General features: G+C 52.0%; 66 protein-coding genes, 2 tRNA genes and 2 pseudogenes (2 of these 70 cut by a window edge). 48 read left to right on the top strand and 22 right to left on the bottom strand.

Going from position 1 to position 55255, the window contains the following annotated elements; translation table 11 throughout:
* The 5 genes from OGV50_RS08760 to OGV50_RS08740 all read right to left on the bottom strand — a co-directional run.
* Window positions 1-44 carry the 5' end (the start) of a hypothetical protein gene (locus OGV50_RS08760; protein ID WP_286488498.1) on the bottom strand. The gene continues 268 nt to the left of window position 1, outside the view, so only the first 44 of its 312 coding nucleotides appear in the window; its start codon is at window positions 42-44; its stop codon lies beyond the left edge, outside the window.
* The gene (locus OGV50_RS08755; RefSeq protein WP_286488492.1) at window positions 44-649 is read right to left on the bottom strand and encodes a hypothetical protein; all 606 of its coding nucleotides are present in this window, start codon (window positions 647-649) and stop codon (window positions 44-46) included. The genes OGV50_RS08760 and OGV50_RS08755 overlap by 1 nt, the downstream gene beginning before the upstream one ends.
* Window positions 642-860, bottom strand: a complete 219-nt coding sequence (locus tag OGV50_RS08750; protein WP_286488491.1) for a hypothetical protein — start codon at window positions 858-860, stop codon at window positions 642-644. The genes OGV50_RS08755 and OGV50_RS08750 overlap by 8 nt, the downstream gene beginning before the upstream one ends.
* 109 nt (window positions 861-969) lie before the next feature.
* Window positions 970-1242 (bottom strand): antitoxin, encoded by a 273-nt coding sequence (locus tag OGV50_RS08745; protein WP_286488490.1) that lies wholly within the window; start codon window positions 1240-1242, stop codon window positions 970-972.
* On the bottom strand, window positions 1239-1835 hold the full coding sequence (locus tag OGV50_RS08740; RefSeq protein ID WP_286488489.1) for a hypothetical protein: 597 nt from the start codon (window positions 1833-1835) through the stop codon (window positions 1239-1241). Before OGV50_RS08740 ends, OGV50_RS08745 begins: the two co-directional genes overlap by 4 nt.
* Before the next feature lie 317 nt (window positions 1836-2152).
* Here OGV50_RS08740 and OGV50_RS08735 point away from each other — a divergent pair, with 317 nt between their 5' ends.
* Window positions 2153-2665 carry a hypothetical protein gene (locus tag OGV50_RS08735; RefSeq protein WP_200055850.1) on the top strand — a complete coding sequence of 171 codons (513 nt, stop codon included), beginning with the start codon at window positions 2153-2155 and terminating at the stop codon, window positions 2663-2665.
* A gap of 206 nt (window positions 2666-2871) precedes the next feature.
* Here the strand turns inward: OGV50_RS08735 and OGV50_RS08730 are convergent, their stop codons facing one another.
* The gene (locus tag OGV50_RS08730) at window positions 2872-3498 is read right to left on the bottom strand and encodes a LexA family protein (protein ID WP_286488488.1); all 627 of its coding nucleotides are present in this window, start codon (window positions 3496-3498) and stop codon (window positions 2872-2874) included.
* 102 nt (window positions 3499-3600) lie between these two features.
* On the opposite strand from OGV50_RS08730, the gene OGV50_RS08725 reads away from it, so the two are divergent.
* The 8 genes and pseudogenes from OGV50_RS08725 (at window position 3601) to OGV50_RS08690 (ending at window position 8463) form a co-directional block, all read left to right on the top strand.
* Window positions 3601-3846, top strand: a complete 246-nt coding sequence (locus OGV50_RS08725) for a Cro/CI family transcriptional regulator (RefSeq protein ID WP_286488487.1) — start codon at window positions 3601-3603, stop codon at window positions 3844-3846.
* On the top strand, window positions 3839-4393 hold the full coding sequence (locus OGV50_RS08720) for a YmfL family putative regulatory protein (protein WP_286488486.1): 555 nt from the start codon (window positions 3839-3841) through the stop codon (window positions 4391-4393). Before OGV50_RS08725 ends, OGV50_RS08720 begins: the two co-directional genes overlap by 8 nt.
* Before the next feature lie 160 nt (window positions 4394-4553).
* Entirely contained in the window at window positions 4554-5267 is a 714-nt protein-coding gene (locus tag OGV50_RS08715) for a phage antirepressor KilAC domain-containing protein (RefSeq protein WP_286488485.1), read from the top strand.
* Window position 5268: 1 nt separating this feature from the next.
* Window positions 5269-5448, top strand: coding sequence for a DUF4222 domain-containing protein (locus tag OGV50_RS08710; RefSeq protein ID WP_058667692.1), 180 nt, complete (start codon window positions 5269-5271; stop codon window positions 5446-5448).
* Window positions 5445-6437 carry a conserved phage C-terminal domain-containing protein gene (locus OGV50_RS08705; protein WP_286488484.1) on the top strand — a complete coding sequence of 331 codons (993 nt, stop codon included), beginning with the start codon at window positions 5445-5447 and terminating at the stop codon, window positions 6435-6437. Before OGV50_RS08710 ends, OGV50_RS08705 begins: the two co-directional genes overlap by 4 nt.
* A complete protein-coding gene (locus OGV50_RS08700) occupies window positions 6434-7321 on the top strand; it encodes a phage N-6-adenine-methyltransferase (RefSeq protein ID WP_286488483.1) in 888 nt (295 codons plus the stop codon). Before OGV50_RS08705 ends, OGV50_RS08700 begins: the two co-directional genes overlap by 4 nt.
* Before the next feature lie 3 nt (window positions 7322-7324).
* Window positions 7325-8083: pseudogene (locus tag OGV50_RS08695) on the top strand (DUF968 domain-containing protein); the annotation flags it as partial.
* 14 nt (window positions 8084-8097) lie between these two features.
* Window positions 8098-8463, top strand: a complete 366-nt coding sequence (locus OGV50_RS08690; protein ID WP_286488482.1) for an antiterminator Q family protein — start codon at window positions 8098-8100, stop codon at window positions 8461-8463.
* Window positions 8464-8499: 36 nt separating this feature from the next.
* On the opposite strand, the gene OGV50_RS08685 is transcribed toward OGV50_RS08690, so the two are convergent.
* On the bottom strand, window positions 8500-8949 hold the full coding sequence (locus OGV50_RS08685; RefSeq protein WP_286488481.1) for a hypothetical protein: 450 nt from the start codon (window positions 8947-8949) through the stop codon (window positions 8500-8502).
* A gap of 19 nt (window positions 8950-8968) precedes the next feature.
* Window positions 8969-10021 carry a hypothetical protein gene (locus OGV50_RS08680; protein ID WP_286488480.1) on the bottom strand — a complete coding sequence of 351 codons (1053 nt, stop codon included), beginning with the start codon at window positions 10019-10021 and terminating at the stop codon, window positions 8969-8971.
* Window positions 10022-10618: 597 nt separating this feature from the next.
* Here OGV50_RS08680 and OGV50_RS08675 point away from each other — a divergent pair.
* From OGV50_RS08675 to OGV50_RS08520, 32 genes are all read left to right on the top strand, one after another.
* Window positions 10619-10695: transfer RNA gene (locus tag OGV50_RS08675), tRNA-Arg, on the top strand.
* A gap of 233 nt (window positions 10696-10928) precedes the next feature.
* A complete protein-coding gene (cspE, locus tag OGV50_RS08670; protein WP_198448394.1) occupies window positions 10929-11141 on the top strand; it encodes a transcription antiterminator/RNA stability regulator CspE in 213 nt (70 codons plus the stop codon).
* Between the two features lie 541 nt (window positions 11142-11682).
* Window positions 11683-12150 carry an Hsp20 family protein gene (locus OGV50_RS08665; protein WP_058668906.1) on the top strand — a complete coding sequence of 156 codons (468 nt, stop codon included), beginning with the start codon at window positions 11683-11685 and terminating at the stop codon, window positions 12148-12150.
* A gap of 323 nt (window positions 12151-12473) precedes the next feature.
* Entirely contained in the window at window positions 12474-12863 is a 390-nt protein-coding gene (locus OGV50_RS08660; protein WP_110494473.1) for a phage holin family protein, read from the top strand.
* Complete coding sequence (locus OGV50_RS08655; RefSeq protein WP_200090750.1) at window positions 12853-13131, top strand: phage holin family protein; 279 nt, start codon at window positions 12853-12855, stop codon at window positions 13129-13131. The genes OGV50_RS08660 and OGV50_RS08655 overlap by 11 nt, the downstream gene beginning before the upstream one ends.
* Window positions 13132-13288: 157 nt before the next feature.
* Complete coding sequence (locus OGV50_RS08650) at window positions 13289-13903, top strand: glycoside hydrolase family 19 protein (protein WP_200090749.1); 615 nt, start codon at window positions 13289-13291, stop codon at window positions 13901-13903.
* A gap of 7 nt (window positions 13904-13910) precedes the next feature.
* Complete coding sequence (locus OGV50_RS08645) at window positions 13911-14186, top strand: hypothetical protein (RefSeq protein ID WP_286488479.1); 276 nt, start codon at window positions 13911-13913, stop codon at window positions 14184-14186.
* Window positions 14137-14316: a hypothetical protein gene (locus tag OGV50_RS08640; protein ID WP_286488478.1), complete on the top strand. Its 180-nt coding sequence runs from the start codon at window positions 14137-14139 to the stop codon at window positions 14314-14316. The genes OGV50_RS08645 and OGV50_RS08640 overlap by 50 nt, the downstream gene beginning before the upstream one ends.
* A 376-nt stretch (window positions 14317-14692) precedes the next feature.
* Window positions 14693-14893 carry a hypothetical protein gene (locus OGV50_RS08635; RefSeq protein ID WP_286488477.1) on the top strand — a complete coding sequence of 67 codons (201 nt, stop codon included), beginning with the start codon at window positions 14693-14695 and terminating at the stop codon, window positions 14891-14893.
* Between the two features lie 595 nt (window positions 14894-15488).
* Window positions 15489-15767, top strand: coding sequence for a hypothetical protein (locus OGV50_RS08630; RefSeq protein WP_275149052.1), 279 nt, complete (start codon window positions 15489-15491; stop codon window positions 15765-15767).
* A 223-nt stretch (window positions 15768-15990) separates the two neighbouring features.
* The gene (locus OGV50_RS08625) at window positions 15991-16494 is read left to right on the top strand and encodes a DUF1441 family protein (RefSeq protein WP_047463007.1); all 504 of its coding nucleotides are present in this window, start codon (window positions 15991-15993) and stop codon (window positions 16492-16494) included.
* Window positions 16495-16497: 3 nt separating this feature from the next.
* Window positions 16498-18615, top strand: a complete 2118-nt coding sequence (locus OGV50_RS08620; protein WP_102987594.1) for a phage terminase large subunit family protein — start codon at window positions 16498-16500, stop codon at window positions 18613-18615.
* Entirely contained in the window at window positions 18612-18827 is a 216-nt protein-coding gene (locus OGV50_RS08615; RefSeq protein WP_200055836.1) for a hypothetical protein, read from the top strand. The genes OGV50_RS08620 and OGV50_RS08615 overlap by 4 nt, the downstream gene beginning before the upstream one ends.
* Window positions 18828-18835: 8 nt before the next feature.
* Complete coding sequence (locus tag OGV50_RS08610) at window positions 18836-20350, top strand: phage portal protein (protein ID WP_200029607.1); 1515 nt, start codon at window positions 18836-18838, stop codon at window positions 20348-20350.
* Window positions 20304-22412 (top strand): ClpP-like prohead protease/major capsid protein fusion protein, encoded by a 2109-nt coding sequence (locus tag OGV50_RS08605; protein ID WP_502873421.1) that lies wholly within the window; start codon window positions 20304-20306, stop codon window positions 22410-22412. Before OGV50_RS08610 ends, OGV50_RS08605 begins: the two co-directional genes overlap by 47 nt.
* A 70-nt stretch (window positions 22413-22482) precedes the next feature.
* Window positions 22483-22818 carry a DUF2190 family protein gene (locus tag OGV50_RS08600; RefSeq protein WP_286488476.1) on the top strand — a complete coding sequence of 112 codons (336 nt, stop codon included), beginning with the start codon at window positions 22483-22485 and terminating at the stop codon, window positions 22816-22818.
* Window positions 22818-23174, top strand: coding sequence for a head-tail joining protein (locus tag OGV50_RS08595; RefSeq protein WP_275149056.1), 357 nt, complete (start codon window positions 22818-22820; stop codon window positions 23172-23174). The genes OGV50_RS08600 and OGV50_RS08595 overlap by 1 nt, the downstream gene beginning before the upstream one ends.
* 160 nt (window positions 23175-23334) lie before the next feature.
* A complete protein-coding gene (locus OGV50_RS08590) occupies window positions 23335-23832 on the top strand; it encodes a hypothetical protein (RefSeq protein WP_286488475.1) in 498 nt (165 codons plus the stop codon).
* Window positions 23833-23843: 11 nt separating this feature from the next.
* Complete coding sequence (locus tag OGV50_RS08585) at window positions 23844-24398, top strand: hypothetical protein (RefSeq protein WP_114647470.1); 555 nt, start codon at window positions 23844-23846, stop codon at window positions 24396-24398.
* Window positions 24391-25008, top strand: coding sequence for a phage baseplate assembly protein V (locus OGV50_RS08580; protein ID WP_112002505.1), 618 nt, complete (start codon window positions 24391-24393; stop codon window positions 25006-25008). The genes OGV50_RS08585 and OGV50_RS08580 overlap by 8 nt, the downstream gene beginning before the upstream one ends.
* Before the next feature lie 38 nt (window positions 25009-25046).
* A complete protein-coding gene (locus OGV50_RS08575) occupies window positions 25047-26516 on the top strand; it encodes a phage tail sheath family protein (RefSeq protein ID WP_286488474.1) in 1470 nt (489 codons plus the stop codon).
* Window positions 26513-27019, top strand: a complete 507-nt coding sequence (locus OGV50_RS08570; RefSeq protein ID WP_058668933.1) for a phage major tail tube protein — start codon at window positions 26513-26515, stop codon at window positions 27017-27019. Before OGV50_RS08575 ends, OGV50_RS08570 begins: the two co-directional genes overlap by 4 nt.
* Window positions 27020-27070: 51 nt before the next feature.
* Complete coding sequence (locus tag OGV50_RS08565; protein ID WP_114647467.1) at window positions 27071-27370, top strand: phage tail assembly protein; 300 nt, start codon at window positions 27071-27073, stop codon at window positions 27368-27370.
* 102 nt (window positions 27371-27472) lie between these two features.
* Window positions 27473-29320, top strand: coding sequence for a hypothetical protein (locus OGV50_RS08560; RefSeq protein ID WP_286488473.1), 1848 nt, complete (start codon window positions 27473-27475; stop codon window positions 29318-29320).
* Complete coding sequence (locus tag OGV50_RS08555; RefSeq protein ID WP_058668937.1) at window positions 29317-29787, top strand: phage tail protein; 471 nt, start codon at window positions 29317-29319, stop codon at window positions 29785-29787. Before OGV50_RS08560 ends, OGV50_RS08555 begins: the two co-directional genes overlap by 4 nt.
* Entirely contained in the window at window positions 29762-29977 is a 216-nt protein-coding gene (locus tag OGV50_RS08550; protein ID WP_114647465.1) for a tail protein X, read from the top strand. The genes OGV50_RS08555 and OGV50_RS08550 overlap by 26 nt, the downstream gene beginning before the upstream one ends.
* A 1-nt stretch (window position 29978) precedes the next feature.
* Window positions 29979-31094: a contractile injection system protein, VgrG/Pvc8 family gene (locus OGV50_RS08545; RefSeq protein WP_286488472.1), complete on the top strand. Its 1116-nt coding sequence runs from the start codon at window positions 29979-29981 to the stop codon at window positions 31092-31094.
* Between the two features lie 39 nt (window positions 31095-31133).
* Complete coding sequence (locus OGV50_RS08540; protein WP_286488471.1) at window positions 31134-31487, top strand: GPW/gp25 family protein; 354 nt, start codon at window positions 31134-31136, stop codon at window positions 31485-31487.
* Window positions 31471-32388: a baseplate assembly protein gene (locus OGV50_RS08535; RefSeq protein ID WP_275149063.1), complete on the top strand. Its 918-nt coding sequence runs from the start codon at window positions 31471-31473 to the stop codon at window positions 32386-32388. Before OGV50_RS08540 ends, OGV50_RS08535 begins: the two co-directional genes overlap by 17 nt.
* On the top strand, window positions 32381-32944 hold the full coding sequence (locus tag OGV50_RS08530; protein WP_047463061.1) for a phage tail protein I: 564 nt from the start codon (window positions 32381-32383) through the stop codon (window positions 32942-32944). Before OGV50_RS08535 ends, OGV50_RS08530 begins: the two co-directional genes overlap by 8 nt.
* Window positions 32937-34490, top strand: a complete 1554-nt coding sequence (locus OGV50_RS08525; RefSeq protein ID WP_286488470.1) for a phage tail-collar fiber domain-containing protein — start codon at window positions 32937-32939, stop codon at window positions 34488-34490. The genes OGV50_RS08530 and OGV50_RS08525 overlap by 8 nt, the downstream gene beginning before the upstream one ends.
* Window positions 34490-35068 carry a tail fiber assembly protein gene (locus OGV50_RS08520; protein WP_286488469.1) on the top strand — a complete coding sequence of 193 codons (579 nt, stop codon included), beginning with the start codon at window positions 34490-34492 and terminating at the stop codon, window positions 35066-35068. Before OGV50_RS08525 ends, OGV50_RS08520 begins: the two co-directional genes overlap by 1 nt.
* Before the next feature lie 92 nt (window positions 35069-35160).
* On the opposite strand, the gene OGV50_RS08515 is transcribed toward OGV50_RS08520, so the two are convergent.
* The 3 genes from OGV50_RS08515 to OGV50_RS08505 are packed head-to-tail and all read right to left on the bottom strand — an operon-like array spanning window position 35161 to window position 36814.
* Window positions 35161-36144, bottom strand: coding sequence for a glycosyltransferase (locus OGV50_RS08515; RefSeq protein WP_058667560.1), 984 nt, complete (start codon window positions 36142-36144; stop codon window positions 35161-35163).
* Window positions 36145-36201: 57 nt separating this feature from the next.
* Window positions 36202-36612, bottom strand: a complete 411-nt coding sequence (locus OGV50_RS08510; RefSeq protein WP_286488468.1) for a type II toxin-antitoxin system HicB family antitoxin — start codon at window positions 36610-36612, stop codon at window positions 36202-36204.
* Window positions 36613-36634: 22 nt separating this feature from the next.
* Window positions 36635-36814 (bottom strand): type II toxin-antitoxin system HicA family toxin, encoded by a 180-nt coding sequence (locus OGV50_RS08505; RefSeq protein ID WP_012906750.1) that lies wholly within the window; start codon window positions 36812-36814, stop codon window positions 36635-36637.
* Between the two features lie 100 nt (window positions 36815-36914).
* Between OGV50_RS08505 and OGV50_RS08500 the strand changes: the two are divergent.
* Window positions 36915-36995, top strand: a pseudogene (locus OGV50_RS08500) (DNA-invertase); the annotation flags it as partial.
* A 141-nt stretch (window positions 36996-37136) separates the two neighbouring features.
* Here OGV50_RS08500 and OGV50_RS08495 read toward each other — a convergent pair.
* The 3 genes from OGV50_RS08495 to OGV50_RS08485 all read right to left on the bottom strand — a co-directional run bounded on the left by OGV50_RS08495 (window position 37137) and on the right by OGV50_RS08485 (window position 37923).
* Window positions 37137-37367 (bottom strand): hypothetical protein, encoded by a 231-nt coding sequence (locus OGV50_RS08495; protein ID WP_286488467.1) that lies wholly within the window; start codon window positions 37365-37367, stop codon window positions 37137-37139.
* Window positions 37368-37372: 5 nt separating this feature from the next.
* Window positions 37373-37612: a DinI family protein gene (locus tag OGV50_RS08490; protein ID WP_200076376.1), complete on the bottom strand. Its 240-nt coding sequence runs from the start codon at window positions 37610-37612 to the stop codon at window positions 37373-37375.
* Window positions 37613-37817: 205 nt separating this feature from the next.
* Window positions 37818-37923, bottom strand: a tRNA-Pro gene (locus tag OGV50_RS08485).
* A gap of 745 nt (window positions 37924-38668) precedes the next feature.
* Here OGV50_RS08485 and OGV50_RS08480 point away from each other — a divergent pair.
* The 5 genes from OGV50_RS08480 (at window position 38669) to OGV50_RS08460 (ending at window position 44223) form a co-directional block, all read left to right on the top strand.
* Window positions 38669-39277 carry a fimbrial protein gene (locus OGV50_RS08480; RefSeq protein WP_153257679.1) on the top strand — a complete coding sequence of 203 codons (609 nt, stop codon included), beginning with the start codon at window positions 38669-38671 and terminating at the stop codon, window positions 39275-39277.
* 95 nt (window positions 39278-39372) lie between these two features.
* A complete protein-coding gene (locus OGV50_RS08475; protein ID WP_012131866.1) occupies window positions 39373-40074 on the top strand; it encodes a fimbrial biogenesis chaperone in 702 nt (233 codons plus the stop codon).
* 11 nt (window positions 40075-40085) lie between these two features.
* Entirely contained in the window at window positions 40086-42572 is a 2487-nt protein-coding gene (locus OGV50_RS08470) for a fimbria/pilus outer membrane usher protein (protein ID WP_286488466.1), read from the top strand.
* Complete coding sequence (locus OGV50_RS08465; RefSeq protein WP_214143274.1) at window positions 42563-43558, top strand: fimbrial protein; 996 nt, start codon at window positions 42563-42565, stop codon at window positions 43556-43558. The genes OGV50_RS08470 and OGV50_RS08465 overlap by 10 nt, the downstream gene beginning before the upstream one ends.
* Window positions 43559-43572: 14 nt before the next feature.
* On the top strand, window positions 43573-44223 hold the full coding sequence (locus OGV50_RS08460) for a fimbrial protein (RefSeq protein ID WP_115609203.1): 651 nt from the start codon (window positions 43573-43575) through the stop codon (window positions 44221-44223).
* 59 nt (window positions 44224-44282) lie between these two features.
* Here OGV50_RS08460 and mrkJ read toward each other — a convergent pair whose 3' ends face one another.
* The 8 genes from mrkJ to iucA all read right to left on the bottom strand — a co-directional run bounded on the left by mrkJ (window position 44283) and on the right by iucA (window position 54602).
* Entirely contained in the window at window positions 44283-44999 is a 717-nt protein-coding gene (gene mrkJ, locus OGV50_RS08455; protein WP_058669307.1) for a cyclic-di-GMP phosphodiesterase MrkJ, read from the bottom strand.
* Between the two features lie 142 nt (window positions 45000-45141).
* On the bottom strand, window positions 45142-45726 hold the full coding sequence (locus OGV50_RS08450; protein ID WP_441302974.1) for a helix-turn-helix domain-containing protein: 585 nt from the start codon (window positions 45724-45726) through the stop codon (window positions 45142-45144).
* A gap of 15 nt (window positions 45727-45741) precedes the next feature.
* On the bottom strand, window positions 45742-46455 hold the full coding sequence (locus tag OGV50_RS08445) for a flagellar brake protein (RefSeq protein ID WP_286488465.1): 714 nt from the start codon (window positions 46453-46455) through the stop codon (window positions 45742-45744).
* 176 nt (window positions 46456-46631) lie between these two features.
* Window positions 46632-48833 carry a ferric aerobactin receptor IutA gene (iutA, locus tag OGV50_RS08440; RefSeq protein ID WP_286488464.1) on the bottom strand — a complete coding sequence of 734 codons (2202 nt, stop codon included), beginning with the start codon at window positions 48831-48833 and terminating at the stop codon, window positions 46632-46634.
* 25 nt (window positions 48834-48858) lie between these two features.
* Window positions 48859-50193: an NADPH-dependent L-lysine N(6)-monooxygenase gene (iucD, locus tag OGV50_RS08435; RefSeq protein WP_012131874.1), complete on the bottom strand. Its 1335-nt coding sequence runs from the start codon at window positions 50191-50193 to the stop codon at window positions 48859-48861.
* A 3-nt stretch (window positions 50194-50196) separates the two neighbouring features.
* Window positions 50197-51930, bottom strand: coding sequence for an NIS family aerobactin synthetase IucC (gene iucC, locus OGV50_RS08430; RefSeq protein WP_049011640.1), 1734 nt, complete (start codon window positions 51928-51930; stop codon window positions 50197-50199).
* On the bottom strand, window positions 51930-52877 hold the full coding sequence (gene iucB / locus OGV50_RS08425) for a N(6)-hydroxylysine O-acetyltransferase IucB (protein WP_286488463.1): 948 nt from the start codon (window positions 52875-52877) through the stop codon (window positions 51930-51932). Before iucB ends, iucC begins: the two co-directional genes overlap by 1 nt.
* Window positions 52878-54602: an aerobactin synthase IucA gene (gene iucA / locus OGV50_RS08420; protein WP_024130228.1), complete on the bottom strand. Its 1725-nt coding sequence runs from the start codon at window positions 54600-54602 to the stop codon at window positions 52878-52880.
* A 132-nt stretch (window positions 54603-54734) separates the two neighbouring features.
* Between iucA and OGV50_RS08415 the strand changes: the two genes are divergently transcribed.
* Window positions 54735-55255: the 5' end (the start) of an MFS transporter gene (locus tag OGV50_RS08415; protein WP_200090728.1), read on the top strand. The gene runs 691 nt beyond the window's last position; the window shows 521 of its 1212 coding nt (coding positions 1-521); it begins with the start codon at window positions 54735-54737; its stop codon lies off the right edge, out of view.

The raw sequence follows: 55255 nt of genomic DNA, 5'->3' as shown, positions 1-55255 counted from the left end.
TAAACTATCGACAATTCACGTTCAGATAACTGGATATTTTTCACTATTTACCTCCGTTGAGCATGGCGGCGCGGCAGGCGTCACCTTTGCGCTCATACTTAATTCCTGCAACTGCCAGTGCAGCCATAACTCTTTCAATCTGAACGACAATTCCTTCATCGCTGAGGAATTCGTGCGGAAGTTTCACTACCGGCGCAGGCTGCGCGTGGCGATAGAGCTTGATCACTCTTCGAGGGTCTGCGTGAGACGTAATTGGGTTCACGGTGAACATGTATCCTAAGCCGTCTTTTTCAACATCTCTCAATTCCTGCTCATCAGTCCATGCCACAGGCTCCGCCTTCCGCACTTCCAGCAGTTCATCAATCGCTTTCACAGCATCAGACATTGCGTAACCAAGATTGCCGCCGTCACTTTGTGCTGCTGCTTTGCCCAAGATTTCACGAATGCGGCGCAGGCGATCGAGTGTTACTGGGCCGTGCGCCGGGTGGCTGTTACTATCAGCCTTGCTGCGTTCCTGTAACTCTGCCGAATCAACCCCTTTTCTACGTTCTCTATCCAATTCAACTTGCAGTTGGATAACCCACCGGGCAAGCTCCCCCTTTTCACCACTTTCCCGTCGTAGATCCTCCAACCGATATTTATCAATCATCGCTGTTGTCCTCGCAGCAAAAGTGACGGCCTTCTGGGTCTGTGCTTATGTGCCCGCAGATGTCACATTCAATTTCACCAGGAAAAGGATTCCCGTCACCACCAGGCCACTCATCCAACTCATCTTCACGTTGACAGCTCTTGCAGAGAGTATTACCAACCCACATGTCTTCTTTGCATCGCGGGCAGCGGTCTAAATCTTCGTCTTTCATTCTTCACGCTCCTCACAAACGTGTAGCTCTGGCTCATCAGCCTTGTAATAACCTCCGCAGATTGTGCAGCGCACTTCCGGGGTTTCATCGAAATTTGAAGTGCCGGTTATCATTGGGCTGCTCCTTCGTAACCGATGGCTTGTGCAATTTCAGTCAGTGTTTCTGCGCCTTCACCCACCGGCTCATTCATCCAGTCGAAGGACACAAGCCGTCCGTCTTCGATAACCCCGATGTTAAAATCATCACTGCCCTGTATTTCCAGACCATGCTTGATTGCCTCGTCGCGCTTATCGAATTCAACGTTGTCTGTCGTGTATTCGACTCCATGACCATTCTCGTTGCACCACCAGCACTGCTGAATAACGATGTATGATTTGCTCATGACTGCACTCCTTTGCGAAAAGTAGAGACAAAACCAGCAGCGCCAGCAGCACCACTTTGCAACTCTGGTGTTGGGCTGGTCTGCGCTAATTCGGTGAAACGAGCTTCTAACTCATCAATCAGCTCATTTCGCGCGTGCGCCCGCACTTCAGCCAGGAAAGCGGAGGTTGCTGGTGTCAGGTCGCGCAGTTCTCTCTGCGCTTCCAGTAGGTGCATGTTGCTACGTGTTTTTGTGTAGCGCTCGACGATGCGATCGCATTCTTTAGCCCAGCTTGTTACGTCTTCACGGAGAACGGTATTTTCAATTGCCAGTGATTTACGCTGTTCCATCGCTTCACAAAGCGCGACGCTGGTGCAGTCGAGACGGTTAGCAAGCTCATTCATAATCTGAGCTGATGCAACCGGCAGATATTTAGCAGCGGTACGAGCTGCATCTATCAGTTGCTCTCTGGTCATGCGTGGTTGTAACTCAGTGACGTTTTTTGAGGTCGTCATGGTCAGTTTCTCCGTGTTATATGCGCGCTGCACCGCGCTGAATTTTGGTTGCACGAATCCCTCGCCATAAGGCGAATAAAAGTTTTGGTTTCGTTTCAATAAATGCCCCATCCAGAGGCACTTAGTGCAACGGGCGACTGCCATCGCCAGTTCGTTTCTCCACAAAACAGACAAGAGCACCTGCGGCTGCAACCGCCCGGGTGGATTGGGTTATGAGCCTGTCGCCCAGTGATGCCCTTGTCTGTTTCGTAAAAAGGGCGGTACCAGAAGGACTGATGGAAAACTGGAACCGCCAACACTACACACAGCAATTTATTGCCTGTCTTTTCACCACATCAGGCGGTGGACCCTGCTATTCCCCAACAACAAGGATTCAGTTAATCTGATTATTCCCTACAGCAATAAGAGTATTTATAGTGATAGCTGAACTGTCGGCGGCTATGGCCGCCATAAAGGAGACCGCTGGTCTCGCGAGAGTCATTAATGACGCGAAAACGGATGCTGAAGTTAAAGCGGCAACTATTGAACTCCAGAGTAAATTAATCACGCTTCAGGCAGAGTGCTTCTCCCTTGGTGATGTGATCCGTCTACGTGATGAAGAAGTTGTCCGTCTCAAAAATGTGATCACTGAATATGAGAGTTTTGAAAAGAAAACAGAAGATTTTTTCCTCGATAGATTTGAAACTGATGCTTTAGTCTATTCTGAGAAAAAAGTGATCGGAGGAGAGGAAACACTCATCCATTACTGTTCTCAATGCTTTAATCAAAGGGTTATATCGATACTACAGCCAAGTTCTCAAACATTTTATGATGCTGCACGAGAACAACATTATACGCAGTTGCATTGTCAAAAATGCGATGCTGTTTATGGCAAAAACAAAATGCATTTTAAAGAATTGAATTACGGCAGCACCGTAAGTTGGGAATAACCAGATTGTTAAAGAGCGAAGCGTCCGATGGGCGCTTTTTTGTTGCCTGCGAATCATCCGGTCATTCATACGCCACCGGCGGCTACTTCGTGGGCGTCCTGCCTGTTCGCTGCTGATGAATTAAATCTAACTTAACTTAGCTTTTAGATCAAGAAAAAACACCAAACTACTCTTAGCTTGATGTTAAGAGGAAGATTAGAGGTCGGTTAAAGCTCGTACTGAACGCCTTTGACAACTCCGATGATCAGGCAATTACCGTTAATGGAAATGTTTGGATAGCGAGGATTTAAGGGAACTAAGAACTTTTGAGGCCCATCGATGACGAGTTTTTTTATGGTAGCCTCGTTTGTACCATCAAGCCTGGCTACGACTATCTTTCCATGAAGTGGCTCTGCATCAGGATCGACTATGACTGTTGCTCCTTCAGGGATTGTCGGGAGCCCATTAGGGTTTGTCATAGAATCACCTTTAACCTCCAATGCAAAGGAACTATCCCCTATCCGGAGTGATGTCTCGACCCACTTCTCTACTTCACTGAAAACTTCTGCTGCTTTACATTCTGTAAACTGTCCAGCCTGAACCCAAGATATCACCGGAATCCTTCGCATCTTGGTTATCAGATTTCCTTCAAATTCAGTGCCATAGAGTATGTAATCAATTGATGTGTTGAAATACTTTGCAAGTTTCGCAAGTGACTCGCCGCCTGGTACATTAACGTCTTTTTCCCAATACCCAACCGCCACATCACTAACACCGCAGAACTTACCCAGTTCTTTCTGCGAGGTTTTGGTTATGCGCCTGAGAGCTTTGATGCGCTGACCGACAGTTTCCATTTGAACACCATAAACAAATTAAAAGGCTAAGCAATCTTAGTTTTTATTGACCAAAGTTAGATTGGTTATTAATATCTAATCAAACTTAGCAAGGGAGGCGTTATGACAACCGATGACATTGAAAACTACTTCGGCAGCACTGAGAAAGTTGCCGAATTTTTTGGAATCACAAGCGAGGCCGTTTACCAGTGGCGTAATAGAACTGGTCGCCTTATCCCGAAAGGACGTGCAGCTGAAGCAGCTTATCGGACCGGGGGAAAATTGGTTTTCCATCCCGACCTTTACGAAAAGCGTAGCGAAGCTTCAGTAAAACTCAAACCACAGGAAGAAGGAGGGAACCGTGGGTAATGAACCTATTTGGAAAATCGAACGACAGCCAGCCTGGCTGGTGGTCGCTATTAAAAAGACCATTACCGATCTGCCTGGTGGTTATGCCGAGGCGGCAGAGTGGTTGGGGGTAACTGAGAACGCTCTGTTCAACCGGCTACGTGTCGATGGCGATCAGATTTTCCCGATGGGATGGGCGATGGTGCTACAGAAAGCTGCTGGTGTTAGTCACATAGCCGATGCATTTTCTCGTCAAACAGATAACGGGATCCACATTCCAGGCGCAGCGCCAGAGATAGAGAACGAGGAGATTGGTTTAAAGCTGGCTGAGCTGGTGGGAAGACTCGGGGATCTGGTTAACGCATATCGCCGATACATCGATGATGGTGTGGTTGATAAAGGGGAATGGGACAGTCTGAACGAAATAGCCTACCAGTTCCGGGTAACGCTTATGACATTTCTGAACCTGATATCACGTGTTTATTGCCTTCCTGAAAAGAGTGACGCCCGCGAGTGTGCAGCTCCGGGCGCCTTGGCGTGTCGTATCAGTGGAGAAACTAACGCATGAACAGTTTAACGGTAAAGAACCGCATACCGCAACTACGTGCATTCCCTGTTCGGGGTTACATCATGTTTCGGTATGAGCGCAGAGTATCAAACCGCTGGGTTGCGTGTAACCACAGTCGTGCGACCGCAATTGTGGGGGTATTTAACCGGAGGGCGGCGCAATGGTTCAGCAAATAAACGGGGTTAATGTTCTGGCACCAGCACCTTTGCTGGTTAACGGTCGCGTAACGATGAGCGGTCGAGAAATTTCTACGTTGACTGGCAAGCAACATGGTCATGTTTGCCGGGACATCGAAACAATGCTGGAGCAGCTTGGGGAACGCTCTGAAGGGTATATCCATATTTGGACACACCCACAGAATGGTCAGCAATACAGAGAGTTTCGCCTTGATCGTGAGCATACCGAATGCTTAATCACCGGATACAGTGCTGTGCTACGGATGAAAATTATCCGCCGTCTGAGAGAGTTAGAAGAGGGGCATACGCTGCTGCCGCAGACCCTACCGGAAGCACTTCGCCTGGCTGCCGATATGGCAGAGCAGAATGCGGCGCTGGTAAGCAAGGTGCAACAGGACGCGCCAAAAGTGGCATTCGTAGAACAGTATGTAGAGGCCGGTGGTGCGAAAAGCCTGCGGGAGACCGCGAAGATCCTCAATATGCCTGAAAAGGCGATGATTGACGCTCTGGTGCGCGACAAAGTCCTTTTCCGACAGTCCGGCAATCTGCTTCCACACGCACTGCGCCAGCGTGATGGCCTGTTCACTGTAAAAACCGGTTCATCTGAGTTTGGTCATGCCTATACGCAGACCCGAGTAACGCCCCGCGGCGTCCAGTGGATAGCTGATCGCTACGCTTCAGAACTGATGAGAGGCTGATATGGAAGAGAATATTCAGCCACTTAACCAGTATTACCAGGATCACCACGGAATCATTGTCCATGTCACCGGGTACGATCACGATCGCCAGCGCGTTATTTACCGTCGCGCCGGTTATGAGTGGGAGTGCGCCGCGCCCAAAATTATTTTTCGTGCCAGATTCAAGAGGATAGACAAGTGAGCACATTGATTCAGCTTCTTGATCGTCCGATCGCATATAACCCGGCATTTGCAAAGTTAAAAGCAGGGAAAGTAAAGGCTGGCCCGGTTGCGGCAGTATTCCTTTCCCAGCTTGTTTACTGGCATAACCGAATGGATGGCGGATGGATGTATAAAACCCAGGCCGATATCTCATCAGAGACGGCGCTGACGCGTGACGAGCAGGAAACAGCGCGTAAACGCCTGGTAGCGCTTGGCGTGCTGGAAGAAGACCGCCGGGGCGTACCTGCAACAATGCACTACCGCATCAATACCGAACGGCTTGAAGCGCTTCTGCTGGAGACGGCGAAGCCAGTGAAGAAGGTCAGCCAGGATAAAACCAGATTGCGGAACCTCCAGAATGTGGAAACCCCGCAATCTGGATTGGTGCAATCCCGCAAACTGGATTGCGGTGATGCCGCAAACAAGAATGCGGAAGTTCAACAAACAAGTTCGTGGCAACCCACCGAACAAGCCTGCGGTGATCCCACAAACTTTCATACAGGAGATTACACAGAGAATACTCAGGAGACTACACAGGAGAATAACCCCTCTTGTCCGGTTCCTGCGGAACCCGACCCTGAAGTGACGATTACCGATCAGGCCATCGAGGTTTTAACCCACCTGAACCGGGTAAGCGGCTCCCGTTTCCAGAAATCAAAAACCTCTCTCGAAAATATCCGTGGGCGGCTGCGCGACGGGTACAGCGTCAGCGATTTGAAGCTGGTTATCGATCTGAAACATGAGCACTGGCATGACAACGACGAGCAATACCAGTACATGCGCCCCGAAACCCTGTTTGGGCCGAAGAAATTCGAGGGTTACCTGCAAAGCGCCACACGCTGGGAAAGCCGGGGCAGGCCACCACGCGATGAATGGGGGAAAAAGCAGCCGGTAACTACGGCGCTTGCCCGTTCAAGTTTCCAGGGGGTTGATTATTCGTTACCAGAAAATTCGGGGTTTCGCCAATGACGACAAATAAATATTGCCAGGTGCTGGCAGAACTGCGCAACCGCAGGGCGCATTATCTGAAAGATGTTGGCGATCAATGGCGATCTCCAGATTTACTTGTCTGGGGTATCAATGCCATGTTCGGTCCGCTGGTGCTGGATCTGTTTGCAGACGATGACAATACCAAGTGCCCGGCATGGTACACAGCCGAAGATAACGCGCTGACGCAGGACTGGTCAGATCGTCTTGCAGAACTCGGTGGCGCCGCATTTGCCAATCCACCTTACAGCCGCTCGCAATACCACGAAAAACAGGCGGTCACCGGCATGACCCATATCATGGCCCATACAATGGCTATGCGTGAAAAGGGTGGGCGCTATGTGTTCCTCATCAAAGCGGCGACAAGTGAAACATGGTGGCCGGAAGATGCCGATCACATTGTATTCATTCGCGGGCGTATTGGGTTTGATCTGCCAGTGTGGTTTGTCCCTGCCGACGATAAGCAGAAGCCCACTGGTGCTTTCTTCGCGGGTGCCATCGCTGTTTTCGATAAGTCATGGCGTGGCGAGCGGTTCAGCTATATCAGTCGTACGGAACTGGAAGCGAAAGGGCGGGCGTTTATGGCGCTGGCTCAATTTGCCGCGACAAAGGTGGCGCCGCCAGTTCCGGCGGAAGAGGTTACTTCTGCTGCTGTAGATCTGCCAGAAGTGGAGTCGCGTATCTGGCCGCTGGAAGTTGGTCTGGTGTTCGATCAGGTTGAAGGCGTGGATTCTCTGGCGTTGGCCCAGCAGAACAAGTTGAAAGCGAACATCAATCAGCTTTGGCTTGAGCGTATGCCCACCAGCGAAATCATCACCGTGGCTGGTGGTCTGGTAAACAGCATGCAGGGAGCCGTCAATGCGTGAAATTACCCTCATTCGGACTATCACCATAAAGAGCTGGTCACAATGCGTCATGCTCCCGGTTCAATGGTGCTTTGCTGGCACTGTGAGAACCGGTTACGTGAGCAGACGACAGAACAACTTGCAGAGCTGGCACGCCGTAACGTGATCGCGTGGGTTATTGATACTGTGCTGGTGGCGCTTGGGTACAACCGGGAAAGAGAGCTTTCACTCGGTGAGCTGTGTTGGTGGGCGGTTTACGCTGGTGTCGCTGATGCCATCACAGAAAGCATGGCTGCCAGTGCGTTGCGGTTACCTGTTGAGCCTTTGCAGTCCGTTTACAAAGAAAGCGATATCACTCCTTCTTTGCCCGCCACAACGATTTTTAAGGAGAAGATTAAACCAATACAACGCTGTACTTTGCCCGTAGAGCATGCAGAGCAACAACAAAAGGTTCTGGCATTGAAAGCCGATCCTGAAGCCCCTGAGTCTTTCATGTTACGGCCGAAGCGTCGGCGCTGGGAAAACAAAATCTACACAGACTGGGTGAAAACTCAGCCGTGCGTCTGCTGCAATAAGCCAGCTGACGATCCCCACCACCTGATAGGTCACGGACAGGGAGGCATGGGGACAAAAGCGCATGATCTCTGGGTGTTGCCTTTGTGCAGAAAGCATCACGACGAGTTACACGCGGATACCGGGGCATTCGAAGAAAAATACGGCTCTCAACTGGAGTTGATATTTCGTTTTATCGATCGCGCGCTGGCAATAGGCGTGCTGGCATGAACAGTGGAGATAACATGCGCGACATTCAAATGGTTTTAGAGCGTTGGGGTGGGTGGGCAGCTAGTGATAGTTCAGGAGTCGATTATTCCCCTATCGCAGCTGGCTTTAAAGGACTTCTGCCTCAGACAAGCAAAACTCGTCTTTCATGCACCGATGATGATGCCCTTATCATTGAAGGTTGCTTAGCTCGGTTGAAGAAAAAAAAACCATACGAGCATTCGCTATTGGTTGCACATTATCTATACGGTATCTCAAAGAGGAAGATCGCAAAAGCGCGTAAGAAGGATGAGAAGCTTATCCGCATTGAAATTCAGATGGCAGAGGGTTTTATAGACGGTTGTCTGAGTATGTTGGATGTAAAGCTCGAAATGTACGGCTGACAGTTAGCGAAAAATAGGCTCTTGATAGAGCCTATTTTACAAGTGGGGGAAAATGTTACGAAGTGAGTACCAACATCTTGAAAAGGTGTACAAAGAAATCAGTAGTGAAGAAAGGCCAAGCAAGATAAACAAATAATCAATAGGATTTCCTTTTACAAGCAGATCATCTGGAAGAAACATTGCTATTAACGGGAAAAAACAAGCAACAATTAATGTTGCACCTGTTGACAGTAATCGATTGATTATCAAAGGAAGAATGTTATTCCTTTTGAGTGCGTTTATCGCCCCGTCTTCGTCGTTTTTTGCGCTACTAAAAATCGATATAGCAGCAAGAACAAAACCAAACAGAATCCCAGAAACGGTTGATAAGACCCCTGCAGTGGTCAAGACATCAGCGTGCTTCATGGGTTTAAAAACCAATGAAGCACCATAAGTTATGGCTAAAAGGAGGGCTAGTTTCCAAAGTAGAGTCAGAAACACTCTCATTGTAACCTCCTTGATAATTTTATGGTCTTACTGCAAGCTCAAACTGAGCAAGGTAAGCTAAGTTTTCAATTTTAGCAGATGTCATAGCTGTTCTGATATCAGAATCAGATGGATAACCGCTTTTAACTACGATTGTGCGGGTACTAATTAGAACCTGATCTAGCAAACTTGTAGGTGTTGTATTAGACGGTTCCGTAACATCGATTTTTTTGATTTGTAAGCCTCCAGCCCCTTTAGGAAACAGTTCAATCAGCTCTTTAATTGCATCAGTCACACAAGTTTTTAGATAGTTGAAGCCAGCTTTCTTTGGGCGAATTCGTCCGCGCATATTCAGTCTAAGGTGCGAACCGCCCATACCCACAACCATATCGACTATGTCCTTAGTCAACTCATGCTTGAAGTGATAGTTAGCTTTATTGAAGTTTCTCGGGGCGGCAACAGTCAGGTCAAAACTTCGTAAGATGTTGCCATCTTCAAGAAGATCTTTCATGCTCTCCTGCTTCCAAATTGCTTCGAACCGTATGTTCTGCATTTGAGTTTTATTGTAAAGAATGAAGGACAAATCATTCACTTTTGGTCCCAAATGATTAAGTGTCATTACCAACAGATCGGTTTCGTAATAGTAAATAAAGTAGGTTCTCTCAACAACAGAGTCTTTATCACTCAACGGGATGGTTCTTTCACTTCCAGTCAGCCCGTCTTCAATAAAAGGCAGCAGACAGTCCCTCCTCCAGGATATATAACCAAAATAGCTATGCTGTTTGTCATCTTTATCAAGGGTTACTAGCTTTAGCCCACGATTCTGGGTTTCAGCTGTATGAACATAAGGAAGTGATACAGGAGCAGCCCCAAGCATTTGCTCGAAGGCGAGTTTTGCGACTGACGGGCCGTCTTTTTTGCTTCCATTACCAGTAAAAAAGCCCACACGTACTCTTCGAGTCTTCTTTTGTTCTTCTGTAGTCATTACCGATCCAATTAAATCAAGAGGCATGGTCATAAAATTACTATGATTTAGCAAAAAAATCATTAACGCGGTCCGCAGTTTATCATTTAATGTGTTAAGAGTGGTCACTTAGACACGGCCTTAAGGTTCTGTTTCCGTGAACTGTTTCATAGATTGACCTCTCCCTCCCTGCTAGTAATGGAGTTCCGCACAACAAGGAGAAGGTATGAGTAAATGTGGCAGTTGCGCTAAACCTTTACGACGTTCTTTGAAAGTGATGCGCGAGGGAGTCTCCCTCAAGTCATGCCCTGAATGTTCAGGAAGGGCAGGGTATCATGTGTTTTATCGTTTAGAAGACTTTGGTGACCGGGAAATGGAGGACGGAAGAATAATCCCCCAATCTTGGTGCCCAGCGTGCAGAGCCGATGTTCCTTCATCGATCTCACCATTTTTTGTCTGTAAATAATTAAACACAGCAAATTTATAAGGCTCACTTCGGTGGGCCTTTTTTCTTTCCCCTCATGTTTGAGAAGACTTACCGCAATTGTGGGGTTTTTCGTTGTTGGGTGTAATGGTAAGCTGCCCTCGTTGCGGTGAATCCCACTAGCGTAGGGGCGAAAATGACAGTAAGTGCTTTGCATTTAGGGAATAAGCAACTGATATGCTCGCGAGTCATGGGTTGTCAACCAAAGGCTCACCGGGAGGCACCCGGCACCGCAACTCCAGCCGCCACTAGCTCATCGGGACAGAGCATCAGCTTTCTAAGCTGACGGTGCGAGGTTCGAGCCCTCGGTGGCGGACCAGTTTCTTCCTAGTTTACGCATTACCAAAAATAAACCTTGCTATTGATTTTTAGCTGTGTGACTAATGGATTGTCGGTTTAGTACACAGACATGATAAAGCGGTTCAGTAAAGCAGCCCTCATCTCAGGTGTTATCCATAGGTAATCCTTCGTTTTGAGCCTTCTTATCATTAGTAATTAAGTTCTGTGCGAAAACCATTTCGCCGTAAGGCTCTGTATATTGAGGTATTACCTATGTCTAACAAATTGACTGGTTCAGTAAAATGGTTTAATGAGTCCAAAGGATTTGGGTTCATCACCCCGGATAACGGTAGCAAGGACGTGTTTGTCCACTTTTCTGCCATTCAGAGTAATGGCTTTAAAACCCTGAATGAAGGTCAGAAAGTAGAATTTACCGTTCAGGATGGTCAAAAAGGACCTTCTGCTGGCAACGTTTTTGCGGTTTAAAGACTGGTTCAGTTTTCCTGGGTTCACTCGAATTGAACGCCCTGGTCCGCGACCTGCGTCAGATACAAAGTAGGTTCATCCAGACATAAAAACCTCGCCCTGGCGGGGTTTTTATTTTTGTTAACACATCCGTGTTTATCCAAAAGCGCTTCGTTAAAGTCCGAACAACCGTGGGTTATTTGTTGGATGGAGTGCCTTTTATACGGCTCAATCAGTGCAATGGTTTGTATTGACAGATTGGCAGTTTGTTTTTATAAAAGCGTCGCTTCCGTATGATTGTGTTCTACAGTATCAGTTATGGGATGCGGGAGCTTCGCCCCTGTATCTTTACAGGGGCTTTTTATTTGGCTGTGGTCACAAATCTGGGGTCTGGCAAGCATGGGGAGCCTGTGCTGGTTCACCTGTTGTACATCCCGGGCCGAAGTGAAAAAAATTTTCCTGGCAGATCTTGAAAACTGTGTAAGAGGAATTATTTTAATTATCGGACAAGCAATGCTTGCCTCTATGTTGAGCTTTTGAACAGGAATTCAGGAGGTTAATTATGGCACTCAGAACCTTGTCAGCACTCCCGGTATTTGCTGATTCCATTTTCTCAGACCGTTTCAACAGGATTGACAGATTGTTCAGTCAGTTAACGGGGGATACCCCTGTAGCGGCTGCGCCTTCATACGATCTCAAGAAACAGGATTCGAATCGTTATCAACTTACGGTAAGCGTTCCCGGCTGGAAGGAGGATGAGCTTGAAATTGAAACCGTGGGTGGAAACTTGACTGTTGCTGGTAAGCGGGCCGAAGAATCTTCAGAAGAAAAAGAAAACTGGATATATCGTGGTATCCGACGCGCGGATTTCCAGTTAAGCTTTTCTTTACCTGAACACACTAAAGTGAGCGGTGCAAAACTGGAGAATGGTCTTCTGCAGGTGGATATTTACCAGGAAATTCCTGAAAGTGAGAAGCCTCAGAAAATAGCGATAGAGAGTAATCAGAAAGTGATAGAACATAAATCATAATTGGGTGTAAGTCTCAGCAGACTAAAGCTCCCGTTTATGTAACTACTCTTTATTTCGATATGACAATACCTTATATACTTCACCTTTCGGCCTGCTTTTGCAGGTCTTTTTTTTGTAAAAAAAAGCCCGCATTGGAGTACGGGCATAACACAGAGCAAATAGCTAATCTTCAAGTTGTCTTCATCAACTTGTGAGAAGAATTTAACCTTAAGCGAAATTTATGTAAAGGCATTATTACTTATCTGGTTATTGGCTGCCTTCGGGGCGGCTTTTTTTATTTCCCCTCGTACTGAGAGGAGCCACATCAATAAGAGGGGGGCTAAATGTCCGATCCATTAACCGGCGCCGGCGCAGTTCTCGGCGGTGGCCTGCTGGGCTCCGTTGCGTATGGAGTTTTTACTCACACCGACTTTGGCGTCGTTTTTGGCGCGTTTGGCGGTGCAGTATTTTACGTCGCAACAGCAACAAACCTTACACGAGTTCGCCTGGCAGCATATTTCCTGACCTCGTTCATCGTCGGGGTGCTTGGAGCCGGATTTGTTGGTTCCTGGCTCAATGCCGCCACGCGTTATGAAAAACCGCTGGATGCGCTCGGCGCAGTAGTTCTTTCTGCACTGTGCATAAAGATTCTAACTTTCCTTAATAATCAGGATTTGAACAGCCTGTTTGGTGTCTTTACGCGGTTACGCGGGGGAGGGGGAAATGGTAAGTGACCCGACAGCACTGCTTAACTCGATCACCTGCGCGGTGATAGTTCTTGTTCTGATGTTCTACCAGCGCCGGGGAGCACGTCACCGGCCTTTTATTTCGTTTCTGGCGTATCTGACCGTGCTGGTTTACGCCGTCATTCCTTTGAAGTTCATTTTCGGTCTGTATCACGATTCAAACTGGCTGGTTGTGCTGGTGAATGTTCTCATCTGTGCCGCCGTGCTATGGGCGCGGGGAAACGTGGCGCGTTTAATCAACATTCTTCAGAAATAAAAAAAGGGAAGCGCGACATCTCCGCTTCCCTGAAAGTTCGAGGCCTGGTGTTGTTCTAATGAGGTGGAGTATCGACTTTAGTCAAACTCTGTTTCGCATTTATTACATCACACCTTGTCAGTAGTTTTTTGTCCTGCCTCAATATCGGGTTAATCACATGAATCAACAACAATTTCAGCACGCGGCTGGTGTAAGCGCTGGATTAGCTGTGCGCTGGTTTCAGCATATCGACGCGGCAATGAAAGAGTTTGGAATTACAGCAGTTAACGATCAGGCCATGTTCATTGCACAAGCTGGACATGAGTCTGCTGGCTTTACCTTGCTGGTAGAGAATTTTAACTACTCGGTAGACGGGCTGAAAAAAACCTTTGGTAAACGCCTGACGCCGTATCAGTGTGAAATGCTGGGTCGCGTCGATGGTAAGCAGGTCGCCCACCAACCGCAAATAGCCAATCTGGTTTACGGTGACCGCATGGGTAATAACAGCCAGGGTGATGGCTGGAAATATCGCGGTCGCGGCCTGCTGCAAATCACTGGTCGAGAGAACTACACCAGGTGCGGTACAGCGCTGAAACTTGACCTTGTCAGTACGCCGGAGCTGCTAACGCAAGAGCGACATGCGGCCCGTTCGGCAGCATGGTACTTCACGATGCGCGGTTGTCTCCTGTATTCGGGGGATGTGGAGCGCGTCACGCAGATTATCAACGGTGGGCAGAACGGCATTAAAGACCGCCGTGAACGTTACGCCAAAGCGAAAGCCGCGCTGGTCTGAGGTCACTATGGGTATCGAAATGATTATCGGCCTGGTCGCAGCGGTGATTGCTGCTATCGCCGGTGCTTTTGGTTTCGGACATGCGCGCGGCACCAGCAAAGCAGAAGCCAAAGCAGACAGGCAGCGCACCGAAGAGAACGCCGCCGCATCGGTAGCGGCAGCAGAGCGACAGGCAGAAGTGACCAGAGAGGCCAGCGATGTACAGCAGACTGTTAATCACATGCCTGATGACGATGTTGATCGGGAGCTGCGCGAACAATTCACCCGCCCCGGTAGTCGTTGATACGGGGTGCCTGTGGTCGCGAATTATCTATCTGACAGACCACGACATTGATGTGCTTGATAAGCAGACGAAGCGCGACATCCTGGCGCATAACAAAGCGGTTGAAGTCAACTGCCATAAACGGCAGTGATGACGATCAAAGTTAAATAGGAATGGTCTTAATTGTTAAAAACTCTGAGAGTAAAGTGTATTTGCTGTAATCGACAGCGTCACTCTGGGAAAAAACAATGGGACAGCATTATTATGTTAATAAGAACACACAGGCGAATGGAGACCACGAAGTTCATGTAACCGGATGTTCTTTTATGCCAGCAACAGAAAATCGTACTTATCTTGGCATTTTCGACAGTTGCCGCCCAGCGGTTCAGGAGGCGAAAAAGTACTATACGCAGTCTAACGGTTGTTATTACTGCTGTAATTCGTGTCATACCTCGTAAGCCATATCTATTTTGTACCAGGGCTGCCTTTTGGCAGCCTTTTTTATTAGCAGAAGCAGGAGAAGAAGCATGTTAACAGTAAAAGTGGTATCACCTGGCGGTGGCGAAGAAATTCATTGTGGACTGAGTGTCGGTTTCAACCCTAACCAGCAGAGTATTGCGGTATCGGGAATGGACAAAAATGTGTTCCTGAAGCCGGGAGAGGTCGCCTACGTGATGAACCAGAACGGTAGGACAGTTTCTCGCTACGAGCACATTGACCGCCAGTAGCCATTACAAAGCTCACTTGCTGGTGGGCTTGATAATGGTTATCTCCACATGGAGATATGACAGACGCCTTTGGCGATGGATCTTTACAATGAGATTATTTTTTATATTATCTGATTGTTAACCCACGGAAAGTTCAAGGAGGTCTTTTTGACCCAGTTTTTGGACTTCCCCTTAAGCAGCCGTTGATCGTGACATCAGGGTTCCTGAGCCAGGGGTAACAGAAATCGAAAGGCTAATGAGAAGGGAGAATTTCCGGGATGGGCGACCATCTTGAGAGTTTTACCACCCGCGTCTGGGACGTTGGAGTCTCCCGCCTTACAGGTCACGCTGTTTGGTTAATGCATGAAAAGCCAAGGGGCTCAGGTGACGTTGGATTGTTCGGTCCCATGCTGGTCTAGGACTGGTCGGGATAACTGAACAAGCTAATAATTCGCGTTAACTTGGTCTGCCTTTCACCTTAACTAACCGCCTACAGGCGGTTTTTTATTGCCATTTTTATTTGGTCGGGATTCCGACCGTTGTCCTTGTTGATAATGCCTCCAATCCCGCAAGTAATATCTGCGGCATTTCCAGCATTAACGATGAGGAAAATATTATGCATGACGTCATGTTGTTTGGTCGGGGATACTCTGGTGAAGTTTGGCAGACAGAAAGTCAATCAAGCCTGCTAGAACTCTTCGAAAGACCTGACATGCATTTGCTAGATGGGTTAAGTGATACAGAGGACTTTGTGTTTGTATCATTTAAGATCTCGGTGCAATCGATCCGAGGGGAAAACTATCTAATTGCCTTTGCAGACAAAAGACCTTCGAGCGAAGAAATTGAATGGGCATTTTTCCACGGTGACAGGAAACCAGGGTCCATAACTGACTAACATATAGCCTCGCAAGTGCGGGGCTTTTTTATGTGATTAAATAACAATAATTCTCATTTGTAAAAGGTACTCCTGGCGATTCTGAACACCGAGGGGGCGAGGACACGCGGAAAACGGCTGGTTTTTTGCATTTTATGGGTTTCATCATCATCCGTTTAACCTATTGATTTTACGAGCGTGAGAACTTTGAGGATGTCGAAATGCTTATTTTTTGTTCACCATCATGGATAACGAACTGAAAAACTTCCGGCTGAACATCAATCAGCTGGCAGCCATCACCGATCTGCATCGCCAGACGGTCGCGGGCAAGCTTGCAAATGTCCAACCCGCACCCGGCAGCAATCCAAAACTCAAGCTTTATGCCGTCACCGATATTCTTCGGGAACTACTCACGCGCTCCACAGCACCGGACCTGGTGGATGTTGACAAAATGCTTCCTCCCGATCGTAAGGCCTGGTTTCAGTCAGAGCGTGAACGCCTCAAGTTTCAGCAGGAAACGGGGGAGCTGATCCCGGCATCTGAGGTCACCAGGGAGTTTTCCTCGATGGCGAAAGCCGTCGTTCAGGTACTGGAAACGCTACCCGATATTCTTGAGCGCGATTGCGCGATGACCCCAGCAGCGGTTGTCAGGGTGCAGCAGGTTATTGACGATCTGCGCGATCAGGTCGCCCTCAAAGTTGAGCAGGCCGACTCACCGGAACAGGAGGATATGCCAGAAGAGGAGTAAGTCATGCAACAGGCCACGGCAGCGGAAGTCAGGCGTAACGCTTCCGCCATTCTCAAAGCTCCTCGCCGTATGCCTGTGGCTGAGGCAGTACAGAAATTTATGCGCGTACCGATGGGCGCTGGCAACTCGGTTCCGTGGGATCCTGCCGTTGCCCCTTATGTGATTGAGCCGATGAACTGCCTTGCGATGCGTGAATACGACGCAGTGGTGTTTGTTGGCCCGGCGCGAACGGGTAAAACGATCGGCCTGGTCGATGGCTGGGTTGTCTACAACATCGTCTGCGATCCGTCGGATATGTTGGTCGTCCAGATGACGGAGGAGAAAGCGCGGGAACACTCAAAAAAGCGTCTGGCGCGAACCTTCCGTGTTAGTCCGGAGGTGACAAAACGCCTGAGCCCGTTGCGGAACGACAACAACGTGCACGATCGGACGTTTCTGGCCGGTAACTATCTCAAGATTGGCTGGCCCTCCATCAACATCATGTCCTCGTCAGATTTTAAATGCGTGGCTCTGACGGATTATGACCGTTTCCCAGAGGATATTGACGGTGAGGGTGACGGTTTTACCTTGGCGTCCAAACGTACCACCACCTTTATGTCCGCCGGTATGACCCTGGTGGAGTGTTCACCAGGCCGGGACATTCGCGACAGTAAATGGCGGCGCAAGTCTCCCCATGAGGCACCGCCAACAACTGGCGCACTTTCACTGTATAACCGTGGCGATCGCCGTCGCTGGTACTGGCCGTGCCCGCACTGCGGTGAATATTTTCAGCCAGCGATGGAGGCCATGACCGGCTACCGGGATGAACCGGATCCGGTTAAAGCCAGTGAGGCGGCACACCTGCTTTGCCCTCACTGCAGCAGCATTATCACTGCGGATAAAAAACGCGAGCTTAACGGTGTGGGGGTCTGGTTGCGAGAGGGGCAGAGCATTGACCATAACGGTAATATTTCCGGTGAGCCTCGCCGTTCGCGCATAGCGTCGTTCTGGATGGAGGGACCCGCAGCCGCGTACCAGACCTGGGCGCAGTTGGTGTATAAGCTGCTGACCGCGGAGCAGGAGTACGAGGCCACTGGCAGCGAAGAGACCCTCAAGGCGGTGATCAACACCGACTGGGGTCTGCCGTACCTGCCGCGCTCCGCCAGCGAACAGCGACGCGCCGATGCGCTAATGTTGCGCGCGGAAGACTACGGTAAACGGCTGGTGCCGCCCAAAGTCCGTTTCCTGCTGGCGTCAGTTGACGTACAGGGCGGGAAGAAACGCCGCTTTGTGGTCCAGATCATTGGCTACGGTGAAAACGGGGAACGCTGGCTGGTGGATCGCTATAACATCCGCCAGTCCCTGCGCTGCGATGAAAATGGCGAAACTCAGCCAGTGCATCCGGGCTCCTATCCTGAAGACTGGAAGCTGCTGATCACGGATGTGCTGGAAAAAACGTATCCGCTCCAGTCCACTCCTTCGCGGCGGATGCCCGTACTGGCAATGGCGGTCGACAGTGGCGGGGAAGATGGTGTCACGGATAACGCCTATAAATTCTGGCGTCAGTGTCGCCGTGATGGTCTGGGTAAACGGGTTTACCTGATTAAAGGGGACAGCACGAAACGCCAGAAAATCATTACCAGAACCCATCCCGATAACACTGACCGAAGCGATCGCCGGGCGGATGCGCGCGGCGAGGTTCCGGTTTATCTGTTGCAGACAGACCTGCTTAAAGACCAGCTCAGTAATAACCTCGAGCGTGAAACGCCCGGGGCGGGGTATATCCATTTTCCTGACTGGCTCGGGGAATGGTTCTACGAGGAACTGACCTACGAAGAACGTGGGACAGACGGAAAATGGCGTAAACCGGGAAAAGGCAATAACGAAGCCTTTGACCTTTTCTGTTATGCCCACGCTGTCGCGATCCTGCGCGGCTACGAAAAAATCCGTGACTGGGAACAACCACCAGCCTGGGCGGCTGCTCAGGATATCAATTCAAACATTATTGACGGGGAACGCCCCAGGGAGATTGCTGTGAAAAAAGCGGTGCCTGCACGTTCGTCTCCGGTTTCAGAAACTGAACAGGCCAGCACGCTGTCTGGCGGCTGGCTGGGTGTCAGCGAAAACGGAGGCTGGCTGTGACGAAAACAGAAATTCAGCAGATGCTGGTTACGGTTCGCCAGGCTTACCGTGACTCCCTTGATGGTAAAAGCGTGTCTTTCACTGGTGTGAACGGGCGCGCCATTACTAACCATAATCCGGTAGCGCTGCGTAAAGAGCTGGAATACTGGGAAAAACGCTGGGAAACCGTGAGTCGTCGCAGCGGTTCTTTCAAACTCGCTAACTTTCTTTAAGGCTTCACATGGGCATTTTTGACAGAGCACTTGGCGCCATTGCGCCAGGGTGGGCGGTTGCGCGTGCACGAAACAGAATGCTGCTGCAGGCGTATGAAGCCGCGCAGCCGTCGCGCCTTCATAAAGGAAAACGGGAAAGCCGTTCTGCGGATACGGCGGTCTTTGCCGCTGGCGTGTCGTTGCGCGAGCAGGCAAGGGCGCTGGATGAAGATCACGACATCGTCATTGGCCTGCTGGACAAACTGGAAGAGCGGGTAATCGGCGCGCAGGGGATTCAGGTGGAGCCGCAGCCGCTGGGGCTGGATGGCAAGCTGCATGAAGATTTTGCAGCCAGGATATCCGCGCTCTGGTCCGAATGGTCGGTGCGCCCGGAGGTGACAGGCATGTTCACGCGGCCGGAAGCCGAGCGGCTGGCCCTGCGCTCTGCGCTGCGTGACGGTGAAATTTTTACCCAGCTGGTGCGCGGGCCGGTAGCGGGGTTGACCCATTCAACCAGCGTGCCGTTTTCGCTTGAACTTCTTGAAGCCGATTTTGTGCCGATGAATCTCAACAGCGTCGCCGGGCAGCAGGTGCGGCAGGGCATTATCGTCAACGCATGGGGCAGGCCGACGGGATACCGCGTCTATAAGTATCACCCGGCGAACATGGCCCGTTTCAGCGCCGAGCTTAAAACCGTTTCGGCAGAAAACATGCTGCATCTTGCGCAGCGGCGACGCCTGCACCAGTTGCGCGGCGTCAGCCTGTTGCACGGCGTGATTAAACGTCTGAGCGATATCAAGGACTACGAAGAGAGTGAACGTGTGGCCGCCCGCATCGCTGCCGCGCTGGGCTTTTATATCAAACGCGGGGATGCGGCCAGTTTTCCAGTGGATGACGACTGGAAAGGGCCTGAGAAAAAATACCGTCATTTCGATATCGCGCCGGGCATGATTTTTGACGATCTGGCGCCGGGTGAAGATCTTGGGATGGTTGAGTCAAACCGCCCGAACGTTCATCTCCATGAATTCCGCAACGGTCAGCTGCGTGCCGTCGCCGCTGGCAGCCGGGGCACCTATTCCAGCATTGCCCGTGACTATAACGGCACTTACAGCGCCCAGCGGCAGGAACTGGTGGAGGGGCAGGAAGGCTACAACGTCCTGCAGCAATGGTTTGTCGGTCAGCACAGTCGCCCGGTATATCGCGCCTGGCTGGCGATGGCGCTGCTCACGATGGATATCCCGTCAGATGTAGACCGCCAGACGCTGTTCAACGCGACCTATCTCGGTCCGGTGATGCCGTGGATCGACCCGGTGAAAGAGGCCAACGCCTGGAAGGGGATTGTCCGTGGCGGCGCGGGAACCGAAGCAGAATGGATACGCGCCCGCGGTCAGTCTCCCCAGGAGGTCAAACGCCAGCGAATGCGCGAAACCGAATTTAACCGTAAACACGGGCTGGTGTTTGATTCAGATGCCGCCAACGACAAAGGAGCTATGCCTGATGCAACCGCAAAACAAACCGGGCAGCCGCCGGAAGATGATGATTAACCCCCGCGCCAGCCTGGCGGGCGTTGATGCCGCAAATGGCCAGTGCTGGTATGAGATCCGCGCGCTGGCCGCCGGGCGCGTGGAGATTTTCCTTTATGACGTGATCGGCGGATGGGGGATCACCGCCCAGCAGTTTGTCACGGACTGTAAGGAGGCCGGTGTTTTCGACGCCAGCGCAGTGGATTTGCATATTCACAGTCCCGGCGGCGATGTGATGCAGGGGTTTGCGATCTATAACACCCTGGCGCGGCTGAAAGCGAAAGTGGATATCTGGGTGGACGGTGTGGCGGCCAGTATGGCTTCGATGATTGTCTGTTTGCCTGGCGCCACGGTGCATATGCCGGAAAACGCCTGGCTTATGGTGCATAAACCGTGGGGTGGTATCGCCGGGGATTCTGACGATATGCGGGATTATGCCGACTGGCTGGATCGTAATGAAGCGCTGATGCTCAGTGCCTACATGAACAAGACCGGGCTTGGACAGGAAGAGCTGGAAGCAATGCTGAAAGCTGAAACCTGGCTCAACGGCGCTGAAGCGGTGGAAAAAGGCTTCGCCGACACGCTTGAACCTGAACTGCAGGCTGCGGCCTGTGTGAATGAAAATAAACTGAAGGATTACCAGAATATGCCTGAACAGATTAAGACCCTTTTTACGCCGCGTGCCGAAGCCCCGGTGAATCAGCCGCCTGCTCCGGTTCAGCAGCCCGCACCAGTGCAGGCAACCCAGACCCAGCCGGCACCACAACAGCCCGCGCCGCAGATGACAAACATCGATATCACCGCGCTGGCTCAGCAACTACAGCAGCAGATGCAGACGGCGAACGCGGAACGCGTGAATACGGTTTCCGCTGTGTTTGAGGCGTTCCCGACCTTCGCGACGCTGAAGGCTGAATGCCTTGCCGACTTTTCCTGCACGGCTGAAAAGGCCCGTGACAAACTGCTGCAGGCGCTGGCCGCAGGGACAACCCCGAGTGCGGGCCCGGGCGCTATTCATCTTTATGCCGGTAACGGCAATCTTGTCGGTGATTCCATTCGCGCGGCCATCATGGCCCGGGCGGGCTATGCGCAGGCTGAGAAGGATAACGCCTATAACGGCTATACCCTGCGTGAACTGGCGCGCGCGTCGCTGGTGGATCGCGGTATCGGTATTTCCGGTCACGGTGCACCGCTGGCGATGGTCGGGCTGGCGTTCACCCACAGCAGCAGCGATTTCGGCAATATCCTGATGGATGTGGCGCACAAGGCTGCACTGCTGGGCTGGGATGAGGCAAACGAAACCTTCGACCAGTGGACCCGCAAGGGCACGCTGACCGATTTCAAAACCGCGCATCGCGCAGGTCTGGACTCTTTCCCGACCTTGCGCAAGGTGCGTGCCGGGGCGGAATATAAGTACGTCACCCTGAAGGATCGCGGAGAACCCATTGCGCTGGCGACCTATGGCGAGCTTTTCAGCATCGATCGCCAGGCCATCATTAACGACGATATGGATATGCTTACTCGTATCCCGATGGCGATGGGTGGCGCTGCGCGCGCAACTGTCGGCGATCTGGTCTGGGCAGTACTGACCAGCAACCCGAAAATGTCGGACGGCAAGCCGTTGTTCCACGCCGATCATGGCAACCTGATAGCGGCTGACCTGAGCATCGATGGACTGGATGATGGACGTAAGGCGATGCTGCTACAAAAATCCGGCGATCGTCATCTCAATATCCGTCCGGCTTTTGCGTTGACGCCGGTTGCTATTGAATCCCGTGCTAACCAGTTGATCAAATCCGCCAGCGTGCCGGGGGCAGATGCCAACAGCGGCATCAATAACCCGATCCAGAACTTCGCAACCGTCCTTTCCGAAGCTCGTCTGGATGACAGCAGTCCGACAGATTACTACCTGTCGGCGGCGAAGGGCCGCGACACTATCGAAGTTGCTTATCTGGATGGGATTGATACCCCGTATCTTGAGCAGCAGCAGGGCTTCACCGTGGACGGTGCCGCATTCAAGGTGCGCATCGATGCGGGGGTGGCGCCGCTTGACTGGCGCGGCATGGTTAAAGTTACCAAAAAATAAACGACCGTCTTCTGACGGTTTTTTTTATTACGGAGCGGCGCGTGCTGCTCCTTTTCATCCGGAGAGAAAAATGGCGAAGAACTATCAGCAGGACGGCAACACTCTTGATTTTCATAATACCGGTGCGGCAGATATTCATTCAGGTGAAGCCGTACTTTCAGGGGCGCTGGTGGGCGTAGCTCACGATGATATCCCGGCAGGATTGTGGGGCGTACTGCATACCACAGGCGTATTCGTACTTCCAAAGGCGGCTGAAGTGGTCACTGTTGGCCAGAAACTGTATCTGGCAGACGGTAAACTGACTGCGGAAGCGGGTGAGGAGGCTGCGCCGAACCCTCTGGCGGGTACGGCCTGGGCTGGGGCTGCTGCTGATGACGAGTTCGTTCCTGTACGGCTTGGCTACTGATGAACCGTTTCCGTGAACGTCTGGCGAGAGCGGATGCCCGGATAGACCGGGCATTTGCCGAAGAGGTTCCGGCCATTATTTCTGTCGGTGATAAGCAGCGGCCCGTTACGGTGATTTTCGAATCGCCGGACGCGCCTGTCAGCGTGCCGGGAGGCGGAGAAATCCAGAACCATGCCCCGGCCTTCAGCGCCATGACCGCAGATATTGCCGGACTGTCAAAGCACGACCGGGTCCTGATTAACAATTTACCCTGGCGTGTCACTCATGTCGGTGCTGATGAAGAAGGGCGAACACGGGTTACACTGGCATACGGGGAGCCGGGTAAGCCCCAGCCCGAAATAACGAAGTGGAGCTGATATGGCGCGGGGATCACGGTTGCGGCGGGATTTACCTGTCGATATTGATGTGGATGTTATCTGGGGAATAGCGGAAAGCATTGGGGCAACCCAGAAACAATTTCGCGCGGCATATTCAAGGGCATTAAAGCGGACAGCGGCCACATTACGAAAAAAGGCAATGGCCGATCTGAAAGATGGCCTGGCCCCCAGAAGCATTAATCTGGTGCGTCGCCGGTTGCTTTCATTCCGTCTGGATCGCGGTTCCCGCCTCGATAATTTTCGTCTCTGGTTTGGTCTCAACGCCATAAAAGTGAAGGATCTCAAAGGGCGTATTTCCGGCAGGATCAGGCCTCATCACACGCGCAGGGACAAAAATACCGGGCGATTCATTCAAGCCAGGCGGCAGGCCGATAACGCGGGATTCACGCCGAAAGGCCGTCTGCTGTCGGCACGCACGTTTGAGAATGGCGAGGTTGCACGCTCCCGACGGGAAAACCGCCGGACGGTGGTGATTCGTGACCCGCAGACCCGCCGCACCCATGAGGCTGAAATTGATATCTACGAACCGATGCTGAACTACATCGAGGATAACGCCTTTGCAGAAGCGATGGAGATTTTTATGCATCACTTTGAAACCGATCTGCGCGGGCGTGTGAAAGCCCGTATTTCTGTCTGAGGTAATGAACGATGGCGGAGCCACTCCTGCTGGCGCAGTATCACGACGCCGTGATCGGCGCGCTGAAAAAAATTGAATGGGTCCGGGATGCTGATGCCTACCCGGAAAAAAATGTACCGCGCTTTTCCGGCCTGGTCACGCCCGCTGTCTGGCTCACCATTAACGGCTGGGAGCAGGGCGGGGGAAACGAAGGGCAACTGAACGTGGTGCTTTCCTGCGATCTCTTTGTGGTGGTGGACCCCGCCGCTTCAGGCGTCAGCAAGCCAGAAATTTTCCTGCGCACGGCGGCGGCTGATATTACCCAGTGGATCGACGGACAGCAGTTCGGTCTGAATTATCCTGAACCCGCCGTTTTCATTGATGCCGGGCGCGATGAATTTGATCCGCGCATGGATGACTATCTTGTCTGGCGTATTTCTTACACGCAGTCAGCGGCCTTCGGTGCAGATCCGTTTGCGCAGCTGAATGCTCCGCTTAAAGCTGTCTGGCTCGGTAAGGCGCCGGATATTGGGCGCGCGCATGTGGACGATTACCGGCTGATTTACGAGGCAAAACCTGATGAGTGATATTGAGGGTGACTTACAGCGCAGGCTGGCGAACATCGTGCGGCGCGGCGTCATCCATTCAGTGAAGCATGATGGTATCCCGAAATGCCGGGTCGATTTGGGCGATATCGTTACCGCCTGGCTGCCACTCTGTCAGGGCTTTGCGGGCGCTAACCGTGCGGACTCCAATCCATATGCGGTGGGGGATGCGGTCACGGTGCTGTCTGAGGCCGGTGAGCTGAACAACGGACGAGTGTATCCGGGCTGGAATACCGGCGCGATGCCAGTACCGGGAGGCAGCGAAAGTGAGCATATCACCCGCTACGGCGACGGTACTGAGATCCGGTACGACCGCGCGGCGCATGCCCTGACGATCACCCTGGCAGCGGGCGGCACATACACCATCGTCGGGAAAGGGACGCTGGATGGTCCTGTTGAAATCACTGACACCCTCACCGTCCAGGGTAAAACGCAGATCAACGCCGACACGAATGTGATCGGAAATATCGGTGCCACGAAGGAGATCACTGATAAAGCCGGCAGTATGAGCAAAATCCGCGAGACCTTTAACGACCATGATCACCCCGGCGACAGCGGCGGGACCACGGGAAAAACTAATCAGAAAATGTGACCTGCTTCGGCAGGTTTTTTTATGCCTGGAGATAAAACATGGCTCAGTTACATGGTGTTGAAACAATTGAACTGACATCGGGAACCGTTGCTGTCACGACGATTCAGACGGCCATCATTGGCCTTGTGGGAACCGCCCCGGACGCGTCTGACGGAACAGCGGCTTCGGGGTCATCCGGCACGCCGATTCTGGATAACGTTCTCGACTTCACCGCAACCCTGAAGGGGCGGGGCGGGAATATTATCAATGTTGAAGCGGTGGCCGGACAGACGGATGCAGAAAATCCGGTTGCCGTCGGGACATCTGCGGTCTGGGACCCGGAGTCGCTTACCCTGAAGATCTCGCTGGGCTGCGATGAAAATGGCGTCATTACCGCCACACCCGCAGAGGTGGCCGGGGTCGTCAATGAGGCTGAAGGGGGAAAGGTAAAGGCAGCAGGCGCCGGAGGCGGGCTTGTTTCGCCATTCATCCTCCAGCTATCCGGCGGCGAGGATGAACCTTTTCCGCTCAACATGCCTGTGGCGGTCGTCGGGACCACGCTGTTATCCCGCCTCGGTGATAACGGGACGCTGAAACAGGCCCTGACCGATATCAACGATCAGCGTAATGCGCTGACGGTGGTTGTGCGTGTTGCGCAGGAGAGTGAGGAAACTAAACAGCGCGCGGCAGTCCTGAAGGGGATCGGGCTGCTGTCATCAGCGAAATCTGTCACCACGTATCAGCCGCGTATTGTGATTGCGCCAGGTTTCAGTGAAGACGATGCGGCGGGGAAAGCGCTGGAGACCGTCGCCGGAAAACTCCGGGCGATCGCTTATGTGGACTGTGCTTCCGGCGCAACCCTGCAGGAAGTGGTGCAGCGCCGCCAGTCCTATGGCGCACGGACAGAATTGCTGCGACCGCGCGTCCAGGTCAGTAACGCTGACGGCCAGCTGGTGTACCGTCCTTATTCTGCCTTTGCCGCCGGGTTGCGCGCCAGAATCGATTACGAAAAAGGCTGGTGGTGGAGTAAATCCAACCAGGAGATCTACAACATCCTGGGCGTTGAACAGGTGGATGAATTTATTCTTGGCGAAGAGAACTGTGATGCCAACCTGCTCAATATGCAGAACGTTTCCACCATTATCCGCCGTGCCGGGTTTAAACACTGGGGGAACCGGCTGTGCGCGACCGATCCACAATGGCGTTTTGAATCCGTCCGACGTACAGCGGATGTGATTGAGGACAGCATCCAGGAAGCCATGCTGGAGTATGTGGACCGCCCTCTTGATCGTGAGAACGCGGACGACATTATCGGCACCATCAATGCTTATATGCGCCAGCTTGTGGGACTGAGGGCCATTTTCGGCGGGCGGGCCTGGCTGGATGAAGAGCTGAACACCGCAGAAAGCATGGCTGCGGGTGTCCTGTACATCAACTACGATTTCGGGCCGAAATCGCCGACTGAACTCATCAGCCTGCGTGTCCGGGTGAACAACAACTATGCGCTTGAGGAGATGCTTGCAGCATGAGCGATAAAAATACATTACGCGTCTGGACCTTCTTCCGGCAGGGGATTCGTATCCAGGGGGCGCATGAGTTTACGCCGCCGTCTCTGGCTGTTGTTAAAACAGATCTGCGTACCGGCGCCCAGGACGCTCCCACTCCGGTGGATGACGGTATGGAGGCGCTGACCTGCCAGGTCAAATTCTATGGCATTGATGCTGACATGCTTGCCAGCTTCGGTTTTGTCAGCGGCAGCCGTTCCCGGTTTACGGCCTATCAGGGGTATCTGGGCAATGGTACAGCGCGGGGGACGGTTGAGGAAATTGAAGGTTTTGTCCAGACCGTCACACCGGATGCCCGTGGAAAAGAAAACCTGTCTGAAAATGCCGTTACGGTGGATATTGCCGTGAATTATTACCGGCAGTCGCTGGAGGGCCGGGAGCTTTTTGCCATTGATACCGAGCGTTTTGCGCGCCGTGTCAATGGTGTGGATGTCCTGTCCGGCCTGGCCGCAAAAGTTCGCCTCTGATTCCCCTTTTTACAATAACGGCCTGCGGGCCGTTTTTTTATGGAGTTATTTATGAGTATTCCCGGTGAAACCCGTGTAATCAGACTGTTCTCCCCCGTCACGCTTGAGGGGGGCGCGGTACTTGATGAAGTGACAATGCGTGAGCCACTTGTTCGTGACCGTATCGCTCATGCAAAGGATCGTGGCAATGAAGAAGAAAAAGAAGCCCGCATGATCGCTCTGCTCTGCAACCTCAGCGAACGGGATATCTGGCAACTGACAGCGGCGGATTATGCACAACTGCTGGACACATTTAACGTTTTTATGCTCCCGCCCGCGAAGCGACCGAAAGAGGACTTCTCCGGGCAGTAAGGTTTCTCGGGCGGCGTCTGCATTTTCCGATGGCGGATTATCTTGATATGCCGTTCAGCACTTTTACCGATTTTCTGACTGATGAACTGGAGGTAATGAACCGTGGCCGGAATAAGCCAGAACCTTAAGGCCGTTATTACTTTCGGCGGTAACATCGACAGTTCCTGGAGCCGTTCGGCAAACGGCCTGCAGAAAAGCCTGAAGGATATCGGCAGGCAGTCTGAACGGCTGACAAAGGACCAGACAAAGCTGGCTGCGGAGATTAAACGCGCAAAGCTGGCGGGGGAAAGCCTGGGCGATCTTAAACGGCGTTATTCGGAAGTGTCCAGGGAGATCAGGAAAACAGAGACTGAACAGCAGAAACTGAATGCACAGTTGCAGAAAGCGCAGCGCATACAGTCATTCAAGAGCGCTGGCAAGGGGCTGTTCCGGCGCGGGCTGGGGATCGCCGGGCAACTGGGTGGGATGGTCGGGCCGGGGCTGGCGATTGGCGGCGGCGGTGTGGTGGCCTCCGCGCTTGGTACGCTTATCGCCCCGGCAGCCACCAACGCAGAAACCGCCCAGCGCGCGAATGTGGCAAAAAGCTACGGTGTGGATGTCACCACGTTTAATGCCTGGGACACGCTGGCAAAACAGTACGATATGAACGGGGAAAATATTGGCGATCTGTTCGAAGAGTATCTGCATAAAGCCGGTGAGTATAAGCAGAACGGTAAGCAGGGGTCGCTGCAGGATGCTTTTGAAACGCTGGGCTTCAAAGCCGGTGATTTTGCCGGACTCAGTGATATGGCGCAGTTCAATAAAATTGTTGAGCGCGCGCTCAGCCTGGAGGATGAGTCAAAAGCCTCCTTTGCGCTGGATTCCCTTTTCGGAGGAGAAGCCAGCAAACTGCTGATGCTCATCAAACAGTCCGGCAGAAGTTACCGCGAACTGATGGATGAGCAGCGCCGCTATAACCTTGTCACAAAAGAAGGGGCAGAGGGTGCGATTGCAGGGCATCAGGCCATCAGTAACCTGCGTACTGTGTTCTCCTCCGCTGTTGCTGAAATATCCGGGCAACTGGGTAATGAGCTGGCCCCGGATGTACGGCGCCTGACGGATGATCTTGCCGACTGGTTTAAAGGCGGCGGGATAAAACGCATTGTTACTTTTCTGCGTAATGATCTGTATCCGGGCGTCCTGTCTTTCGGTCAGGGCGTCGTTTTTGTCGGCAAAATTATTTATGCGCTGGCTAAAAAGCTTTCATGGCTGCTGCCCGACAGTTCTTCTGACCAGAAAGAGGTGCTTAAATCTCTGGCAATGACCGGATCGGTTGATATCGCACGAATGACCGCTCAGAGAAAGGGACAGGGAGAGTGGTTTGAGCAGACGCTGGCTGACAACCCGAATCTGCCCGATGAAGTGAAAAATGCGTATATCGGCACTAGGGGATTTATCAAAGACGACGATGAAACCTTCAATAAATCACTGGATAAGTACCTTACTCCTGACAGCAGCGGGACGCTTCTGAACTGGGATACCGCCCTGCAGCAGAATCGTGAGCGGGCATCCCAGGCTGGTGATACCCGGGAGAATACCAGCGCCTGGGATAAGTTTCAGTTATCCGTGGCTGGTGTGTCTGAACCGTCGGACAACGGAGGGCATGGCAGCGCCAGCGATCCGGGCAGGTACTCGCTACCATCCGCAAGGAGACCTGATGTATCCGGTGATCCGGCGCGGGCAACCAGTGATGCCGGATACTGGGACGCGCTGCTGCAGAGGATAGACAGCCTGGATAAACAGCCATCCCGGCAGATCACCGACAACCGGAAATTTGAGTACCGGTTCGAAATCAATGCAGCGCCGGGCCAGGATGAGAAAGCCATTGCGGATGAGGTGTCAGCCGTAACCAAAAATAATTCTGCATTTAACGGTGATAACAGCCTGACTGATGGAGGGCTTATCTGGTGAGTGAAATCATTCCATTGATTGAAGAATCCGGTCAGCGGCAGGCGGGCGCGCAGCGCGGCGCCCGGCAGGCCAGTGTCATGATGATGCTGGGGGATTTTGCCTTTTCGATTGATACCACCGCATATAACCAGCTTACACGCGAAGCCAGCTGGCGGTGGAGTGAGCAGGAACGGATAGGGAACCAGGACCTGCTCCAGTACACCGGCAAGCCCGGGCGGACTGTAAAACTTGAAGGACAGGCACACGCTTTTTTTCGAAAAGGCGTGGATGCGGTAAATGACCTTTTTGATCTTGCTGACATGGCCAGACCCCAGCAACTGGTCAGCGGTGAAGGGGATGTGCTCGGGTGGTGGGTAGTGACTGACTTTTCGGATACAACGAACCGCTTTCTGCCCGGTGGAGGCCATCGTAATAAAAACTGGACCATGACGTTAAAACATTATGCCGACGATATATCAAACCCGTGACGGTGATGTCCTGGATGCCATTTGCGCTTTGCATTATGGCACTGAAAACCTCTCTTATTCAGTAACACAGGTTCTGGAAGCAAATCAGGGGCTGGCGGATTACGGGGCGGTTTACTCTTCCGGCCTGCTTATCACCCTGCCTGATCTGGTGCTGCCCGTTGAGGATTCGCCTTTTAGTTTGTGGGATTAATATGGCTAATCAGATTACATCGCCTGAATATGCTCCGGCATTCAGTATTAAGGCAGAAGGAAAGGATATTACCCGCGCGCTGCAGCAGAGCCTGGCGGAGCTGACGCTGACGGATTATGGTGGCGCCACCGCGAAAGCGGATGAGCTGAAAATTACATTACTGTCTGAAACGCTGGCCCTCCCGACGAAGGGGGCCAGGCTGCAGGCGGCGCTGGGCTTTAACAATCATCTGGTGGACAAGGGCTGGTTTGTTGTCAGCGGTGTCGCCAGCAGTGGGCCGCCAAGACGAATCGAGATTTATGCAACCGCTGCACCGATGAATGCGCAGAAGCAACCGGGTGATGTGACAGGCCAGAAAACGCGGAGCTGGGATAATCTGCGCCTGGCCGATCTTGTCAAAACGGTTGCGAGGGATAATGGCCTTATCCCGAAAGTTGCCGCCGGGCTTGCTGATATACATATCGATCATATTGATCAGGTTGCTGAATCCGACGCGAATCTGCTGTCCCGTCTCGCCCGTACTTACAATGCGGTGAGTAAACCGGCTGGCGGTTACTGGCTTTTTTTACAGCAGGGGGCAACGGCTACGGTTTCCGGGAAACAAACCGAAGGGATCACTGTCACACCGGATGAAGTGTCGAACTGGACCTACAGTGAAGGACAGCGCGGCAGCTCCACGGGAAAAGCCACTGGCAGCGGGGGAAAGGCTGAAAAGAAAATCGGTGTTCGTTACTACGACGAAGCGGATGGAAAAACAAAAATGGTCTCCGTTGAACATGACGGCCCGGCAATGACTAACCCGTATACCCAGGCAGAGAAGAACACCGCCGAACAGCAGGCAAAAGCCAGAAAGACACAGGCCGGGCGGAATGAACAGAAAATGACGGTGACAGGCCCCTGCCGACCGAAGCATGTTCCGCTAACTGCCGAAGCCGGAGTGACGACATCCGGCTTTGGTTCCCGCGAAGATCGCAGCTGGGTTGTTGAATCACTCGTTTTTTCACTGACGCCCGCAGGGTTCAGTTACACGTATAACCTGGTCGTTGATATCCGCAGGCCCGCAAAATCTGCGAAAAAATCCGGCAAAGATAAGAACGGCCCGGATTATTTCGGTTAACCCTCCCGCCGCCAGGCGGTTCCATAACGGAATTTAATCATGAACGGTGTAAACAACCGGACAGGAAAACGCCTGTCCGGCGCTGATCATTTGCGCCAGTCCGTCAGCGACATACTGACCACTCCCGTCGGAAGCCGCGTTCTGGTACGAGACTACGGCAGCGATCTCTTTTCGCTGGTGGATAACCCCCGGGATGACCTGACGCGTCTGCGGATAATTGCTGCATCAGCGACAGCGCTGGCCCGTTGGGAAACCAGACTGAAGGTGACGCGCGTACTTGTCTCTTTTCCTGAAGGCGAGTCCGGCTTTGTGCTGGATATCGAGGGGATCAACAAGGAAAACAATTTACCGATGAGCACCGGAGGCATACCCATTTATGGCAAGCAGCTATGACGTGATCAACCTGTCCGAACTGGCCGTACCGGATGCCATTGTGGTGCCGGATGCCTCGGAGATTTTTTCCCGCTGGCTGGCGCGGCTGCGGGAGCTGGACAGTGAGTTTGATGCGCTGGTGGAGTCTGATCCGGCATACAAACAGGGAGAGGTGACAGCCTACCAGTTAACGCTGGCTTTTCAGCGTGTCAATGACGCAGTCCGGGCAGTATTCCTGGCCAGCGCCAAAAATGACGATCTTGATCAACTCGGCGCGGCATTCAATGTTAAACGGCTTGTTATTGAACCAGGCGATCCGAATGCCGTTCCTCCCGTGGACCCGGTTCTGGAGGATGACAATGCCTTTCGTGAGCGTATCCAGCTTTCCTGGGCGCAGCTTAACACCGCCGGTGCGCGAAACGCTTACCGCTTTCATGCCAAATCAGCGGACACCGATGTGCTGGACGCGGATGCCTGTGGCCCGGAGACACACAGCCGTCCCGGTGAAGTGGATGTGTACGTTCTGTCGCGAACAGGAGACGGCACGGCGGGGGAAACATTGCTGGATGCTGTCAGGAGCAATCTGAGCGCTGATGAAGTCCGGCCGCTGACTGACTTTGTGACCGTTAAAAGTGCGGAGATCGTCAGGTATGCAGTGACCGCCGAACTTGAAATACCGGACGGCCCTGACGCGCAGACTGTTCTGAAGAATGCGACTGATGTTTTGCGGGCCTACACCATCCTTTCTCACCGAATAAAAGCCGTCGTCCCGCTTTCAGCAATCTATGCCGCGCTGCAACAGTCCGGTGTTGTCAGGGTGAAACTGATTTCCCCGGTCGCAGATCTGGAGGCTGAAGCCGGTAAGGCACCGTGGTGTACCGCGATTAACGTTACGCGAGAAGAGGGAAACGGCAATGGCTGATAAATTTCGTTCCCTGCTGCCGCCCGGCGCTTCCGGGGGAGAAAGAGCACAGGAACAGGCCACAACAGAACAGATTACTGCGCTGGATACCGACATGGTGCGCAAGGTAAAGAATGCCGACGACTGTCCGGCACATCTTCTTCCGTGGCTTGCGTGGGAAAGTGCCGTTGATTTCTGGGATGACAGCTGGACGGAGGCGCAGAAACGCCAGGTGATAAAAGACGCTCCCTACGTTCACCAGCACAGGGGGACAGCAGGAGCGGTTCGCCGCTCGCTGGGCGCCATAAATCTCCCGACCACGGTTGTGGAGTGGTGGGAGGATACACCGCGCGCGGCACCGTACACGTTCAGGGTTGAAGTTCACAGCAATCAGGGGGTGAGCGATGCCCTTTATTACCAGATCCGGCAACTGACGGACCGGGCAAAAAACCTGCGTAGCTACCTGAGCCGGATTGATGTGATCGCAAATATAGGTATGGATGGTTCGTTTTATATTTCGGGTGCGACGACAGCACATATCGATGTAGATATTTTTGCCGAGGAAACACATGGCTGATTACTATTCTATTATCACAAACCGTGGTAAAGAGCTGGAAGCGGAAGCGCTGGCCAGCGGCACTGTTATAGTTCTGTCCTGGTTTGTGGTGGGTGACGGCAACGGCAAACTGGTTAAGCCCAACCCGGCACAAACCCGGCTGGTGAATGAAACATACCGGGGCAGTATTGCCGAACTAGTTGTTTCTCCCGAACAGTCAAACCAGTTAATGGCTAAAATTGTGCTGCCAACGGACGCAGGAGGCTTTACTGTCCGGGAAGTGGGGCTGCTGACTGATGCCGGCGAGCTTTATGCTGTGGCGAACTGCCCGACGATCGATAAGCCGGTAGGCGGCGTCAGTGTGAACATGCAGTTTCGCCTGGCTGTATCCGACACATCAAATATCACTTTAGAGGTTGCGACGGGAGACGGGCTGTTTCTGCGCATTGACCAGAACCTGAAAGAAATTAAAGCGCGGGGGGCAGCAGCACAGAAGGCGTCACGGGAATCGATCGGCGTTGTTGATGCGACGACAAAACAAAAAGGGCTTGTCCAGCTTAACAGCGCGACGAACAGCACCAGCGAGACTCAGGCAGCAACTCCGGCCGCAGTAAAAGCGGCGAATGATAATGCTAATGGTCGCGTTCCAGTCGAAGTTCGCGGGGTTATTCGCGATGGTCAGACAATGGCTTCAGCTAATGAAACAGGGTGGTATCGTGTTGCAGTTGTAAATACGGATACTGTTTCTGACTTTCCTAAATACCCGAATGGAAACTACTTATACGGCTATGGTTATGTATTTGTTGTCGTTTCTGAAAATACATGGCTTCAGCATTATTATGCCCATCATGGTGAGGTAGCTTATCGCCAGGATTGGAACGCGGGGCCAACAGTCACCGTTGGGTGGGACATTGATTATAACACTGCTAACAAACCAGTTGAATCGTATCCAGTTGGTGCCCCCATCCCTTGGCCGTCAGACGTGACTCCTGCAGGTTATGCGTTAATGCAGGGGCAAACGTTTGATAAGAATGCGTATCCGTTGCTTGGGGCTGCGTATCCATCAGGCGTTATTCCCGATATGCGCGGGCAAACCATCAAGGGTAAACCTGCCAGTGGTCGTGCAGTGCTGTCCCTGGAGCAAGATGGTATTAAGTCGCATAACCACCCCGCATCTGCTGCAAATACTGATCTCGGGACAAAAGCAACAACGTCATTCGATTACGGTACTAAAACATCGTCGTCTTTTGACTATGGTACGAAAACTACCAACAGTACAGGGGCGCACACCCATACATTCAAAGGTCCAAAATTTGAATGGAAAACCGCGCCTGCTAATGGTGCCTGGGAAATGGGCATTAATACTGACACTACAACGACATCTTCTTCTGGATCTCATTCCCATACAGTAGGTATCGGTGCCCACTCTCATACAGTAGGCATCGGTGCTCACTCTCATAACGTTACTCTGGGCGCGCATAGCCACGCAATTACAGTTTCCGCAGCAGGTAACGCAGAAAACACGGTAAAAAACATCGCATTTAACCACATCGTGAGGCTTGCATAATGGCGTTTAAAATGGCTGGTTCGGATCGGATTATTACCATCTATAACCTCTCCGCAGATACAAACGAATTTATCGGTAAAGGTGATGGCTTCATACCGGCGCATACGGGTTTACCTGCATATTGCACTAATATTGCCCCGCCTGATGCGCCGGATGGCTTCGTTGCCGTGTTCGACGATCAAGCAGGTAAATGGGGGCTTGTCGAAGACCACCGAGGAAAAACCGTTTACGACATCCACACAGGGCAGGCCATCGCAATTAACAAGCTGGGTAATCTGCCTGATGGTGTTGTTTCAGTTGCCCCGGATGGCTCGTATGTTAAGTGGGATGGTAAAGCATGGGCGCATGATGCAGAGGCAGAAAAACTGGCACTGGTAGCTCAGGCTACACAGCAGAAAGAGAGCCTTCTTGCTCTGGCATCATCAAAAATTGCACCTTTACAGGATGCTGTTGATCTTGGTATTGCAACAGAAGAAGAATCTGCTCTTTTGGTTGAGTGGAAAAAGTATCGCGTATTAATTAATCGCATCACTCCAGATGACGCACCGGATATTAAGTGGCATGAACAACCAGCCTGATGAGATATTGGCGCACGGGGTCATTATGCGTTTTGGGCTTGGGGATATGTCGGATACTGTTAGAAAAGCTGCCAATCATAGGCAGCGCGTTTTTATGATTTTTCCCGATAAGTTCTAAACTTATATTTGATTTTTTTTATAAGGCAATATTCTCGAATAAAAAAGAATTTAATTTTCTTGCTCGTTTTTTGTGTGCTTAGAAATGGATTGATCGCTTTCTTTATATCGTGAATTTGATCTTTGTTAAAGGAGCAATAGCCATGAACACTTGAACTTATTCTTCTTGCCAGACTAAATGTCAAGTGGACAGAGGGGGCTATAGTTTCAATCTCGCCCTTACATTTTGTGTTAAGTAATTCGTTAAAAACCCCCAAAGCGTATACTATGTCATCGATATCACCTTTCTTTGGGGTGTTAGTTATACTTTCCTGTCTGACTCGATATAAAACAAGCGCATCGGTCATACGTTTGACCCTTTTTGATGAAAGATATGTCTTTGGTATTAGGGCTATATCTTCGTAATGTCTGCCAACTGGAAATCGCAATGTATCGAATAGAAACCTTTTGTAAACTCTGGCCCAAGGGAACCATTCGCTTTTTAAAAATGTTTCTCGCAAGTCACTTACTGAATTTATTGTTAAAAGTTCGTTTGCTGATACGATTGATACAGGTGTTATTTTTTCCTTACATCCATCGTAAAATCTGTTCGCGTTAAACTCAACTAAATCAACATCATTGAGTTCTAGTGTCGGTCTGATTTTTTCCCAGAAGGATGAGTCCCAAAGGTCATCTCCGTCCAGAAATGCCAAATATTTCCCGGAGGATGCGTCGATACCTGTGTTTCTGGCAGCGGATACCCCTTGGTTTATTTGAGTGATTAATTTAATAGTGTTCTTTTTGCTTTTGTTTATAAATAGTTCTATCTCTTTAAGAGAATTATCTGTTGAACCATCATTGATTACAATGATTTCAACACTATCATCGATTTGGCTGTATACAGATTGCAAGCATTCATAAATATAATCCTGGCAGTTGTAGCAAGGGATTATAACGCTTAACAAGAAAGGGGCAGTCATTGAGAAGATGTCCTTATTTTATACTGGATTTACTACGCATAAAGCCTCTTGCGAGGCTTATCGTTTTTCTCGTCCTATCACCTTATCAGCCGCCACACGGGACAGAAAGCCGGAGCGGCTACCGTACTCAGGGTGTGCAGCGACAAACTGGTCGATACGTCGGATCAGTAAAGAGGGAAGAGTAACATTGATTTTTTCAGCTTTCCCCATCAATCGCGTAACATCCACATCCACCAGCGCCCATACCACACCAGCATAGTCAGGATCGTCCAGCCAGTTTTCCACACTGGTGGCTTCAGGTACTGCTTCGCCATCTTCCACCAGTAATTCTATATGTGCGTCGATCGCTTCACGTACACTCTCGATTGCGTCCTGGTAGTTATCTCCACCAGAAAAACAGCCGGGAATATCCGGTACGCGAACGCCGAAGGATGAATCGCCTTTATCAATAGCAACGGGGTATAACATTAAAACCTCCAGTAGGTGGGGCTTAAAGCCCCGCCTGTTTTTTGATGCTTTTCAGTGTTGGTAGCGGTATGTCCTTTTGTGGATGTTTCACCGTTACCAGCCCTTTCTTCGTTGGGTGTTTGAACTGGTGGTGACTGCCTTTTACTCTCACCAGATACCACCCATCGGCTTCTATCATTGCTATTGCATTCCTGCTATCCATCCTCCGGCTCTCTGTATTGTCTTGATGGGGTTATAGTAACCCTTCGGTGAGGTGGTGTCAATATTTTTTGGGGTTATAGGGGTTATCATTTGTGAGTGTCGTAGACAGAAAGCAGGTCGCGATAATTTATGATGTGGCTGTATGCACGCACTATAAAAAATTTCCAGCAGGAGAGCGGTAAATTGCCGCATCAGAGCGTATGCAAGACACTGATGCGGCTGGCTGACGATCGTTCGATAGTGCGAATATAGAATGATTGCCAGCCGTCGCGGATTGTATCTGCCCGGCATGACGGATCAATGTGTTTTATCTGAAACTAGTATTAATGCCATGTCTTTTTACTCAGGCTGGTGATCGCTGAAATAGCATGTGCTGAATCATCAAAAAGCCGGGTAAGTACAGGAACCCACTGCCTGTTTTTGTACTCAAGCACCAGATGTCCAGGCAGGTCTTTGCTGACGATGGCAAATGTCCTGAGTTCAGGCGTTGGAACAGGGAGAGCGGTTCCCGGCGGGAAATATATTCTTACCCCGGCAATAATCATGTTGTCCATGCTCATCATTCGTTCACCAGCCACATATCGGCTTCTTCAAACATCTCTTCCAGCATACGGTTAAGTCGCTCTTTCTCTGTTTTCGTGCAATCGCTGTTTAATGCGTTAGCCTGCATTGGCTTAACTCTCACGTCGGCGTCGGGGAAGATCCGGTGTACGCGCTTTGTCAGCTCGTTAAGAATGATATTTCTTGCACCCGGTAGCCCCTCTACATTGCGTTTGTCGTAAACGAGTTCCACAAACATAAAATTCTCCTTTTACTGGTTGGATATACAGTTAAATTTAAACTGTATAAATAAACAGTGTCAAGGTGTTGATGACGGTGTTAAGAGGATCTGTGAAATGGTTTTTTTGACGGCGCTTTTACCCCAGTTTTACCCCGAAGCTTCCCCGTTCAAAAAACAGGCATAAAAAAACCAACCGTAAGAGGTTGGTTTTTCTAAGGGATTTTGGTCGGTACGAGAGGATTTGAACCTCCGACCCCCGACACCCCATGACGGTCGTTTTACTTGAAAAATGATGAGAAAACGAAACTGGTAAGCGACGTAACGTACTGAAAAAACTGAGTACAAACAATATACAATTTTCTCAGATTTGAAGGTAAGTTTATGAATTTTATGTGAAGCGGGACGGTCTCGAAAACCGGAGTAGGGGCAACTCTACCGGGGGTTCAAATCCCCCTCTCTCCGCCACTATTCAAGCACTTAGTTCACCCCCTTTCAACGACCCCCGTCACACTTGGTATAGTGTTGGTATATTCACCGGGTATGCTTCTCGCCATCATCCTCCTCCGATTTATCCAGAACAGGACAATTCAGCGTCGGGGAACACTTGCGCTTTGCGATCGGCAACAAACCTCTGGCTTTCCGTTTTATGACCGGAGAATAACGGCTTCTCTTTGCCGGGTTTGCCGCGAATTTAACCGGTTATCTTATTTGGCAATATTGGTGAAGCACTGACAGGCAGTACAGAGAGAAATTGTAGAAGTTTTAAGATAGCAATATGCCATTGAGTGGATTTTTCTATTTTTCAGGTGAGGATTAATAGGTGTAATCCTGTTAAACGGCCTCAATCAAGATATGAAAAAATGTATATTTGACTCCGAAATAGCATTCTTTGACGCCGACAGCATCAACGAGTTTTTATCAAGTTCGTTTTTGATACCTTAAATATAGCAGCTTCCGGTCAGTCGAAGTTTCTATTAACAGTCGCACAAGTAAGAATCGCATATCGCTTCTGATTTTTGTGTGAACTCACTTTTTGCTCATTGATACTTAATTCACTCTGACAAGGAAATGGCAATGAAAAAGGTTCTTCTCTCTGCTGCAATCGCGACTGCATTTTTTGGCATGGCTGCGGCAAATGCTGCTGATACTAATGTCGGCGGCGGTCAGGTTAATTTCTTCGGTAAAGTTACCGACGTATCTTGTACTGTTTCCGTAAACGGCCAGGGCAGCGATGCTAATGTTTATCTGTCTCCGGTAACGTTAACGGAAGTTAAAGCTGCGACTGCGGATACCTATCTGAAACCAAAATCTTTCACCATCGATGTTTCTAACTGCCAGGCGACGAATGGTGATCCACAAGATGACGTGAGCAAACTGGGTGTGAACTGGACCGGCGGCAACCTGCTGGCGGGCGCTTCCGACAAACAACAGGGCTACCTGGCCAATACGGAAGCGGCTGGCGCGAAGAATATCCAACTGGTTCTGTCTACCGACAACGCCACCGCGCTGACCAAGAAAATCATCCCGGGCGACGCCGCTCAACCGAAAGCGACTGGCGACGCGACTGCCGTTCAGGATGGCGCGCGTTTCACTTACTATGTTGGTTATGCCACCAGCACGCCTGACAGCGTGACAACCGGTGTGGTCAATAGCTATGCGACTTACGAAATTACCTACCAGTAATATCGGCTGAGAGATAAAACCGCCTCGCGCCGGGGCGGTATAAAACAATAATAAAGCGGCCGCTGCTGCCGCTTATTTTTTATTCAGAGGTCAGCATGAAGCTTATTGCCCTTTTTTTCTGTTTCATTTTTAGTTTTGCGGCTAATGCTAATAACATTATTGTTAATGGCACCCGCTTTATTTATCCAGGAAATGAAAAAGAAATAACGGTGCAGCTCTCTAATACCGCAGATCGTCCGGCACTGGCACAAGCCTGGCTGGATAACGGTAATGCCGATGCGACGCCGGATACGATTACTACGCCATTTATTATTACACCACCTATTTCCCGCGTTGACGCTAAAAGCGGTCAGACTTTGCGTATTAAGCTTGGCAGCAATGCAGGGCTCGCTAAAGATAAAGAGACATTATGGTGGCTGAACCTTCTGGAAATTCCGCCGGTAGAGGCTAACCAGAAAAATGAAGGGCAGAATATTCTGCAACTGGCGATTCGTTCTCGCTTTAAGTTTATCTATCGTCCGAATGGATTAGGCAACCGTGATGCGGCGGCGGAAAAGTTGGTGCTTTCCGCCAACGGCAGCAGCCTGTCCGTCAACAATCCCACGCCTTTTTATATCACCGTAAGCCGTATCTCTCGTGACGGCGGCAAAGCGCTGAACAGCAAAACGGTGATGTTTGCCCCACAGTCCAGTCAGACCATCGCACTTTCCTCGACAGTGAACAAAGGCGAGACCCTGACTGTTAACAACATTAATGACTATGGCGCAGATGTCGCAGTGAAAGTTGCCGTTAAATAAGGGAAACGATCATGAAGCAGAGGTCAATCCGCCCGGAAAGATTAAGTACGGCAATTGCGATTGCACTGTACTGCTTTCCGCCATTTTCAAGCGGCCAGGAAAACCCAGGAACGGTTTATCAGTTTAACGATGGCTTTATTGTCGGCAGTCGCGAAAAGGTCGATCTGTCGCGCTTTTCCACGAGCGCTATCTCCGAGGGTGTTTACTCACTTGATGTGTATACCAATGGTGAGTGGAAAGGCCGCTACGACCTGAATATCACCCGTGGAAAAGACGGCAAAATGGGCGTCTGCTACACCAAAGCGATGCTGATGCAATACGGTATCTCGCCAGAAAAATTTAACCCACAGCTTAGCGCGAAAGAGGGCTATTGCGGACGACTGCAAGAGTGGCGTAACGAAGAAAATGTCAGCGACAATCTGATCCAGTCCTCTCTGAGGCTGGATATTTCCGTACCGCAAATCTACGAAGATCAGCGCTTTAAGAATTTTGTCAGCCCGGAGTTCTGGGATAAAGGCGTTGCGGCGCTGAATTTAGGCTGGATGGCGAACGCCTGGAACAGCCACACGTCATCGGCCAACGGGTCAGATAACAGCAGCGCCTATCTTGGCGTTAACGCGGGTCTTTCCTGGGACGGCTGGCTGCTTAAACACATTGGTAACCTGAACTGGCAACAACAGCAGGGGAAGGCGCACTGGAACAGCAACCAGACCTACCTGCAACGTCCGATTCCGCAAATTAACTCGATTGTCAGCGGTGGGCAGATTTTTACCAACGGTGAGTTTTTCGACACCATCGGCCTGCGAGGGGTAAATCTGGCGACCGATGACAATATGTTCCCGGACGGTATGCGTTCCTACGCCCCGGAAATTCGCGGCGTGGCGCAAAGTAACGCGCTGGTGACGGTACGTCAGGGCAACAATATTATCTATCAGACCACCGTGCCGCCGGGGCCGTTTACGTTGCAGGATGTTTACCCCTCCGGCTATGGCAGCGACCTTGAGGTTTCAGTAAAAGAAGCCGATGGCTCGGTACAGGTGTTCAGCGTGCCTTATGCCTCGGTAGCGCAATTACTGCGTCCGGGGATGACCCGCTATGCGCTCTCTGCCGGTAAGGTTGATGATAGTTCGCTGCGCAATAAGCCGATGCTCTACCAGGCGACCTGGCAACAGGGCTTAAATAACCTGTTCACCGGCTATGCTGGCGTGACCGGTTTTGATGACTATCAGGCATTCCTGCTGGGAACCGGGATGAATACCGGCGTCGGCGCCTTGTCATTCGATGTCACCCATTCGCGGTTGAAGAGCGATACCCTTGACGAGCATGGTCAGAGCTACCGCGCCACCTTTAACCGCATGTTCACCGAAACGCAGACCAGTATTGTCCTGGCGGCGTATCGTTACTCCACCAAAGGCTACTACAACCTGAACGACGCGCTGTACGCCGTCGATCAGGAAAAGAACCACAACAGCAACTACACCGTGTGGCGACAGAAAAACAGCATGACCTTTACCGTAAACCAGAACCTGCCGGACGGCTGGGGCGGTTTCTACTTAAGCGGTCGGGTGTCGGATTACTGGAACCGTTCAGGCACGGAGAAGCAGTATCAGCTCAGCTATAACAATATGTTCGGTCGTCTCTCATGGTCGGTCAGCGCCCAGCGCGTCTATACGCCGGACAGCTCCGGTCATCGTCGCGACGATCGCGTTTCGCTCAACTTTAGCTACCCGCTGTGGTTCGGCGAGAATCGCACTGCGAATCTGACGTCAAATACCTCGTTCAACAACTCGCACTTCGCCAGCTCGCAAATTGGCGTCAATGGCTCGCTGGACAGTGAAAACAACCTCAACTACGGCGTATCGACCACCACCGCGACCGGAGGCCAGCACGATGTGGCGCTGAACGGCAGCTATCGTACCCCGTGGACTACGCTGAACGGCAGTTATAGCCAGGGCGAAGGGTATCGTCAGAGCGGTCTGGGCGCCAGCGGGACGATGATTGCCCATCAGCACGGCGTGGTGTTCTCGCCGGAAAGCGGCACCACGATGGCGCTGATCGAAGCGAAAGATGCCGCAGGCGCCATGTTGCCAGGTTCGCCGGGGACCCGCATTGACAGCAACGGCTACGCCATTCTGCCGTATCTGCGGCCTTACCGGATTAACGCCGTTGAAATTGACCCGAAAGGCAGTAATGACGATATCGCTTTCGATCGTACCGTGGCGCAGGTTGTGCCGTGGGAGGGGAGCGTAGTCAAAGTTGCCTTCAATACCACGGTGCAAAACAACATCACGGTGCAGGCGCGCCAGGCGAATGGCCTGCCGTTGCCGTTCGCCGCCACGATTTTTGACCCGAGCGGAAAAGAGATCGGTGTTGTGGGGCAGGGCAGCATGATGTTTATCAGCGACGCCAGCGCGTCAAAAGCCACGGTTAAGTGGAATGGCGGGCAATGTACGGTGGATCTGAGTCAGGCAAAAACAAAGGAAACGCTATGTCGCTGAGTAAAAGACTGACGCTTTTTATTGGATTAATGGCGCTGGGGACAACATCGGCATGGGCTTTCTGCTCGCGCCTTTCACAGCCGACGGTGACATTAGACATGGCCATCGGGCGAGTGGTTGTTCCGCCGGATCTGCCGGTGGGCTCAGTGATTGTGTCCCGTGACTGGACAATGTCGGCGTCGGGTGGAGCAAGCTATAGCTGTTCAGCCGGTACTAACCGTTTTGCGGCGAAAATTGTCGTGCCCGGAGCCACCGACCTGGGGAATAAAATTTATTCGACAAACGTAGACGGCATCGGCTTGCGTTTTAGTCGCGGTGGCGCAACGGTCAATATTGTCTACCCGGATGTCTACTCCTCCTATGTCAACAGGCAGACCAATTATTCACTGGAAGGCTCCCGTTTTACGCTGGAAGTGATTAAAACTGCGAACGTGACCGGCAGTGGCACCCTGGCGGCGGGGAAATATACCTCTTATGACTGGGAAAACGGCAGTAACCCGATCCTTGAAACGTTCCTCAGCGCCAATGCCATCACCGTCGTCTCGCCCTCCTGTACCGTGTTAAGCGGTAAGAATATGAACGTTGATATCGGTACGATTAAGCGCAGCGATCTGAATGGCGTTGGCTCCACGGCGGGAGGTAAAGATTTTAATATCCAGTTGCAGTGCAGCGGCGGCGTAAGTGAATCCGGTTACGCCAATATCCATACGACATTTTCCGGCAACCTGGCGACAAGCACCACTGCCGCTCAGGGCGTGCTCATCAACGAAAAAAGCGGAAACGCTGCGGCGAAAGGGATTGGCGTCCAGGTACTGAAAGATGGCACCCCGCTGGAATTTAGCAAGAAATATAATATCGGCACTTTGCAGACCCAGGAAACCCGTTACATTACATTGCCTTATCGTGCACGCTTCTATCAATACGCATCGACCACAAGTACCGGTGAGGTGGAGTCGCACATGATCTTTAACCTGACGTACGATTAATTCGGGAGGTGGGTATGCGTGATTCAGCACAGTATAAAAATATCAGACGACTCACTCAGTTGACCCTGATGAGCGGAATGCTTGTCGCCTCTTCAGCGTGGGGATTTGAAACCAATTACGATCGCGGACGGGTGGACTTCGCAGGGCGAGTAACGGATATCTCCTGTAGCGTAGCGCTAAACGGGGGCAACAATGCGGGCAGCGGTAGCGTCTGGCTGGCTCCGGTAAGCCTGGCGGAAGTACATGCCCGTGGCGCGGGCGCATTTATGAAACCGCAATCCTTCACCCTGGAATTGTCGAACTGCCAGTTACGTCATGATGGTGGCGCTGCGAATAACGATGAGATCAGCACGGTAAGTGTGCGCTGGATTGATGGATTCACGGTCAATACCGTCGGCAACGAAAATGCCGGTTATCTGGCGAATACACGAGCGGATGGGGCCAGCCATATTTTTCTGGCGCTGTCGACCAACGACAATAATACGCTGGATAAAAGCAACAAAATTGTTCCGGCTGACCCGCAGCAAAACCGGGTGCCTTTGGTGGAAAAAGCGGTAAGCGGCGGTGTGTTTACTTATTACATCGGTTACGTTACGCCAGCGCCGGAGAAAGCGACCAGTGGCCCGTTGATCAGTTGGGCGACCTGGGAGTTAGTGTATAACTGATTTCTTGCGTGTGAAGGTTGATTTTGATGCCGGAGTCTTCCGGCATTTTTTTCTCTTTTTTAAACCGTAATCTCTTCTTTGACCAGTTGTTCAATACTGACTTCTTTCCAGTAATGCCCCTGAATGGCAAACCACTCCATACCCTGCAACCATTTCTTATGCGCTTCGCTTTCGACGCCTTCAATAATCACATTATGTTGGTTACGGGAAAGGAAGGTGACCAGCGCATCCATCAATGGCCGACCAGACTCTTTTTGCATTAAATGCCAGAAGAAGTTTCTGTCGATTTTGACATAATCAAAATGATAGCCGCGAATCGCGTTAATTCCCGCGTAGCCAGCGCCAAAGTCATCGAGCCAGAGTGGGGTGCTGTGGGAATCACACCAGGCGGCGAGAGAGTTATTCAACAGTTCGTTAGAGTTTTCCGTGATTTCAAAGTGAACGCAGCCCAGTGCTTTGACTTTCGCTTTCACTTCTGGCCGTAGCAGGACGCTGAGTATATGGTCGTCAACGTTAATCGTGGCAGAAACATTGTTTTTTATAAACCACGCTTTATGTTTTTCTATTAACGCCAGTTGTTCCATAAAGATACTTTCCCGTAAGTCCGCATTGGCATAACGAAATAACTCTTCTGGAGAAACAGGGATATGGTCAAAGCGGCTCAGGCACTCAACGGCGACAAGCGCCCCGAGAGGTGAAAACATTTTTTGGAAGACATATCGAACGGATATATCGCTACGTGACAAATTATGATTGAAAAACATAAGTGCGTCCATTATATCTCGTCAGAAATCAGGTCAACGGTGGGAGGAGGTGGTATTAATATAAGTGATATTTTTGTCGGTGAAAATGATTGACCGGAGTCTGGTTAACAATTAATTATCGGTTTTTGATTGGTCATCTGCACATTTAATATGTTTAGCATCGAAACATATTGACGATTCTTTTGTTCATCATTTGCGAGTTATTCATGCCTAACTTTCTCATAATACTCGCTCTGTGAGTGTGGGCCGTTTTATAGTCAATGTTGAGAAGCTCTGCTATTTGTTTATTGTTATGGTTGGCAATCATTAGCGCCAGCACCTGCTGCTCCCTGGTAGTGAGTTTTCGCCGGGTGTATAAGCGCTGATATTCGCGGGCCGTTAAAGGATGTTTGAAGATGGCCGAGAGATCGGAGCAAGACGCGTTTTCCGTCAGAATAAATACATTTTCAAGATCGAGAAGTTCACGGCATAAGCTGGCGAGGTCGCTTTTTACAATCAGAACGAGCAGCGTGCAGTGCGTGAGATACATTCGCAATCTATTGAGCAAGGCGACCGTCCTGGCCGCAGAGATATCTTTATGAATGACATTGATAATAATCGTACCCGACTGAGGGGCACAGGTTCTCCCGGCGATCTCCTGATAGCCCAGCGTGGTAATATTTATCTCATTGTCCACCATGTAATGCAGGATTGATTGCCCAATGAGATTATCATCCGTGTAAAATAATAAATTACTCAATGTTTTCTCGGTCTGTTAAACTAAAAAAATCTTATTTTTAATTTTATTGTCAATAATTAATTTGACGATAACATTCTCTATGTAATGTTTATAATCGTCACTTTTATGCTGAAACATACAAGAGATGCGGAAATCTGCTTCTTCATACGATTTTTCGCTATGGAGTTCTGTTACGCTGATAATTTTTAAGTTAGTCATTACGCTGCCATATTCACCAAAGCTCATCTCAACGTTTTCTAACACATTATCTTTACGCATAAATTTAAGTTGAGATTGGGTGGATATGAAAGAACACCCGCCGTCAGAGACATCATTTAACGTATGTTTAAAAGTAATGCCATTTTTATAACGACCAGAACAACAGAATTGATAACTCTCTCTTGTCTTAAGTCGGGGGGACGATCGCCGTTGCAGTATGTTTATGCTCTCAGGAATGGCAAAGCGGAATATATTATCCGGGCTATTGTTCTCAGTATTTATCTGCGCGGTGGCAAACTCAATCCTGCCAAGTTTACTGTGGATCTGAAAACAGACATCGTCGTTTTCAGATAACGAAGGCTGAAAAGAGGGAGGGAGATCGATATAAAAAGATGAACTGTCAACTTTTCGTAAATCTGATTGCCAGTTCAGATCGTTAAAACTAAAATCCAGTTTAGACTTAACCCTGAATTCTTCTCTCAGGATAGCAATAATTTCATATCTGGATTTTTTCGAAACTCCTTCTGACATACCATCTCTCTAAAATACAATGTCCTTTCAGATTATTATCCCATGTTGCGATCGCCTGTTTATTAAAAATAAAAGGATGCGGCCTATTGTTGAATTTTCAAAAATAGTTCAATGCTATTGATTGCGTATTGACATTCGGTGAATTTGCCCGGCATGTGCCGGGCAAGGAGGGCGGTTTAGAACAGAACTGAGTAGTTCAGACCAAAGGTGCGGCCGCGGCCTTTGTAATCATACAGGGACGCGGGGCCGTAACCTGGGCTGTAGTACAGCGGCGCGCGCTGCCCCCAGACGGTGGTGTAGTCACGGTCGAAGAGGTTCTCGACGCTGAAACTGAGTTTACCCACCGGAAGTTGATAGCTGCCGAGCAAATCGACGGTGGTATAGCCATCAATGCTGTAGCCTTCTGCATCGCTCACATCGAAGGAAGTGGTGCTCTGTACGCGCAGGCTCCACGGGTCTGGCGCCCAGCCAATGTAAGCTGTCGCTTTCGATGGGCTTGCCACCTTCACGTCATATTTCTGCCAGCTACCGTTCACTTTCGACTCGGTTTTCAGCACGTTGAAGTTCGCACCGGTACTCCAGTCGGTATCTGGAATCAGGTAGTCCACCGCGCCTTCCACGCCGTAAATGCGGCGTTTGTCGTCCACCACGCTGATGGTCAGATCTTTATTTGCCACCACGCTCTTATCGGAAATCGAGTAATAGGCCGCGATTTGGGTGCGCAGGTTGTCGCCGGTAAAGCGCCAGCCCAGCTCATAAGAATCGACCTTCACGCCTTCCAGCTTGCTGTCGCCGACGTTCACGCTGTTGGTCAGAGGAAGGTGACCGTTCACCGCTGCGCCATAGGTGCCGCGACCGTAGTATTTACCCGGGTCCGGCAGCTCCACGCCCTGGGAGAAGTTGAGCCATGCCTGCTGGCGTTCGGTGATGTGCATCAGCAGACCGGCGTTGAACAGGAAGTTGTCGTAATCGACCGAGCCGCCTGGAATGGCGTCGGCGGATGTCGCCTTCCCGGCGGCAATCTGCTGTTGCTGCGCGTATCCGATGAAATCATCAATCTTGTTCTCAGTGTACTGATAGCGTACGCCGCCGCTGAGGGTAAAGATATCATTGATGTCATAGCTTGATTGCAGGAAGGCCGCCAGGTTGGTGATGTCATACGACGGATAGCGCCCGGTGGTGTAAATCTTCTGGTTGTTCAGCCCCCCGGAAGCGCTTGCCTGGGCCAGATCAAAGAACATCTGGTTGGAGGTAAAGCGCTCGTGGTCGGCATCCAGCCCGTAGGTGATTTGCCAGCCGTCCAGCGGTTTGCTGTTCAGGGTCAGTTTCATGCCGTACTGATCGGTGTCCTGCTGTGACGAGGAGAAAGCCGTCGCCTGTTTGTTCGCATTTACGGTCGGGAACGGGTAGAACAGCAGCGACTCATCGCGGTAGTAAACCTGGCCGACCAGCTCCTGACCAAAGAAATCGCTGTTGGAGTACTGTAGGCTGATCAGATGACGCTCGGTGCCGGGAATACGGTCGGAATTCAGCCCCTTACTGACGTATGGCTTGCTGGCCCCGCTGATGGCGGAAAAATCTTTCCCAAGATTCAGCCCGTAATCGTCGTCGCCCTGGCTTTTATAGTACTGCGTGATCAGCTGAAGTTGCTGGGTTTCATCGATGTTCAGCGTACCGGTGCCCATGATGTCCAGGCGATCGGAATACTGTAGGCCGGTCTGGGTGTTATCGAGCAGGGTGGCATCGCCGTTACCGTCAAACCAGCCGCCAAACTTCTGGTACGCCACTGAAACACGCCCGGAGACATGGTCATTGCCGCCGGAGATGGCGCTGGCAATGCGCTCATCGTGATCTTTACTGCTGTTAAAGCCGCTTTTGGTACCAGCCTCAAACTCCATCTGGGTTTCCGGCTGGCCTTTTTTGGTCACAATGTTGATCAGACCACCGGTACTGCCGCCGCCGTACAGGGCCGTCGCGCCGGAGATCACTTCAATATGATCGATATTGAAAGGATCGATAGAGTCCAGCTGTCGGCTGTCGGTGCGTGAAGAGTTGAGACGCACGCCGTCAACCAGCACGACCAGCGGGCGGCCACGCACGTTCATACCGTAGTTGGTGCGACTCTGGCTGCTGACGTCAAGGCCAGGGATCAGCTGAGCCAGCGCGTCTTTCAGCTCTTTGCCGCCCTGAATCTGCTGTTCCAGTTCGGCGTTTTCGATAACCCAGGTGGTTTGCGCCATCTCCGCTACGGTGCGATTGCTGCGGTTGGCAGACACCACGAGCGTTTCATCATCGGTTTGTTGAGCGACTGCTGGCGCCATCATGGCGAGAAGCAGTGGGTTGAGAGCCCAAAGCGTATACTTTTTGCTTATCATCATTATTCCTTCACACGGGCGGAAAAAATCAGCCCAAAGATGCTGTGTAGCGAGTTAAAGAAGCAGCCTCCGGCTGCGGTTTTTCCCGGCTGCCGCTGCGCCATTGAATCAGGGCGGGCGGCATACTGAGATCGAATAAATCACGCCCCAGCGCGCGATTAAGAATACGGGCGGAGCGCCAGGCCATCAGGCTGAGCTGTGGTTCGGCGATGCCGTGGGTTTGCATACTGGCGTTGACCGCGAAGATGTTGTTCTCTTTCGGGCCGTTCCACTCCAGGGTGAAGTCGTCGCGTACTTTGAAATTGCACTCATCGCGCATGGCGATTCGCGACATCAGCGGTGAAAGTATCTGCGGCAGCGCGGGACGGTAGCCGGTGGCGAAAATCACCACGTCGCTTTCCAGAGTGTCATAGCCGTTATCCAGATGATGCTCCAGCAGCAGTTGCCAGCTCTGGCCACGACTTTCCAGCCCGGTGACCGAGCGGCTTGGCAGCAGACGGGCGTTACGCGGTTGCCTCAGTACCTCGAAGCGGTGATACAACTCGCGATAGATGGTCAGTAGCGAGTCGGCCGTGATGCCGTCGGAGGTCATTTTCTGCTCGTCGAGCATCTTCTGGCGCGCGCTTTCATTCAGACCGACGAAGCCTGAAACGTACTCAGGCGTGAAGTATTCGTTGGCGAACGCCGCCTCATCCAGCGCGTTAAAGTTATTGCGGCGCGAGACCCAACTGATCTCTGCAACGTCGCCCCATTCTCCGCGCAGCGCATTGAGGAACAGGTCGGCGCCGCTTTGCCCGCCGCCAACCACGGTGACTCGCTTGCCGCCGAGGTCTGGCTGGCGCAGGCTCATTTCACTGGCGTGGAAGCAGGTTTGCGTCGCCGTTTTTACGCAAGGCGGCAGGTGCGGTTGCTTGCCAATGCCAAGGCAGATATTGCGGGCAACGCTTTCGCCCTGGCTGGTCTGCACCACAAACCGCTGGCGTCTCTCGTCGAAATCAATACTTTCAACGGTATGATTGAAATGCAGATTGTTCATCCCTTCGGCGGCCCAGCGCAGGTAATCGGAAAACTCATCGCGGGACACGGTACGCAGTTCGGTGGTCAGGAAGCGGTAGAATTTTTTGCGCTTCACCAGATAGTTAACAAAGCTGTACGGGCTTGTGGGAGCCACGGCGCTAACCAGATCTTTCAGGAACATGGTCTGCATATGGCAGTCCGGCACCAGCATGCCGGGATGCCAGGCAAAATGCGGGCGGCCGTCAAAGAAGCGGCTGCTTAATCCTTCGGCCTGATGAGACAGCGCCGCGATGCTCAGGTTGAACGGGCCGATGCCTACGCCAATAAAATCTACAGTGTTTGTCATGATTCAGTCCCTGGTTGCCAGCCACAGCGGGTTTTGCAGATCCTCAAGGTAATTCGGCAACATGCGGCTGCCGCCGTCCTGGTCGGGCCAGGTCAGTTTTACCGGGTTCAGCACTACGCGAATAATTTGTGGCTTGAAGAGTGAGAAAAGCGCAAAGCGCGCTGACATTTGTGGATGTTCCTGCATGTAATCACTCAACACTGCTGCCAGCAGTTGATAAAAACGCCTCTCCGGTACGCCAAGGCGAGCCATCAGCGGCGAAACAAAGCGCAGAACCGTCACGAAGTGGCCGGTCTGCAAATCATGAATTAAGTAGTCGGCGCTCAGGCGAGCGGTGACGTCCCGCACCTCCTGAGGCAGGGAGTCCATCTCCGGGAACGCATCTTTCACCAGCCGCATATCGCCCTGGAAGTCTTTCAACAGCACGCGCTGCGGTACGCCCTCTTTCATGGCGAGCGTTATATTTTGTCCGTGGGCGATAAGCGCGACGCCGTAGCGGCAGAGCAGGTGATACAGCGGAACCACTACCACCCGGAACAGCTGCGTGAGCCAGGTTTCAGCGTCCAGCCCGGAGCGGTCGATATATGCGCCTATCAGCGGCTGATTGTTTTCATCGCACTCCATCAGTGTCGCCATCAGAATCGGACTTTCGTCCGGCTTCAGCCAGCGACACGGATTCTCACGCCAGATAACGCCGAGCATCTCCTGGTAGCGGTAGGGGGCCTGGGCAAGCGCGGCATAGCCTTCATGGGACACATAGCCCGCCGCCGGTTCACCGAGGATCACCGCGCCGCTTTGCTTAAGCGTGGCGTCGGTCGCAAAAACCTGTTGCAGCCAGCGTGAGGCCAGCGGCCCGGCGGCGATGTATTTGCCCGGAATCCCCCGGTAGCAGGAGGTGTTGTAGATGGTCAGCGGCAGCTTGATATCCAGCCCGCCCTGGCGACTGGCGTTGGTCAGGGTGCGCAGCGACTGCTGGGCGAGCCACAAGTCGCCAAACTCGCCGAGAGAAACCATCCTGCCTTCGGCAAGATCGGCGATGAAGTCGAGGGCGATTTTTTGCTGCCACTGCCACGGATGTACCGGCAGTGGCAGCCAGTCGTTATCCAGCCCGTTGTTCTGCCAGACCTGATTGAAGCGGGCAAACTCCTGCGGGTCCATCGCGGCCGCCAACAACTGCTGAATATCCAGCTCGCTGTCGCAGCGCCAGACCATATGCTCACGTTTTACCGCCAGCCAGTGCAGTCTGAAGGTGTTGGCGTACTCTGGCGCATATCGCTCCAGCGCCTCTTTGCCCCAGCCCCGACGTCCTTTATTAAAAGCGAATTTAGGATGGCCGCTTAGCAGGCATTGCAGGCGGTCGGCATCAAGATCAATCAGGTCACTGGCGCTCAGCCCGCGACGAGCCTTCAGCAGTTGCAGGTCGCCCAGCAGCGTGGCATACAAATCCTGCATATGCTCAGCAACGGTGGCATCGCTCATCGACAGCACCGGCTTTAGCTGCATCAGTAGCGTTTGCGCCAGAACGGGCTCGTCCGCACAGCGCAGCGTTTGAGCATCAATCCACAGCCAGCCCCAGATGCCGCGTTCAGCGCTGAAGCGCCATTGCGCACCCGGCAGGTTAATGCAGTAGCGGCCATCGCCCTGAGATTCCGCGTGGAAAACCTGCTCATACTCCAGCTCGGCCAGCATTTTTGCCACCAGCTGGCGGTTAACAAAATCCCAATCCTTGTGATTCATTACAGACCGACCTCCGTGAAGAAGTGATGGCGATCCGCCATCACCATGCGCGAGCGCTTGTGTGGGAAGTCGAACTCTTTAATTGTCCGGTATCCCGCAGGCTCAAGGTGGCGGAACAGGCGCTGGTTATCGGCGCGTGGCTCAAGTACGGTGCGCTGCGTGCGGGGCTCATCCAGCAGCAGGTAATGCGTCAGCCCGCGCAGCCAGCTTTGCACGTAGTGGGCTCCGCGCCATTGCTGTTCACCAACCAGCAGATGCAGGCCACGGTCAAAGGGTTGCCATGAATAGTGGCGGCCAATGCGGTCTTCCGCCGCCCAGTAGATTTCGAAATAGCTAAACGGCCGATCGTCGAAGCAGCCGATCAGCGGGAACGCATGTTTACCGGTGAGCTGGCGCTCCAGATAGGCGGTCTGTACCTCCAGCGAGCCGCTTTGCTCCCAGAAATATTCAACGCGCGGATCGTTCATCCAGCGGGTGAAACGTTCTGCATCAAGAACGGGATCGGCAACGCGGAAACTCAGCGTCTTGCGAACGCGTGGATCGTAACGGCGATAAACCTCGCCCTGCGGACGGGGCGGGCGCAGCGGGAAATAAATCTCACGCTCTGCATCAAAAACCATTTCGCCGGAGGCCCGGTTTGCCGGAGAACTCAGCCATAGCGGTAACTGCCAGAAGGTGGTGCGATGGATGATGTCGCTTTTTACCTGCCCGAAAAGCGTCAGCGCCTGTGGCTCCTCGCGCCATTCGGCCCAGGGGAGAACCACCGCTGAAAGTTGCGGTGCGGCGATAAATATCTGATCCAGCGCGTCGCGCAGCCACCCTGTCGGCAGAGGCCCCGGCCAGCGCAGCACCGCGCTATTGTCCAGCCCCCAGCTAAGATTCAGAGGCTTGTCGAGATTTTCACAGCGCAGTCCATATCCGCTGTGAACGATGTTTGCCTTAGACATTTAACCCTCCTGAGCCAGCAGCGGGTTGGCGAAATCGAAGTAGATCACCGAGGGATCGACGATGGTGTTCTCGTTGTGGTCGTTCAGATAACAGAAAAAGTTACCTTTTACGTTCCAGTACGGATTTTCCAGCACGTAGTTGAGGCAGGTTTTATGAGTCACCTGATCACGCACTTCAGCCAGCAACGTTCGTACACGAGCCATCAGATTCGCTTCACTGTCCAGCCCGGCAGCGCCCAGCGCGGCGGTCACGGCAAAAGTGGAGTTAACCAGCAGGTAATAAGGGAAGTAGCGCAGCAACTGCTCATGGGTGAAGACGTTTTCCGCCTGCGCCTCGCCAATGGTGTCGAGCCAGCCTGCCGCGTGAGGCATAAACGCGCTGCCCTGGCAGTCACGGTAGATAAGCCCGACCGGCAGATCCCCAAGCATCTGAACCAGAATATTTTGCTGATGCGCCAGCAGCACCAGGCCGTAATCCGCTTCAGCCGTAAACAGCGGCTTCAGCACCTGCTGACAGTAAGCATCGACCCATGCGTGGGCGGCCTGTTGCGCAGTGATGCCGAGGCGATCGCTCAGGCGTTTTACCGCCGCAACCAGCAGCGAATCACCTCCATCCGGTGCGGCCTGGGTCAGGGAGACCAGTACGTTAGTCTGGCTTTGCGGCTGATCCACCAGCAGGTTTTCACGCAGGGCAAACAGACTTTCCTGCATGATGTTGCCGTGGAGATCGCGCAGCCCGGCCCAGCCGTCTTCCTGCATCACCCGGAAAGTCGGGAAGCGAGCCTGTAGCGTCTGCCAGTCGTCGGTTTGCGCCAGGCGCGCCAGGCGCATTCCACGCTTCACTTCTTTCACTGACAGGGTACGGACGGAGTTGGTCAGGCGCACGCTCAGGGAGAATTTGATCATGTCGCGGCTGGTGGCGCAGTAGAGCGAGCGGGAAGAGGTGGTCGGTAGCCACGGCGCGCCGGCTTCGCCTAAATCTTTAATCAGCCCTTTAGCGACAAGCTCCTGGCACCACTCCTGCTGCAACAGATACTCCCCCTGCCACGGGTGCAGCGGGAATAGCCATTGATTGTCGCTTAATTCATTGAGTAACTGCGGCGCATTCTCTGCGGCAAATCGCGTCAACCGCTGTTGCAGGTTGAGATGCAGGCTTTCACCGGCGATCTGCGTTTTGTCCACCGCAAACCACCGCAGCGGGAAGTGGGGCGCGAAGTCCGGCAGGTAGCGTTCGGCCTCCTGCTGGTTAAACGGTTCATGAGACTTAGGCGCCGGGTGGAAGGCGTGCCCGACCAGCAGAGCCTGCTCCGCCTCGCCAAAGTTCAACGCCTTTTCACGCAGGGCTGCCCAGTCATGGCGGGCATCAATCGCCTGCTGCGTATGGGCGTGGCTTTCCATCACTCGCTGGTGGAAGGTTTCGCAACTGGTCGCGGGCAGCAAGAGTTGGTGCTGGAGCTTATCAACAATAAGCCGGGAGAGGGTGGCGAAATCGACGGGGTGACTGCCGGAGGCCGTGACCAGACGCGCCGGAAATTCAAAGCGGTGATGCTGGGTTGGGGAAAAATAAGCCACTCTGAAATGGAGCGCCTGCTGTTCGCCCAGCGGGATGATCAATTCGGTTGGCTGGTATTCCGTCAGCCGCCAGTCTTTGGTTTCACGAACCAGGGAATTCAGGAAGCACTGCGCAGCCACATCCAGGGCTGACGTTTTAGTTGGCAAAGTCATAATCAAACAGATCCCACTCGTTATGATAATGCGAATTTTGCCGATAAGGTTTCTCATTATCAATAACAATTGTTAGAATCGGTAAAATTAATTTTACAAATAAACACAATTAATACATGGAATTGCAACATCGTGACGTCTCTTGAGAGCGCGGAAACGCCGCAAAAACCATTGTCCTGCTGGCCGCTTGCGTTCAGTGCGGGGTTACTCGGTGTCGGGCAAAACGGCCTGCTGGTCGCGATCCCTGTACTGGTGATTCAGACAAACCTGAGCCTGTCGATTTGGGCGGCTTTGCTGATGCTTGGCTCAATGCTGTTCCTGCCGTCTTCCCCGTGGTGGGGAAAGCAAATTGCCCGTGTGGGCAGTAAGCCTGTGGTGCTGTGGGCACTGGGGGGATACGGCGCAAGCTTTACTCTGCTTGGGCTGGGAAGCATGCTGATGGCGACCGGTGCCGTAACAACAGCGGTGGGGCTGGGAATATTAATCATCGCGCGGATCGCCTACGGGCTTACCGTGTCGGCGATGGTGCCAGCCTGTCAGGTCTGGGCATTGCAGAGAGCGGGGGAAGGGAATCGCATGGTCGCTCTGGCAACCATTAGCTCCGGCTTGAGCTGCGGCAGACTATTCGGGCCGTTGTGCGCGGCGGCGATGCT

This window comes from Citrobacter sp. CK180, from assembly GCF_030333655.1.
Classification (GTDB): Bacteria; Pseudomonadota; Gammaproteobacteria; order Enterobacterales; family Enterobacteriaceae; genus Citrobacter_B; species Citrobacter_B koseri.
This window is presented reverse-complemented; position numbering and strand designations above follow the sequence as displayed.

Coding starts and splice junctions, on each gene's coding strand:
- OGV50_RS08755 (WP_286488492.1), bottom strand. CDS start 649: ATGATTGATAAATATCGGTTGGAGGATCTACGACGGGAAAGTGGTGAA.
- OGV50_RS08750 (WP_286488491.1), bottom strand. CDS start 860: ATGAAAGACGAAGATTTAGACCGCTGCCCGCGATGCAAAGAAGACATG.
- OGV50_RS08745 (WP_286488490.1), bottom strand. CDS start 1,242: ATGAGCAAATCATACATCGTTATTCAGCAGTGCTGGTGGTGCAACGAG.
- OGV50_RS08730 (WP_286488488.1), bottom strand. CDS start 3,498: ATGGAAACTGTCGGTCAGCGCATCAAAGCTCTCAGGCGCATAACCAAA.
- OGV50_RS08725 (WP_286488487.1), top strand. CDS start 3,601: ATGACAACCGATGACATTGAAAACTACTTCGGCAGCACTGAGAAAGTT.
- OGV50_RS08715 (WP_286488485.1), top strand. CDS start 4,554: ATGGTTCAGCAAATAAACGGGGTTAATGTTCTGGCACCAGCACCTTTG.
- OGV50_RS08710 (WP_058667692.1), top strand. CDS start 5,269: ATGGAAGAGAATATTCAGCCACTTAACCAGTATTACCAGGATCACCAC.
- OGV50_RS08700 (WP_286488483.1), top strand. CDS start 6,434: ATGACGACAAATAAATATTGCCAGGTGCTGGCAGAACTGCGCAACCGC.
- OGV50_RS08690 (WP_286488482.1), top strand. CDS start 8,098: ATGCGCGACATTCAAATGGTTTTAGAGCGTTGGGGTGGGTGGGCAGCT.
- OGV50_RS08685 (WP_286488481.1), bottom strand. CDS start 8,949: ATGAGAGTGTTTCTGACTCTACTTTGGAAACTAGCCCTCCTTTTAGCC.
- cspE (WP_198448394.1), top strand. CDS start 10,929: ATGTCTAACAAATTGACTGGTTCAGTAAAATGGTTTAATGAGTCCAAA.
- OGV50_RS08665 (WP_058668906.1), top strand. CDS start 11,683: ATGGCACTCAGAACCTTGTCAGCACTCCCGGTATTTGCTGATTCCATT.
- OGV50_RS08660 (WP_110494473.1), top strand. CDS start 12,474: ATGTCCGATCCATTAACCGGCGCCGGCGCAGTTCTCGGCGGTGGCCTG.
- OGV50_RS08655 (WP_200090750.1), top strand. CDS start 12,853: ATGGTAAGTGACCCGACAGCACTGCTTAACTCGATCACCTGCGCGGTG.
- OGV50_RS08650 (WP_200090749.1), top strand. CDS start 13,289: ATGAATCAACAACAATTTCAGCACGCGGCTGGTGTAAGCGCTGGATTA.
- OGV50_RS08645 (WP_286488479.1), top strand. CDS start 13,911: ATGGGTATCGAAATGATTATCGGCCTGGTCGCAGCGGTGATTGCTGCT.
- OGV50_RS08640 (WP_286488478.1), top strand. CDS start 14,137: ATGTTGATCGGGAGCTGCGCGAACAATTCACCCGCCCCGGTAGTCGTT.
- OGV50_RS08635 (WP_286488477.1), top strand. CDS start 14,693: ATGTTAACAGTAAAAGTGGTATCACCTGGCGGTGGCGAAGAAATTCAT.
- OGV50_RS08630 (WP_275149052.1), top strand. CDS start 15,489: ATGCATGACGTCATGTTGTTTGGTCGGGGATACTCTGGTGAAGTTTGG.
- OGV50_RS08625 (WP_047463007.1), top strand. CDS start 15,991: ATGGATAACGAACTGAAAAACTTCCGGCTGAACATCAATCAGCTGGCA.
- OGV50_RS08620 (WP_102987594.1), top strand. CDS start 16,498: ATGCAACAGGCCACGGCAGCGGAAGTCAGGCGTAACGCTTCCGCCATT.
- OGV50_RS08610 (WP_200029607.1), top strand. CDS start 18,836: ATGGGCATTTTTGACAGAGCACTTGGCGCCATTGCGCCAGGGTGGGCG.
- OGV50_RS08605 (WP_502873421.1), top strand. CDS start 20,304: ATGCAACCGCAAAACAAACCGGGCAGCCGCCGGAAGATGATGATTAAC.
- OGV50_RS08600 (WP_286488476.1), top strand. CDS start 22,483: ATGGCGAAGAACTATCAGCAGGACGGCAACACTCTTGATTTTCATAAT.
- OGV50_RS08595 (WP_275149056.1), top strand. CDS start 22,818: ATGAACCGTTTCCGTGAACGTCTGGCGAGAGCGGATGCCCGGATAGAC.
- OGV50_RS08590 (WP_286488475.1), top strand. CDS start 23,335: ATGGCCGATCTGAAAGATGGCCTGGCCCCCAGAAGCATTAATCTGGTG.
- OGV50_RS08585 (WP_114647470.1), top strand. CDS start 23,844: ATGGCGGAGCCACTCCTGCTGGCGCAGTATCACGACGCCGTGATCGGC.
- OGV50_RS08580 (WP_112002505.1), top strand. CDS start 24,391: ATGAGTGATATTGAGGGTGACTTACAGCGCAGGCTGGCGAACATCGTG.
- OGV50_RS08575 (WP_286488474.1), top strand. CDS start 25,047: ATGGCTCAGTTACATGGTGTTGAAACAATTGAACTGACATCGGGAACC.
- OGV50_RS08570 (WP_058668933.1), top strand. CDS start 26,513: ATGAGCGATAAAAATACATTACGCGTCTGGACCTTCTTCCGGCAGGGG.
- OGV50_RS08565 (WP_114647467.1), top strand. CDS start 27,071: ATGAGTATTCCCGGTGAAACCCGTGTAATCAGACTGTTCTCCCCCGTC.
- OGV50_RS08550 (WP_114647465.1), top strand. CDS start 29,762: ATGCCGACGATATATCAAACCCGTGACGGTGATGTCCTGGATGCCATT.
- OGV50_RS08545 (WP_286488472.1), top strand. CDS start 29,979: ATGGCTAATCAGATTACATCGCCTGAATATGCTCCGGCATTCAGTATT.
- OGV50_RS08540 (WP_286488471.1), top strand. CDS start 31,134: ATGAACGGTGTAAACAACCGGACAGGAAAACGCCTGTCCGGCGCTGAT.
- OGV50_RS08535 (WP_275149063.1), top strand. CDS start 31,471: ATGGCAAGCAGCTATGACGTGATCAACCTGTCCGAACTGGCCGTACCG.
- OGV50_RS08530 (WP_047463061.1), top strand. CDS start 32,381: ATGGCTGATAAATTTCGTTCCCTGCTGCCGCCCGGCGCTTCCGGGGGA.
- OGV50_RS08525 (WP_286488470.1), top strand. CDS start 32,937: ATGGCTGATTACTATTCTATTATCACAAACCGTGGTAAAGAGCTGGAA.
- OGV50_RS08520 (WP_286488469.1), top strand. CDS start 34,490: ATGGCGTTTAAAATGGCTGGTTCGGATCGGATTATTACCATCTATAAC.
- OGV50_RS08515 (WP_058667560.1), bottom strand. CDS start 36,144: ATGACTGCCCCTTTCTTGTTAAGCGTTATAATCCCTTGCTACAACTGC.
- OGV50_RS08510 (WP_286488468.1), bottom strand. CDS start 36,612: ATGTTATACCCCGTTGCTATTGATAAAGGCGATTCATCCTTCGGCGTT.
- OGV50_RS08505 (WP_012906750.1), bottom strand. CDS start 36,814: ATGGATAGCAGGAATGCAATAGCAATGATAGAAGCCGATGGGTGGTAT.
- OGV50_RS08495 (WP_286488467.1), bottom strand. CDS start 37,367: ATGGACAACATGATTATTGCCGGGGTAAGAATATATTTCCCGCCGGGA.
- OGV50_RS08490 (WP_200076376.1), bottom strand. CDS start 37,612: ATGTTTGTGGAACTCGTTTACGACAAACGCAATGTAGAGGGGCTACCG.
- OGV50_RS08480 (WP_153257679.1), top strand. CDS start 38,669: ATGAAAAAGGTTCTTCTCTCTGCTGCAATCGCGACTGCATTTTTTGGC.
- OGV50_RS08475 (WP_012131866.1), top strand. CDS start 39,373: ATGAAGCTTATTGCCCTTTTTTTCTGTTTCATTTTTAGTTTTGCGGCT.
- OGV50_RS08470 (WP_286488466.1), top strand. CDS start 40,086: ATGAAGCAGAGGTCAATCCGCCCGGAAAGATTAAGTACGGCAATTGCG.
- OGV50_RS08465 (WP_214143274.1), top strand. CDS start 42,563: ATGTCGCTGAGTAAAAGACTGACGCTTTTTATTGGATTAATGGCGCTG.
- OGV50_RS08460 (WP_115609203.1), top strand. CDS start 43,573: ATGCGTGATTCAGCACAGTATAAAAATATCAGACGACTCACTCAGTTG.
- mrkJ (WP_058669307.1), bottom strand. CDS start 44,999: ATGGACGCACTTATGTTTTTCAATCATAATTTGTCACGTAGCGATATA.
- OGV50_RS08445 (WP_286488465.1), bottom strand. CDS start 46,455: ATGTCAGAAGGAGTTTCGAAAAAATCCAGATATGAAATTATTGCTATC.
- iutA (WP_286488464.1), bottom strand. CDS start 48,833: ATGATGATAAGCAAAAAGTATACGCTTTGGGCTCTCAACCCACTGCTT.
- iucD (WP_012131874.1), bottom strand. CDS start 50,193: ATGACAAACACTGTAGATTTTATTGGCGTAGGCATCGGCCCGTTCAAC.
- iucC (WP_049011640.1), bottom strand. CDS start 51,930: ATGAATCACAAGGATTGGGATTTTGTTAACCGCCAGCTGGTGGCAAAA.
- iucB (WP_286488463.1), bottom strand. CDS start 52,877: ATGTCTAAGGCAAACATCGTTCACAGCGGATATGGACTGCGCTGTGAA.
- iucA (WP_024130228.1), bottom strand. CDS start 54,602: ATGACTTTGCCAACTAAAACGTCAGCCCTGGATGTGGCTGCGCAGTGC.